The 57671-nt window shown below is 42.7% G+C and carries 56 protein-coding genes and 1 other annotated feature (2 of these 57 cut by a window edge); of the genes, 4 read left to right on the forward strand and 52 right to left on the reverse strand.

Annotated features, from left to right (window positions below):
* The 14 genes from ffh to P5G49_RS08380 form a co-directional block, all read right to left on the reverse strand.
* A protein-coding gene (gene ffh, locus P5G49_RS08315; RefSeq protein WP_301243028.1) for a signal recognition particle protein crosses the window boundary here: on the reverse strand, positions 1-686 show its 5' portion. Its footprint begins 670 nt before the window's first position; only the first 686 of its 1356 coding nucleotides appear in the window; the start codon lies at positions 684-686; the stop codon falls past the left edge of the window.
* A gap of 27 nt (positions 687-713) precedes the next feature.
* Positions 714-1043: a putative DNA-binding protein gene (locus tag P5G49_RS08320; protein WP_301243029.1), complete on the reverse strand. Its 330-nt coding sequence runs from the start codon at positions 1041-1043 to the stop codon at positions 714-716.
* A gap of 190 nt (positions 1044-1233) precedes the next feature.
* Complete coding sequence (gene ftsY / locus P5G49_RS08325) at positions 1234-2223, reverse strand: signal recognition particle-docking protein FtsY (RefSeq protein ID WP_301243030.1); 990 nt, start codon at positions 2221-2223, stop codon at positions 1234-1236.
* 24 nt (positions 2224-2247) lie between these two features.
* Positions 2248-5805 carry a chromosome segregation protein SMC gene (gene smc / locus P5G49_RS08330; protein WP_301243031.1) on the reverse strand — a complete coding sequence of 1186 codons (3558 nt, stop codon included), beginning with the start codon at positions 5803-5805 and terminating at the stop codon, positions 2248-2250.
* A 2-nt stretch (positions 5806-5807) separates the two neighbouring features.
* A complete protein-coding gene (gene rnc, locus P5G49_RS08335; protein WP_435877200.1) occupies positions 5808-6575 on the reverse strand; it encodes a ribonuclease III in 768 nt (255 codons plus the stop codon).
* Positions 6576-6758: 183 nt separating this feature from the next.
* Entirely contained in the window at positions 6759-6995 is a 237-nt protein-coding gene (locus tag P5G49_RS08340) for an acyl carrier protein (protein ID WP_060209057.1), read from the reverse strand.
* Between the two features lie 69 nt (positions 6996-7064).
* Positions 7065-7811, reverse strand: a complete 747-nt coding sequence (gene fabG / locus P5G49_RS08345) for a 3-oxoacyl-[acyl-carrier-protein] reductase (RefSeq protein ID WP_301243032.1) — start codon at positions 7809-7811, stop codon at positions 7065-7067.
* Position 7812: 1 nt separating this feature from the next.
* Positions 7813-8748, reverse strand: a complete 936-nt coding sequence (gene fabD, locus P5G49_RS08350) for an ACP S-malonyltransferase (protein WP_301243033.1) — start codon at positions 8746-8748, stop codon at positions 7813-7815.
* Positions 8745-9737, reverse strand: coding sequence for a phosphate acyltransferase PlsX (gene plsX, locus P5G49_RS08355; protein WP_301243034.1), 993 nt, complete (start codon positions 9735-9737; stop codon positions 8745-8747). Before plsX ends, fabD begins: the two co-directional genes overlap by 4 nt.
* Complete coding sequence (fapR, locus tag P5G49_RS08360; RefSeq protein ID WP_301243035.1) at positions 9734-10318, reverse strand: transcription factor FapR; 585 nt, start codon at positions 10316-10318, stop codon at positions 9734-9736. The genes plsX and fapR overlap by 4 nt, the downstream gene beginning before the upstream one ends.
* Before the next feature lie 232 nt (positions 10319-10550).
* Positions 10551-11192, reverse strand: coding sequence for an HD domain-containing protein (locus P5G49_RS08365; protein ID WP_301243036.1), 642 nt, complete (start codon positions 11190-11192; stop codon positions 10551-10553).
* Positions 11193-11450: 258 nt separating this feature from the next.
* The gene (locus P5G49_RS08370; RefSeq protein WP_301243037.1) at positions 11451-12428 is read right to left on the reverse strand and encodes a putative periplasmic lipoprotein; all 978 of its coding nucleotides are present in this window, start codon (positions 12426-12428) and stop codon (positions 11451-11453) included.
* The gene (locus P5G49_RS08375; protein WP_301243128.1) at positions 12425-13126 is read right to left on the reverse strand and encodes an ABC transporter ATP-binding protein; all 702 of its coding nucleotides are present in this window, start codon (positions 13124-13126) and stop codon (positions 12425-12427) included. The genes P5G49_RS08370 and P5G49_RS08375 overlap by 4 nt, the downstream gene beginning before the upstream one ends.
* Before the next feature lie 7 nt (positions 13127-13133).
* Positions 13134-15683 carry an ABC transporter permease gene (locus tag P5G49_RS08380; protein WP_301243038.1) on the reverse strand — a complete coding sequence of 850 codons (2550 nt, stop codon included), beginning with the start codon at positions 15681-15683 and terminating at the stop codon, positions 13134-13136.
* 306 nt (positions 15684-15989) lie between these two features.
* Here P5G49_RS08380 and P5G49_RS08385 point away from each other — a divergent pair, with 306 nt between their 5' ends.
* Together P5G49_RS08385 and P5G49_RS08390 are read left to right on the forward strand one after the other, a co-directional pair.
* Entirely contained in the window at positions 15990-18566 is a 2577-nt protein-coding gene (locus P5G49_RS08385; protein ID WP_301243039.1) for an FtsX-like permease family protein, read from the forward strand.
* A 23-nt stretch (positions 18567-18589) separates the two neighbouring features.
* The gene (locus P5G49_RS08390; RefSeq protein ID WP_301243040.1) at positions 18590-19288 is read left to right on the forward strand and encodes an ABC transporter ATP-binding protein; all 699 of its coding nucleotides are present in this window, start codon (positions 18590-18592) and stop codon (positions 19286-19288) included.
* A gap of 80 nt (positions 19289-19368) precedes the next feature.
* Here the strand turns inward: P5G49_RS08390 and recG are convergent, their stop codons facing one another.
* From recG to P5G49_RS08415, 5 genes are all read right to left on the reverse strand, one after another.
* The gene (gene recG, locus P5G49_RS08395; protein ID WP_301243041.1) at positions 19369-21417 is read right to left on the reverse strand and encodes an ATP-dependent DNA helicase RecG; all 2049 of its coding nucleotides are present in this window, start codon (positions 21415-21417) and stop codon (positions 19369-19371) included.
* Positions 21398-22306 carry an L-serine ammonia-lyase, iron-sulfur-dependent, subunit alpha gene (gene sdaAA / locus P5G49_RS08400; RefSeq protein WP_301243042.1) on the reverse strand — a complete coding sequence of 303 codons (909 nt, stop codon included), beginning with the start codon at positions 22304-22306 and terminating at the stop codon, positions 21398-21400. The genes recG and sdaAA overlap by 20 nt, the downstream gene beginning before the upstream one ends.
* A gap of 14 nt (positions 22307-22320) precedes the next feature.
* Positions 22321-22983 carry an L-serine ammonia-lyase, iron-sulfur-dependent subunit beta gene (gene sdaAB / locus P5G49_RS08405; RefSeq protein ID WP_301243043.1) on the reverse strand — a complete coding sequence of 221 codons (663 nt, stop codon included), beginning with the start codon at positions 22981-22983 and terminating at the stop codon, positions 22321-22323.
* Between the two features lie 105 nt (positions 22984-23088).
* Complete coding sequence (locus P5G49_RS08410) at positions 23089-24747, reverse strand: DAK2 domain-containing protein (protein ID WP_301243044.1); 1659 nt, start codon at positions 24745-24747, stop codon at positions 23089-23091.
* A gap of 21 nt (positions 24748-24768) precedes the next feature.
* Positions 24769-25128 (reverse strand): Asp23/Gls24 family envelope stress response protein, encoded by a 360-nt coding sequence (locus tag P5G49_RS08415; protein WP_283731687.1) that lies wholly within the window; start codon positions 25126-25128, stop codon positions 24769-24771.
* Between the two features lie 219 nt (positions 25129-25347).
* On the opposite strand from P5G49_RS08415, the gene rpmB reads away from it, so the two are divergent.
* The gene (gene rpmB / locus P5G49_RS08420) at positions 25348-25536 is read left to right on the forward strand and encodes a 50S ribosomal protein L28 (protein ID WP_060209036.1); all 189 of its coding nucleotides are present in this window, start codon (positions 25348-25350) and stop codon (positions 25534-25536) included.
* Positions 25537-25594: 58 nt separating this feature from the next.
* Here rpmB and spoVM read toward each other — a convergent pair whose 3' ends face one another.
* The 13 genes from spoVM to gmk form a co-directional block, all read right to left on the reverse strand.
* Entirely contained in the window at positions 25595-25750 is a 156-nt protein-coding gene (gene spoVM / locus P5G49_RS08425; RefSeq protein WP_301243045.1) for a stage V sporulation protein SpoVM, read from the reverse strand.
* Between the two features lie 14 nt (positions 25751-25764).
* On the reverse strand, positions 25765-26418 hold the full coding sequence (locus P5G49_RS08430) for a thiamine diphosphokinase (RefSeq protein ID WP_301243046.1): 654 nt from the start codon (positions 26416-26418) through the stop codon (positions 25765-25767).
* Positions 26418-27083, reverse strand: a complete 666-nt coding sequence (gene rpe, locus P5G49_RS08435) for a ribulose-phosphate 3-epimerase (protein ID WP_301243047.1) — start codon at positions 27081-27083, stop codon at positions 26418-26420. The genes P5G49_RS08430 and rpe overlap by 1 nt, the downstream gene beginning before the upstream one ends.
* The gene (rsgA, locus tag P5G49_RS08440; RefSeq protein WP_301243048.1) at positions 27076-27972 is read right to left on the reverse strand and encodes a ribosome small subunit-dependent GTPase A; all 897 of its coding nucleotides are present in this window, start codon (positions 27970-27972) and stop codon (positions 27076-27078) included. Before rsgA ends, rpe begins: the two co-directional genes overlap by 8 nt.
* Before the next feature lie 14 nt (positions 27973-27986).
* On the reverse strand, positions 27987-29948 hold the full coding sequence (gene pknB, locus P5G49_RS08445) for a Stk1 family PASTA domain-containing Ser/Thr kinase (RefSeq protein ID WP_301243049.1): 1962 nt from the start codon (positions 29946-29948) through the stop codon (positions 27987-27989).
* A complete protein-coding gene (locus P5G49_RS08450) occupies positions 29945-30703 on the reverse strand; it encodes a Stp1/IreP family PP2C-type Ser/Thr phosphatase (RefSeq protein ID WP_301243050.1) in 759 nt (252 codons plus the stop codon). Before P5G49_RS08450 ends, pknB begins: the two co-directional genes overlap by 4 nt.
* 35 nt (positions 30704-30738) lie before the next feature.
* On the reverse strand, positions 30739-32091 hold the full coding sequence (rsmB, locus tag P5G49_RS08455) for a 16S rRNA (cytosine(967)-C(5))-methyltransferase RsmB (protein ID WP_301243051.1): 1353 nt from the start codon (positions 32089-32091) through the stop codon (positions 30739-30741).
* Positions 32088-33029 carry a methionyl-tRNA formyltransferase gene (gene fmt, locus P5G49_RS08460; protein WP_301243052.1) on the reverse strand — a complete coding sequence of 314 codons (942 nt, stop codon included), beginning with the start codon at positions 33027-33029 and terminating at the stop codon, positions 32088-32090. Before fmt ends, rsmB begins: the two co-directional genes overlap by 4 nt.
* 2 nt (positions 33030-33031) lie before the next feature.
* On the reverse strand, positions 33032-33523 hold the full coding sequence (gene def / locus P5G49_RS08465; protein WP_301243053.1) for a peptide deformylase: 492 nt from the start codon (positions 33521-33523) through the stop codon (positions 33032-33034).
* Positions 33524-33566: 43 nt separating this feature from the next.
* Positions 33567-35978, reverse strand: coding sequence for a primosomal protein N' (priA, locus tag P5G49_RS08470; protein ID WP_301243054.1), 2412 nt, complete (start codon positions 35976-35978; stop codon positions 33567-33569).
* Positions 35968-37185 (reverse strand): bifunctional phosphopantothenoylcysteine decarboxylase/phosphopantothenate--cysteine ligase CoaBC, encoded by a 1218-nt coding sequence (coaBC, locus tag P5G49_RS08475; RefSeq protein WP_301243055.1) that lies wholly within the window; start codon positions 37183-37185, stop codon positions 35968-35970. Before coaBC ends, priA begins: the two co-directional genes overlap by 11 nt.
* A 101-nt stretch (positions 37186-37286) precedes the next feature.
* On the reverse strand, positions 37287-37511 hold the full coding sequence (gene rpoZ, locus P5G49_RS08480; RefSeq protein ID WP_301243056.1) for a DNA-directed RNA polymerase subunit omega: 225 nt from the start codon (positions 37509-37511) through the stop codon (positions 37287-37289).
* 3 nt (positions 37512-37514) lie between these two features.
* Positions 37515-38132 (reverse strand): guanylate kinase, encoded by a 618-nt coding sequence (gene gmk / locus P5G49_RS08485; RefSeq protein ID WP_301243057.1) that lies wholly within the window; start codon positions 38130-38132, stop codon positions 37515-37517.
* Positions 38133-38469: 337 nt separating this feature from the next.
* Here gmk and P5G49_RS08490 point away from each other — a divergent pair, with 337 nt between their 5' ends.
* On the forward strand, positions 38470-40161 hold the full coding sequence (locus P5G49_RS08490; protein WP_301243058.1) for an Rqc2 family fibronectin-binding protein: 1692 nt from the start codon (positions 38470-38472) through the stop codon (positions 40159-40161).
* Between the two features lie 220 nt (positions 40162-40381).
* Here the strand turns inward: P5G49_RS08490 and pyrE are convergent, their stop codons facing one another.
* The 20 genes from pyrE to P5G49_RS08590 form a co-directional block, all read right to left on the reverse strand.
* Positions 40382-41035, reverse strand: coding sequence for an orotate phosphoribosyltransferase (pyrE, locus tag P5G49_RS08495; RefSeq protein ID WP_435877199.1), 654 nt, complete (start codon positions 41033-41035; stop codon positions 40382-40384).
* Entirely contained in the window at positions 41010-41720 is a 711-nt protein-coding gene (gene pyrF, locus P5G49_RS08500; protein WP_301243060.1) for an orotidine-5'-phosphate decarboxylase, read from the reverse strand. Before pyrF ends, pyrE begins: the two co-directional genes overlap by 26 nt.
* Positions 41717-42631, reverse strand: a complete 915-nt coding sequence (locus tag P5G49_RS08505) for a dihydroorotate dehydrogenase (protein WP_301243061.1) — start codon at positions 42629-42631, stop codon at positions 41717-41719. Before P5G49_RS08505 ends, pyrF begins: the two co-directional genes overlap by 4 nt.
* Entirely contained in the window at positions 42628-43404 is a 777-nt protein-coding gene (locus P5G49_RS08510; RefSeq protein ID WP_301243062.1) for a dihydroorotate dehydrogenase electron transfer subunit, read from the reverse strand. The genes P5G49_RS08505 and P5G49_RS08510 overlap by 4 nt, the downstream gene beginning before the upstream one ends.
* The gene (locus P5G49_RS08515) at positions 43401-44720 is read right to left on the reverse strand and encodes a dihydroorotase (RefSeq protein WP_301243063.1); all 1320 of its coding nucleotides are present in this window, start codon (positions 44718-44720) and stop codon (positions 43401-43403) included. Before P5G49_RS08515 ends, P5G49_RS08510 begins: the two co-directional genes overlap by 4 nt.
* Positions 44687-45601 carry an aspartate carbamoyltransferase catalytic subunit gene (locus P5G49_RS08520; protein ID WP_301243064.1) on the reverse strand — a complete coding sequence of 305 codons (915 nt, stop codon included), beginning with the start codon at positions 45599-45601 and terminating at the stop codon, positions 44687-44689. Before P5G49_RS08520 ends, P5G49_RS08515 begins: the two co-directional genes overlap by 34 nt.
* A 152-nt stretch (positions 45602-45753) precedes the next feature.
* Complete coding sequence (locus P5G49_RS08525) at positions 45754-47049, reverse strand: uracil-xanthine permease family protein (protein ID WP_301243065.1); 1296 nt, start codon at positions 47047-47049, stop codon at positions 45754-45756.
* Positions 47050-47078: 29 nt separating this feature from the next.
* Positions 47079-47621, reverse strand: a complete 543-nt coding sequence (pyrR, locus tag P5G49_RS08530) for a bifunctional pyr operon transcriptional regulator/uracil phosphoribosyltransferase PyrR (protein WP_301243066.1) — start codon at positions 47619-47621, stop codon at positions 47079-47081.
* A 250-nt stretch (positions 47622-47871) separates the two neighbouring features.
* Complete coding sequence (locus tag P5G49_RS08535; RefSeq protein ID WP_301243067.1) at positions 47872-48786, reverse strand: RluA family pseudouridine synthase; 915 nt, start codon at positions 48784-48786, stop codon at positions 47872-47874.
* Positions 48786-49262, reverse strand: coding sequence for a signal peptidase II (lspA, locus tag P5G49_RS08540; protein WP_301243068.1), 477 nt, complete (start codon positions 49260-49262; stop codon positions 48786-48788). Before lspA ends, P5G49_RS08535 begins: the two co-directional genes overlap by 1 nt.
* A gap of 128 nt (positions 49263-49390) precedes the next feature.
* Positions 49391-52153 (reverse strand): isoleucine--tRNA ligase, encoded by a 2763-nt coding sequence (ileS, locus tag P5G49_RS08545; RefSeq protein ID WP_301243069.1) that lies wholly within the window; start codon positions 52151-52153, stop codon positions 49391-49393.
* A 38-nt stretch (positions 52154-52191) separates the two neighbouring features.
* Positions 52192-52405: a binding site (T-box leader), on the reverse strand.
* Positions 52406-52461: 56 nt separating this feature from the next.
* Entirely contained in the window at positions 52462-52968 is a 507-nt protein-coding gene (locus tag P5G49_RS08550) for a DivIVA domain-containing protein (RefSeq protein WP_301243070.1), read from the reverse strand.
* A 90-nt stretch (positions 52969-53058) separates the two neighbouring features.
* On the reverse strand, positions 53059-53835 hold the full coding sequence (locus P5G49_RS08555) for a YlmH family RNA-binding protein (protein ID WP_301243071.1): 777 nt from the start codon (positions 53833-53835) through the stop codon (positions 53059-53061).
* Positions 53836-53888: 53 nt separating this feature from the next.
* The gene (locus tag P5G49_RS08560; RefSeq protein ID WP_301243072.1) at positions 53889-54179 is read right to left on the reverse strand and encodes a YggT family protein; all 291 of its coding nucleotides are present in this window, start codon (positions 54177-54179) and stop codon (positions 53889-53891) included.
* A 25-nt stretch (positions 54180-54204) separates the two neighbouring features.
* A complete protein-coding gene (locus P5G49_RS08565; protein ID WP_301243073.1) occupies positions 54205-54651 on the reverse strand; it encodes a cell division protein SepF in 447 nt (148 codons plus the stop codon).
* Entirely contained in the window at positions 54648-55343 is a 696-nt protein-coding gene (locus tag P5G49_RS08570; protein ID WP_301243074.1) for a YggS family pyridoxal phosphate-dependent enzyme, read from the reverse strand. Before P5G49_RS08570 ends, P5G49_RS08565 begins: the two co-directional genes overlap by 4 nt.
* A 71-nt stretch (positions 55344-55414) precedes the next feature.
* Positions 55415-55657 (reverse strand): PRC-barrel domain-containing protein, encoded by a 243-nt coding sequence (locus tag P5G49_RS08575; protein WP_301243075.1) that lies wholly within the window; start codon positions 55655-55657, stop codon positions 55415-55417.
* A 79-nt stretch (positions 55658-55736) separates the two neighbouring features.
* Positions 55737-56519: an RNA polymerase sporulation sigma factor SigG gene (gene sigG, locus P5G49_RS08580; RefSeq protein WP_381426999.1), complete on the reverse strand. Its 783-nt coding sequence runs from the start codon at positions 56517-56519 to the stop codon at positions 55737-55739.
* Positions 56520-56612: 93 nt separating this feature from the next.
* Positions 56613-57326 (reverse strand): RNA polymerase sporulation sigma factor SigE, encoded by a 714-nt coding sequence (gene sigE, locus P5G49_RS08585; protein WP_301243076.1) that lies wholly within the window; start codon positions 57324-57326, stop codon positions 56613-56615.
* Positions 57316-57671, reverse strand: the final stretch of a protein-coding gene (locus P5G49_RS08590) for a sigma-E processing peptidase SpoIIGA (RefSeq protein ID WP_301243077.1). It continues 499 nt past the right edge of the window; only the last 356 of its 855 coding nucleotides appear in the window; the start codon falls outside the window, past its right edge; its stop codon occupies positions 57316-57318. The genes sigE and P5G49_RS08590 overlap by 11 nt, the downstream gene beginning before the upstream one ends.

The raw sequence follows: 57671 nt of genomic DNA on the forward strand, positions 1-57671 counted from the left end.
TCTTGCCCCGTCATTGCATCAACGACAAGAAAAACTTCGTCAGGTTTGCTTAAAGTCTGGATATCCTTCAGTTCCTGCATCAGTTTCTCATCGACATGTAGACGACCCGCCGTATCGATGATGACGACATCATGATGTTCCTTCCCGGCTTCCTCAAGCGCTTGGCGCACGATTTCAACCGGTGATACATCAGTCCCTAAGGAAAATACAGGTAGAGTCAGCTGTTTGCCGATTGTTTCGAGTTGTTGGATTGCGGCTGGACGGTAAATGTCCGCAGCAACAAGCAACGGTTTTTTATTATGGCGTTTCCGAAGAACTGTCGCAAGTTTTCCGGTAGTAGTCGTTTTACCCGCCCCTTGTAAACCGACCATCATAATGACAGTTGGTGATTTCCTCGCGAATTGGATAGGATTTTGTTCTCCTCCCATTAAATTCGTCAATTCATCTTTTACAATCTTTACGACTTGTTGGCCGGGCGTCAAGCTTTTCATGACGTCTTGACCGACTGCACGCTCACTTACTGTCTTCACGAATTCTTTAACGACTTTCAAATTGACGTCGGCCTCAATTAGCGCAAATCGGACTTCACGCATCATTTCCTTGACGTCAGCCTCACTGATTTTACCTTTGCCCTTTATCTTCTGAAGCGTCCCTTGCAGGCGCTGGGCCAAACCTTCAAATGCCATGCATAGAGCCCCCTACTCATGTTCTCTTTACTCATGTTCTTTTAATGCAGTCAACAGGTCCCGCAATTTTTCGGATGAACTACAGTCAGATACAAGCTGTTCAAGCTCATCGACAAGCTCCATCCTCTTTTGGAATTTCGAGAAAAGATTCAATTTATCTTCATAGTCTTCCAACATAGCTTCCGTTCTTCGGACATTGTCATAGACCGCCTGTCTTGACACTCCATATTCCTCAGCAATTTCACCAAGTGAGAGATCGTCAAGATAGTATAACTGCATATAAATGCGTTGCTTATCGGTCAACAACGTCTGATAGAAATCATAGAGGAAGTTAACGCGCGTCGTTTTTTCAAGCATCCCGCATCGCCCCCTCTGCCAATCTTATTATTCCTAACAAGAACTGTCAAGTGAATTTACTTGTCTATAATGCTGAGGAAGGCGTTTAACTGCGACAGGCGCTGGAGGGCTGGAGATAAAGACGCTTTTTGTCTTTATTCTCCTGACCGAAGCGACCCAAGCAGTTGCCTTCCGAAGCTGGAATGCTTGATTACTCCCATGCTTCCTCTTCCAGTCCTTCCGCGAAGAGCCCATACACATACTTTTCCGGATCAAATGGTTGCAGATCATCCATTCCTTCACCAAGGCCAACGAATTTAACAGGGATATTCAACTTATTCCGGATAGCTAAAACGATTCCACCCTTGGCTGTACCGTCCAACTTTGTTAGAACGATACCAGTTACGTTAGTTGCTTCTTTAAAAGTCTGAGCTTGAATCAAAGCATTTTGCCCAGTTGTTGCATCAAGTGCAAGAAGGACTTCATGCGGCGCACCTTCAATTTCTTTACCAATTACTCGGTGAACTTTTTCCAATTCATTCATCAGGTTTACTTTATTTTGCAAACGGCCTGCTGTGTCACAAATCAGAACATCTACCTTACGATTTTTCGCTGCGCGAATTGCATCGTACATGACAGCTGCTGGGTCAGACCCTTCCGATTGACGGATTACTTCCACACCGACCCGTTCGCCCCAAACTACAAGTTGGTCAATTGCACCGGCACGGAATGTGTCCCCCGCCGCAAGCATGACTGTTTTCCCTTCTTCTTTTAGACGGGCTGCAAGTTTACCGATTGTCGTCGTTTTACCGACACCATTTACTCCGACCATTAAGATAACTGTCAAATCATCTTGCATATTCAGATTCGCATCAAGTTCCTCACCGGCTTTGTAGATTTCCACCAATTTTTCGGAAATGACCGATTGAATGCCGTCTGTATTCTTAATGTTTTTCCTTTTAACTTCCCATCTTAGCTGATCAACAAGTTCCATCACTGTTTCCACACCGACATCTGCTTGCAGTAAAAGTTCTTCTAACTCTTCAAAAAAGTCCTCATCCACTTCACGGAAGCGAGCTACGAGATCATTGACTTTAGATGTGAATGAATCACGCGTCTTCGTAAGCCCATCTTTGAATTTCTCAGTTACAGTTTCGTTTGTTCCAGTAATTTTCTCTTTCAGTTTCTTGAAAAATGACAATCCACTCTCTCCTTTTCAACTTGTCTATCCTGATATTTCAGCAGGAACTTCCGATAATTGTACAGATATCAATTTAGAGACGCCAGATTCCTGCATCGTAACACCATAAAGGACATCCGCACCTTCCATGGTACCTTTCCGATGGGTTATTACAATGAACTGTGTATTATCCGAGAACCTCTTCAAATACTTACTGTAGCGAATGACATTCGCTTCATCGAGTGCCGCTTCAACCTCATCCAGAATACAGAACGGAACCGGCCGCACTTCAATAATGGAAAACAGCAATGTAATCGCTGTAAGTGCACGTTCTCCGCCGGATAAAAGGCTTAAGTTCTGAAGCTTTTTGCCAGGTGGTCTTGCAACAATTTCAACACCCGTCTCCAACAAGTTATCTGGCTGGGTGAGGATCAAATCTGCATCCCCTCCGCCGAACATCTCCTTGAAAACAGTATGGAATCGATTTCTGACCGCATTAAAGGTCGTACCGAATCGCATTTCCATTTCCTGATCCATTTCTGACATCGCTGCGTTCAATGTGTTTTTGGCCTCTAAAAGATCATTCCTCTGCTCCGTCAAAAACGCATGACGTTCTGAAACTTCTTGGAACTCTTGGATGGCACCCGGGTTTACTGAACCTATCGATTCAAGTTCATTTTTCAGTTGCTCCACACGGGTTCTCGTCAGGTCCACGTCAAAATCGTCATCGGCTTCAAAATCGGGATAGAGCCCATACTCATCCAATAAACGGTTTGTGATAGATTCATATTTTACTTCAAGGCGTGAAACTGACACATTAATTTCATTGAACGCGGAAAAAGCTTTATTTTCCTCAATCCGGAGACTTTTCAATGAATGCTCTTGTTGATCCAAACTATCGGCAAGCTGACTCCTTGTTTCCCTTTCACTTGCCAATGCGCGTTCAATTGTCGACTTCTGCAATGTAGCTTGCTCGATACGTGATGATATCTCCTCCGGCGTTAGTTCAATTCCACTTCCATCCTCTGAATATAGAAGTTGGTCCGCAACAAGAGTGGATATTTTCTGATCTAATTGAGCGAACGTCCGGTCCATTTCCTCTACCAATGACTGTTGATGCCCTTTTTGCTCTCGAAGGATTGCCGCCTTCTCCCGAAGTTCTCCATTCCTCGCAATGAACGCAGCTTCTTCGTTCCGTCTATCAGAAGCCAAGCGCTCTAATGTCTCCACTTCCTTTTGAATCGACTCAAGAGAAGATTTAATAGCAACATGCTGTTCAAGCAATTCCGCTTTTCGTTTAGTTAATTCAGAACCACTGTTTTCTGCACCAGCTATACCTTTTTCAGCAAGGAAAATTTCCGATTCAATTGTTCTTACTTCTATGTCCAATTCCCGGATACTGGAATCGATTGAAGACATCTCCTCACGGATGCCCTCCAACTGTTGGCGGTATTTTTCCGCGTCATGCATATGTTGTGCGACCGCCATTTTGGAATCGCCCATTTTTTCGGAAGCAGTTTTTATGGAAGCGTCCATCCGGGCAAGTTGCGCACTTAACGCCTCCAACTCAGCTTTCCTTGAAAATACGGTTGACTGCCCTTTCGCTCCGCCACCTGTCAGGGAACCGCCAGCGTTAACGACATCACCGTCAAGTGTAACGATCCTGAATTTATATCCTAACGTTTTCGCAATGGCAGATGCTCCAGCTAATGTTTTTGCGACTAACGTCATACCTAAAAGGTTTTCAATGATGGCTGAAAAAATAGGTTCTGTTTTCACAAGTTGATCTGCTGCTCCGATGAATTCCGGGTGCCCTTCAACAATTCGAATAGATGCAGGTGAAAGTTTTCTCGATCTAATAACATCACGCGGCAAGAATGTTGCACGGCCCGCGTTCTTCTTTTTCAAATAACTGATTGCATTTCGCGCCTCCGCTTCGGATGACGTTACAATATGCTGCATGGCACCGCCTAAAGCAGTCTCCACCGCTTTGATGTACGTATCTTCAACACTGATAAGTTCCGCGACTGCACCATCCACTCCTAATAATCGGCCTTCTTTATTTGCGATTAATACGGCCCTTACACCTGAATAGAAACCTGAAAAGTCAGCTTCCAGGCTTTTAAGGGCGCGTAATCTTCCTTGCATTTCGGACTGCTTGTTCATCGCGGTTTGCATGAATTGCTGTTGATTCCTCAAATCATTTTCTGTTGCCCGGGAAAGTTCATTGGAACTGTTGTATGCAGCTTCAGCCTGTGCTCTTTTTTCTTTCAATGACGCCATAACGGTCAATAGGCTCGATCGTTTTTCAGTCAACTCACTAAGTTTACGTTTTAGAACTGTTGTTTGCTCAACTATTCGATCTGCCGAAGTCCTTTCTCCTATCAAACGTTCATCGATATGTTTTAGATCGTTTCTTACAGTCGCTTCTTCATTTAGAAGATCGATATAAGAAGATTTCAACTCATTAATTTCTTCTTCAGTTTCTTTAACAGATCTTTTCAGGATTTGGGAAATCTCATTCATTTCGATTTGTATTTTATTCAAATCGGATATGGTAATTTCCATTTTTTCCTTCATCGCGCCTTGTTTAATGACGAGTTCCTCTTTTTCCCTTTGGGCGATCCCTAATTCATTGTTGATTCGGTTAATATGTTCTTTAGTGTTCCTTTGTTTTTCGAGAGTTAATAGCCTGCGTCCTTCCCATCTCTCGGTTTCAGCGCTAATTTCAACTAATTGTTTTTGGTGCATTTCAATTTTCAGATCGGTATCTGCCAATTGAGATTTCAATAAATTTAGTTGTTGTTCTGCTTTTGAAATTTCCTCTTCAAATTCCTCACGCTGTAGCCGTTTCTCTTCAAGGGATTTGGACTTTGTAATAATCTCATTCCGTAATTTAGCTCCATCATAATTTAGTAGTCGGACATCAGCTTCCCTGATTTCTGAGGATAGAATCCCGTGTTTCTCAGCTGCCTTGGCATTTTTTTCAAGTGGTCCGATTCTATTATCCAATTCCTTTAAAATATCAAGGACACGATCCAAATTATCTTTGGTTTCAAAAAGCTTATGTTCCGCTTTTCGCTTCCTTGTCTTATATTTCAAAACACCTGCTGCTTCGTCAAAGATATTCCTTCTGTCTTCAGGACGGCTATTTAAAATCTCATCAACCCGACCTTGGGAAATGATTGAGAAAGCTTCTTTTCCTAACCCCGAATCCATGAAGACATCGTTAATATCTTTCAAGCGGCATTGTTGTCCGTTTAATATATAATTACTTTCCCCCGAACGGAAGACCCGTCGGCTTACACTGATTTCCGTGTAATCTAACGGGAAAAGCCCGTTTGTGTTATCAAGAATCAACGTAACTTCCGCGTAATTCAGCGGCTTCCTTGAATCACTACCCGCAAAAATGACATCTTCCATTTTCGCACCCCGAAGGGATTTTGCCGATTGTTCACCAAGCACCCAACGGATTGCATCCGTAATATTGCTTTTCCCACTGCCGTTCGGTCCGACAATAGCAGTCACACCTGGTACAAAATCGATTCCGATCCGTTCGGCAAATGATTTAAATCCAATAATCTCAACTCTTTTAAGAAACACAATCAGTTCTCTCCTTCGGCCTCAATGCCTTTTAATACTTGAATGGCTTGACGGGCCGCATCCTGCTCGGCTTCTTTTTTCGACCTTCCAATACCTGTTCCTAATTCACGTTCTTCCAATCTAACGACGGTGACAAACTTTTTCGCATGCGCTGGACCTTTTTCTTCGATAATCTCATAATTCAAGTTGCCGTGATTGGTCTGTTGAACAATCTCCTGTAGGCGACTCTTATAATCCATCACATGCGAAAAAGCACCGTTTCCAATTTTTGGAAATACAATTTGCTCAAGGAATTTAATTACCGATTCCATCCCTTGATCTAAAAACAACGCTCCGATAAACGCCTCAAATACGTCTGCAAGCAAAGCCGGACGCGTCCTACCGCCTGTTTGTTCTTCACCTTTACCAAGTAAAATAAAATCACCGAAATGAAGTTCATTTGAGAACTTCACCAATGAGGGCTCGCAGACTATTGCCGCCCTTAATTTAGTTAGCTCACCTTCACTCATATCCGGTTCAGTCGCAAAAAGAAAACGGGAAACACCTAACTCCAAAACAGCATCGCCTAAGAATTCAAGCCTTTCATTGTCTGAGAAGTTTTTACGTCGATGTTCATTTACATAAGAAGAATGTGTAAATGCGTTGTAAAGAAGCGATTCATCATTGAATTGAATAGAGAGTCGCTCTTGGAGTCCTTTGAATTTCTTTTTCACCTCGACTGGAAGTAGTGAGGAGGCATATTTGTATTTCTGTTTATTGTTCATCGCGATTCTGCCTTTCACATCATAGTTCTCTTAATTTTACATGGTTCGTGCCTTACATGCAAAACCGAAAAGAGATACTTCCGTTCCTTTTCTTTGTTCAAGAAAGGAAGAAAGCATCTCGATGGTAATTCATTCTTATAAGTTGAAGTAGTAATGAGCCCATTTTTTCGGTTTTACGAATAAAGTGGATTAGTTTACTTTTTCTTCGATATATTTCACTGCGTCACCGACTGTTCCGATCTTTTCAGCATCGTCATCGGAAATTTCCATATCGAATTCATCTTCTAATTCCATAACAAGCTCAACGACATCCAATGAGTCTGCGCCGAGATCGTCTTTGAAAGAAGCTTCAGGTTTTACTTCGCTTTCATCGACACCAAGACGGTCGACAACCACTTTCGTTACGCGTTCAAGTACTGACAACATAGTCACCTCCTCTCAATGAAAATTACTCGCCTTGCACTCCGAGCAACAGAATTACCACTGTACAGGTTATTACATTACCATACCGCCGTCGACATGGACAGTTTGTCCTGTAATATAGTTTGCATCGTTGGATAGTAGGAAAGCTACTGCTCCGGCAACGTCTTCGGCTGAGCCTAATTTGCCTAAAGGAATAGAACCTAACATTTGTGTCTTTACTTCTTCAGGAAGAGCGTCTGTCATGTCGGTTGTTATGAAACCAGGTGCGACGGCGTTAACAGTGATATTGCGGGTTGCTAATTCCCTTGCAGTCGTCTTTGTCAATCCGATTACGCCTGCTTTTGCTGCTACATAATTCGCCTGACCTGGATTGCCGATGACTCCGACGATTGATGCCAGATTGACGATCTTTCCTGCGCGTTGCTTCATCATTTGACGAGTGACAGCCTTCGTACAAAGGAATACGCCTTTTAGGTTGATGTCGATTACATCGTCCCACTCGTCCTCTTTCATGCGCATTAAGAGATTGTCTCTTGTGATGCCGGCATTGTTAACGAGAAAGTCGATCGAACCGAAGTTTTCCATTGTTGCGTCGATCATTTGTTTCACTTGATCTGCGTCTGAAACATTCGCCTGAATTGCAAATGCATCGCTACCAGCGTCCTTGATCAGTTGGACAACTTCTTCAGCTTTCTCTTTGCTGCCGCTGTAATTCACGGCAACGCGAGCTCCCTCGCGACCTAATAATATAGCAATCTCACGTCCGATTCCTCTTGAAGCGCCTGTGACAATTGCCGTTTTCCCTTCAAATCTTCCCATCTTACTCCCACCCTTTCGATGCATCGATGACTGCTTGTAATGTCTCTTCGTCATAGACAGGGAGAACTGTTACAGATCGATCGATTTTCTTCACAAGGCCGCTAAGCACTTTTCCTGGGCCGCATTCGATGAAATGCGTAACGCCAAGGTTGATCAGTTCACGGACAGAGTCTTCCCAACGAACTGGAGAATAAAGTTGTTCGACTAACAACTGCTTGATTTCTTCACGATCAGAAACGGTTTCTGCATTCACATTCGCTACGACCGGGATAGAAGCGTCTTTCATTTCCACTTCATCCAAAGCTTTTTTCAGACGTTCTGCAGCTGGTTTCATGAGGGATGAATGGAATGGCCCGCTCACATCAAGCGGAATCGCTCTTTTCGCCCCTGCTTCTTTAAGTGCCACACAAGCTTTTTCGACGCCCGCTTTTGTGCCTGAAATGACGATTTGTCCAGGGCAATTCAAGTTCGCCGGTTGGACGGAATCCCCTTCTGCCGTTATGGCGTCCGTCACTTCTTGTAGCTTCTCGCTATCCAAACCAAGAATGGCTGCCATCGCGCCCTCTCCAGCAGGAACCGCATCATTCATGAAGAGACCGCGTTGATGGACAACTGAAACTCCATCTTCGAATGATAGAACTCCTGAAGCAACAAGTGCCGTATATTCACCAAGACTGTGCCCTGCCGTATAGTCAGGAGTAATGCCTTCTTCTACAAGTTTCGAGGCGATCATAGCGCCAACTGTCAACAGCGCAGGCTGTGCATTATACGTCAAAGTCAGTTCTTCTTGAGGTCCTTCTGTAATCAGCTTACTTAATTCGAATTGCAAAACTTCATCGGCGCGTTCAAGGAAGTTTCCGCCGCTGTTGAAGAGCTCTGCTCCCATTCCTACGGATTGTGAACCTTGACCCGGGAATATAAACGCTATTTTCGTCATTCCGCCTCCACCTTTCCAACTGTCCTTCCAATTGTTCCACAGACATCGTATTTGACCATTGTTCTAGCTTGTCTAATTGCATTTAAAATGGCATTTGCATTAGATGAACCATGCGCTTTGATCACAGGAGAATTCAAACCGAAAAGGCCAGCACCCCCGTACTCAGTGTAATCCATCTTCTTTTTTAATCCCCGCAAGCCATCCTTGACCATTGCAGCGGACAGTTTTGATTTCAAGGAAGCGCCATACACTTCTTTCAACATCGTGAAGAAGCTGCCGGCTGTGCCTTCAATCGTTTTAAGCACCATATTTCCTGTAAAGCCGTCCGTGACAACGACGTCTGCCACTCCACTCAATAAATCCCTTGACTCCACATTACCGACAAAATTGATTGGCGCTTCAGCAAGTAGATCGAATGCAGCTTTCGTCAATTCATTTCCTTTGCCTTCTTCGGTCCCAATATTCAATAGTCCAACACGTGGTTTTTGAATGCCACGGACTTTTTCGGCATAAATACTTCCCATAATCGCGTATTGCTGTAAATGGACTGGTTTGGCATCGGCATTTGCGCCAAGATCCAAAAAGACGAAACCTTGACCGTCTATTGTAGGAAGTGTTGGTGACAATGCAGGACGGTCAATACCTTTTATACGCCCGACAACGAATAGACCCGCTGCCATGAGTGCGCCTGTGTTTCCAGCCGAAACGCATGCATCGGCCTCTCCGTCCTTTACTGCTTGTGCCATCCTCACCATTGACGCATCTTTTTTCTTTCTAATGGCACGAACAGGTTCATCTTCTGCTTCAATTTTTTCTGAGCAATGAAACACTTTTAACCGATCATGTTCTTTTAAATACGGAGCCATCATTTCTTCATTTCCATAAATATGTATATGTATATCTTCAAATTCATTTAGACTTTGGAGAGCGCCCGCAATGATTTCACCCGGTGCGTTGTCTCCACCCATTCCGTCTAATGCAATAATCATTTCACTTCACTCCTACTGTGGTTCGTAGTCTGGTACATCTGGAATTCACCTGTGAAAACTGTTTCGTTTTCAACTGTAGAAACGACATCGACGTATGTCCTTTTCTCATTTGAACGCTCTTTATCCACAGTAGCGCGTGCAATGACGCGGTCACCCGATTTAACAGGCTTCAAAAAATTGAGTGTCGATGTGACTGTCAAGGCAAGATCATCATCTAATACTGCTACGGCCAAAGAGTTCGCCTGCGCAAATAAATGATGGCCACGAGCGATTCCACTTCTTCGGAAGACATGATCGTCAGTGACATCGAATATGGAAATTGCCCTCTTGTCCAACTCGATGTCAACGATTTCACCGATGACTTCATCGGACTGAAGGGATTTCACCTCTGCATCCATCGTTCGAGCTGCTACCGTTTTCAATCGTTCACGTAATTCCGGAATCCCACATTCCAATCGATCTAAGCGAATCGTCTGGACGCTTACTTTAAATTGCTTGGACAATTCTTCGTCTGTCAGAAAAGGATTTTGTTCGAGGCTCATTTCAAGCTGGCGCTGCCTCTCCCTTTTTGGCACTCTCAATTGTTTCACCCTTCCGGATTAGCACTTGGTACTAATACCAGTATATTATCATAGTTCAACATTGATTTCTACAAAAATTAGGCAATCCTAAAACTATACAAATTGATTTTCGTTTAATTGGGACTCCGGATTGGGGAAGATGAAACCGCAACTTATGCCAACATCATACTTTGTTAAAATTTAAAAAACTATCAGCATATGATGCCGATAGACTTTAAATTGTAAAAATCATTCATCCTCTATGTTCTTCAATTATTTGCATGGCAATGCCCGTCAACTCATCATGTTCAGTAAATCGTTCGCCGAGCATATCCGTAAGAATATGTTCTAGGAAATATTTCACACACTTCATATCTTGAAATAGCAGTATTGTCCGTAATGCTTCTTCGTATATCTCTATAAACAAGGGCTCTGGATTATCCTTTTGAATCTCACCGAATGCTTCATAAAGCAAATCAATTTTATCAGCAACAGATAAAATGCGCCCTTCCAATGTTTCGTCTTTCCCTTCCTTAAATCGCTCCAAATAAATCGCCTGAAATTCAGCTGGAAGCTCTTTTTCTACAAACTTCCTCGTCATTTCTTCTTCCACTTCACTGAATAATTGCTTCAACTCTTTCGAAGCATATTTTACAGGTGTCTTTATATCTCCTGTAAAAAGTTCCGCATAATCATGGTTCAATGCCTTTTCATACAAGACTCTCCAATCCACTTTCTGACCGGATTGCTCTTCAACCGTACCAAGAAATTGAGCAATTTTGGTTACTTTAAATGAATGACTGGCGACGGAATGCCCCTGATATTTGAACTTTCCTGGACAACGAATAATTTGTTCCAAATCAGATAAGCTTTTAAAATATTGATGTACCCCCATCCTCTTCATCACCTTTCCTTTATTTTCAGGGCTATCGGGACTATGTCCACGCTTACATATTGTCTTTAAATACTTTCCCTCACTATAACTAAAGTATGCAAATCGGGAATAATATCACACAACCAGCGCTGCGTGCATAAGAGGCCAACAATATCAGATTATTATTTCATCAAGTATATAAAAATGATTAAACCGAGTGCAAAACATATATAAACAAAAAAACACAGACTACCTTCCCAAGGGAAAGTCTGTGTTTTTTCATTGTTTCTTTTTCTTCAACACTTCCGCCGCTTCCGTCGCTTTTTCCGGATAGCCGTAGTCTTCACCATTGTCGATAATGAATTGGAGAGTCTCTCTACGAAACCCTTGCATGATTTGAATGTCACGGAGGGTCCGCTTAATTTCCACCTCTTCATTTTGCAAGGAGTAATATTTTAAAGCAGCTTCAAGTGTGAATGGTTCCCGCCATCTTTCCAGTTCCGCTTCAACATATTTGGCGGCGCGCTCCGGCTGTGGATCGTGAAACAAATAATGATAGATATAAAAGTATCCGTAGTTAAGTCCATCTAACCAATCGTTTTGTTCCGCGATATCCACGTACTTTTTCAACGTTGTCGGATCATCTTTCCAATAGGCATCTGCTAGCTTTAGCCTTACGTACAAATGGGATTGCTCCTTTTCGTCCTCTGTAAGCTCCCCCACTTTATACGGAATAACCGTGTAGAATTCGCCAAGCGCCTCAATTCGCTTTTTCCCGATTGTCTTTGTCTCGTCCGTCTTTAGATTATAATAGGCGAATTCCTCCGCTGAATAACCATAAAAGAGAACATACCAGTTTTCTGCATTGATCAATGTGAAACTTGCATACACCGGTTTTCCCTCTTTGAGCATTTGATCAATATCTTCAGCTTTTTTGTTTGAGGGCAATGTATCGATTCCTTTTTCAGCCATGAGATTCATGAGATCAACCTTGGATACTTCTCCAAAATCCTCGTATACTCCTACCTTTTCTTGCTCTTCAGCAGGAAAGTCATTTCCATAATAACGGTAAATTCTTTCCAATCCTTCCAACAGGTCACCGTTTTCAAAGAACGTTTCAACGTCTATCAGTTTTTCCGAATTTTCGATTGTCACGATATCATCCTCGAGTATCTCTTCAACTTTCTCTTGGGGTTTTGGATTGCATCCGACAAGGAAAAGGATGATTAGTACGCAGGCAGTTAACCGTTTCATCATTTAACAACCTCTAACGTATCCGACACAAATTTATTCACTGATCCATCAAGAACGTGAATTGTCTCCTGAGCCCGTTTCGCAAGAGCTGGATCATGTGTGATCAATACAATTGTCACCCCATCTGTCGCGTGAACTTCTTCAAGTAATCCGATAATCGTACTTCCCGTTTCGGAATCCAAGTTCCCTGTAGGTTCATCCGCCAAAATAATCTCCGGTTTTGTCACAAGTGCCCTTGCAATGGCGACGCGCTGTTGCTCTCCGCCGGAAAGGCGTGATGGCAAATGATGGAGGCGATGGCCAAGGCCGACTCTTGTTAATGCCTCTTCTGCATTTTTCTTAATTTCCGCAGATGAAAACAGTGTTAACAGGGGCATCATTACGTTTTCAAGTGCCGTTGCTGTTGAAAGTAACTGAAATTGCTGGAATACGTAGCCGATTTTCTTTAACCGAAGTTTGGCAAGTTCATTATCTTTCATCTTATGGACTGCTTGATCATCGACCCAAATCTCTCCTGCGTCAATCGGTTCCAATCCTCCGATTAAATGAAGGAGTGTCGATTTCCCGGAACCCGATGGACCCGTAATCGAGACATACTTCCCCTTATCAATTGATAAGGATACATCTTTTAAAACCTCGACCTTTTCTCCACCTGTCATATAACTTTTACGTACAGATTTTAATGTAATCAAATCCCCCACCCCTTCATTACGCAGCATGATCCTTTACAACACCGCTCATTTTCATACTCTGAACTATTGATAATGAAAATACCAATAACAGAACAATTGGCGTGACAATAATGAGCATAAGCATCCAGACAGGAATCCATAATGTGGAGAAGAACGTCAGCAACGCATATGCACCAAATGCTCCAAGTACAGAGCCGATTACGGCAACCAACGTAACCTCAATACTTAAGTACATTTGAATTCGTCGTAAGGACCAACCTATCGAACGTAAGATGAAAAACTCCTTTTTACGTTCTGTAATATTTAAATAGATTAGTAGAAACACAATTGCTATCGTTAGTATAAGTCCTACAATGAGAAATACTGTCTGAAACCCCTTCAAGTTCAGATCGATCGTTTCTCCTAAAAAGCTCAGAAGCAGAAAATCTGATAAGCTTTGCTGCGTTGCAATGAATAGAATTGACATAAATGCCGTCAATGCAAGAACGATTGTCAAAAGACCGAATCGTAACGGCCGTCTGATCAATTGATGCGTGACGTACGAAAACAGTCCGTTAATCGAGAAGAGGCGCATGAAATTCCATTGTGTCCCTTCACCTTCAAGCCCAGCCCGAGGTGATAACTTTAATGATTTCCGACTTCCCGTTACATAGCCGATTGCAATAATCGGCAGGATAATGACTAAAACGATTAAAAACTCATGCCATGCCAGTATCTTCAACCAAATATTCGCTATTGCAATCGGAATGAGTGCAAGCATGCTTAATGCAATGATTTCGATGCCTAAGATCGCCATAATCTTTTGTCTTGACCAACCAATTGCACGGAGCATCGCAAATTCGGTAGAGCGACGCAACAAGCTATGAGTAATGACTGTATAACAAAATACAAAGCTAATGAGTAGAAGATAAGCGAATAATAGTACATTCGTTTTTTCTATTTGTTTTTCTATTGACCAACTGACACCTGCTTTTTGCCACCCTTCTTCGACGACTCCAGGCATCCCTTCTTTTGTTGTTCCTAAATTCACATGGACTTTCCCTGAAGCCGAGCCTAACATAATTTCCACCCGATGCCCTGTTTCATCCATAATTCGTTTAGCAACGTCTTCAATTTTACGTTGGCTTGCATCAGATCGCTCTTCCACTCCATCTACGATGACACGAATGGATGAAATCGGTGGACGATCCCTATAAAAAATCCTCGCATTATGAAGCGGCATGATTGCATCTGGCGAACCCGTATAATACGTATCTTTGTACGGCAGCGGCAATAGAGGCTTCCTATCGACTGGATTCCCCGCACCATCCTCTATGATCACACTATAATGAGGTGTGTAAATATCAAGGGGATCTCCTTTTTTCCAAGCTCCTTTAAAAACAGGCTCGATTTTATCCGTATCATACATATCGATGATGTTTAATCCGTAAGCACGACTTTCCCGTTTTTCGGCTTCTTTCCGATATCTCGGCAAATCTTCGCTCAGTGCCGAATGCAATTCATTTGTTTTAAAGAAAGATTGCACTTCCAATGTCGGGATACTTCCCTTTTCCTGCGCTGTATCTTTGTAGAAAATCGGGGAGTATCTGAATAAATCATTTTGGTTTGAGTACGCAATCCCACGGGGTTCCTCGGTAAATTCGTCTCCTCCAAGCAATGACAGTTCAACGTTTTTGTAGCGCCACTCCTCAGAAAACGAAGGCAATGTCAGCTTTACGATCTCTTCAGTCGGCAAGTTAGATAAATATTTGCGCGCTCCTTGCGTAAAGTCTTTTTCTTCTACATTTTCAGGTACTTTAATTTCAGAGATTGTCAATGTTTCAGTCATCTCAGAACGTTGATTCGCGAGTACAATGATTGGAATTCCTGTAATTCCATCCCCCTCTAGGCTACTCGCTTCGCTCAACTTATTGCCTATGACAAGGCTGTCCGATAAAGTATACAGCTCCTCTTCAGCTTTAGGGTCAATCGCGATAAGCATTAACTCGTTCGGAAATCTAAAGGCATATCCAGGCGGCATGTAGTTTTTGAACATGCCATTTTCCTCGCTGAATTTCTCGGATAATGGGCCGAAATCCATATCAGGCTCGTTGTATTCCGTAATATGACGATCGTTCCGAATTTCATAATGTGAGATTCCATCAAACACAGTTGTTTGCATTTGGATTACATGGAAGCTTCCTTTTTCAGCTTCCTTATAATAGGCTCCAATACCGTCCATAGGAATATACCCTATTAGCGATAATGGAGCTGCTGTCTTCACACCAGATATACCACGTATTTTTTCCAAGTCATCCATCGAAATTCCACCGTAATTGGCAACGGTTGACTGTGGAGCTACCCATCCATCTTCAAGTCCTGCCGTCTCCGTGTCCAATTCGGGTAAGACTAAAATATCATACTGGTACCGCCAATTTTCTTCCAAGTCATCTTTTGCCTGGATGACTATTCGGTCCGTGACAGATTGCGCCCCCATATATCCAAGCCCAAGCGAACCTAAAATCAAAACAACCGTCAAGAAAAGCGGCCAGCGTTCCCTTATCGTTGCTTTTATATAGTGGAACATTTTGAATCTCCTCTTAGTCGTTTCCTCAATTTACAGCCCCCTAATCCATAATCTATTAATTCTTATAGTAACCATATAATAGAATTAATACTTTGTAAACACCAATAGACTGAATATTGAAAGAGTGCATGTTTTATTTTGTCGAAAGTTCATACTTTTATAAATTTTCCTATATGGTACTATTATAGTACCTTAATGGAAAATTCTTGGGGGTTGCAATAGCGGTAGATAGATATAGCAAACCAACAAAATTTCAAAAACACTTAGTAGAATTATTTTCTCTATCTGATATTTAGGGGGATGTGTATGAGGACATATTTGCAATTATCCATCCGGAAACGATGGCCTTTATATCTTGTCATAGTGACCGTATTAACACTACTTGCAGTCGGTTTCCTTGGGGCGGTTAAAATTACAGAGGAGCGGGATTTGATCGTAAAAGCGAGTTTGGATAAGCATTGGAGATATGATTATGACATCTTAGTTTTACCGAAAGATGGACATTCGTATTCCGAATTTAAACAAGATTATATGCCGCCTAATAATTCAATTATGAACCACAATGGAATTTCAATGAGTGACTGGGAAACAATCAAATCCATTGAAGGTATTCAGGTCGCAGCACCAGTTGTCAATTTAGGGTATGTCTACTACAACAATTTATCACTTTTTTATGAACCCGCTCCCGATACCGTTTACAAAATCACAACACAATATGATGAATTCAATGGACTTAACTGGGTGACAGGAAAACCTAACATCTTTTGGCATTTTTGGGAACGTATTGCAAAATCGGACCAACCTCGTGAATTCAACTTAAATAACTACAGCGAGCGTTCAAATTATTTATCATCCATTATCCATGGGGGAACCAAATTTTTCTATAGCGATATCATGGGTGAAGCGTCCATTCCAGGCATGAATTGGCAGGCCATACAGATTGTTGGAGTTGATTTCGATCAAGAAACGAAACTTTATAATTTTAGCGCTGATGGAATGGAGACTACACTTGCTCCCAAATTGTTTGAACCTACTTCTTCTTCCAATCAATTTTTCGAACGCACGAATATACCAGTGCTTCGGTTAGGGAAAACGGTTGACGAGGCAAAATTCAATGTGTTGATTGAGGAGTATAATGTTCCGAATGATGTTGAGGAGTTAAAAAGGCATAGTGCCAACCTCTATTCCTATCTTGAAAGGGAAGTCCCCCATCGTTCAATCATAGAAGCGTCTGTCAATCCAAGGGATGCAGCCTATAAATATGAATCAATTAGCCTGAACATTGAGAATGGGAAACGCATAAGGGAAAATCGCGTGACCCCCCAAATTACATCCCTATCCTTTGGAATAACGTCTCCCATCCCGTTTCAATCCGTTACGAACACTCTTGATTCAAAAATACCAATGTTCGAGCTTGCGTCAAGCACTATTGGACTTGGACATTATGAACCTGGATTATCGGGTTATATCCAATTCAATTCACGGGGAAAGTATATGCCCGACGATATCTCCCCTGTTTTTGCGGATAGTTATGAAAGAGGCGGTTTTATCGAAATTTGGAATCCGATGCGCCCTCGCATCGTACAGGATGGAGATGGCAATACGTATACAGACAAATGGCTATACCCTACTTGGGGAGGACAATCCTATTTTCCGCAACCACCCGACTTTGTTACGTCCATTGAAAGCGCAATCGCTTTAAGGCCAGATGTAAAAAAGCCTCTTTCTTCCATTCGAGTTGTTGTCGAAGGTGTAGAAACACGCAGTGAAGAAAACCTTCAAAAAGTACAGCGCATCGCCGATGAAATACGTGTAAAAACAGGACATAATGCAGAAATCATGATCGGTTCAAGTGCAGCAAAAGTGCATGTGACACTTCCGACGATTTCAGGGGATCAGCCAATGGTTTTGGAAGAGTCTTGGCAAATGACAGGATTTTCATGGGATGTGCAGAGGACGATGAACCGAAGCAGCATGATCCTTTTCACTTATTTGGCTATCATTAGTTTTGTATTCATCTATACGATCATCACCCATAGCCTGTTGAAACGGTCAGCTGATTTTGCGATTCTTCGATCGGTTGGTTGGAAGCGGAAAAAGATTATTCGTATTCTGCTCGTTGAAGTACTGCTTATTTCGATACTTCCAGTCATTCCATTTTCAATTGTGAATCGTTCTTTTGCAATTGGGGATGGCTACCAAAGCATTTTCTTATTCCTGATTTTATTCTTGATCACTGGAATTAGCTACTATTCGGGCAGCCGCCACTCCATTTTACAAACACCGCGGCAGGCGCTGAACAGTGAAGTGAAGGACAGCAGTGCTTTCCGACTTTTGAATATTAGAAGCATTACCGGATTTGCATACAATCAAATGTTCCGTAGGCCGGCACGTTTTTTACTACTTGCCCTTGTAATTGCAATGACATCGTTCATGATTTTCATCATCCTATCGACACAACAATCATTGCAGAATGAATTGCATGTAAGTTTTGTTGGGGAAACGTTAAACATGCAACTTTCCGGACTTCAAAACCTGTATGTGGCAATGGGGGTCATCCTCACAACCGCCGTCATGCTTTTATTGATTTACTTGAACTTGTCTGAACGGCAAAAGGAATTTCACGTGTTAAAAGCAATCGGCTGGAAGTTCAAACTGGTGCGCACTTATTTGATCATCGAAGCGATTGGCATATCAGCAATTGGAACAATTGTTGGAAGTACAGCAGCGCTCATCCTTTTGTTGCAGGTACCCTCCTTTCAGATTACTTGGTGGATCGGCATCCTTGTTTTAGCTATGCCCGTTCTGCAACAGTTGATATTTACGTTATTTCTTGTAACGATGATGAACCGGAAAGGAACTTCCATGCTGAAGGAAGCCTGAATGCCGGTAAGGAGATGATAGAAATGATTGATGTGAAGAATGTCAAAAAAAGCTTTATAACCGGAAATAGCAAGACAACAATTTTAAATGATGTTACCTTTTCCATTGAACGCGGTAGTTATGTTGCGATCACCGGTCCATCGGGTTCTGGTAAATCTACGTTACTCAATGTTATAGGCGGGCTTGAACCGATAGATGCCGGAGAAATCTACGTTAACCGGGATCCCGTCCATCGATTGAATGACGATGAAATGGCGGAAATGCGTGCGAGTATCATCGGCTATGTGTTTCAACAGTTTCACCTGTTGCCGACAGCCACCGCATTGGAAAATGTTATGATGCCGCTGTTATCGACAACCTCTTCTAAAGAGGTTGTCGAACTTGCAAAAGAATCACTCAAGCGCGTCGGTCTTGAACACCGGATGAATCACCTGCCAAGTAAACTTTCTGGTGGCGAACAACAGCGGGTTGCAATCGCCCGCGCGATGGTCATTCAACCAAGGATATTGTTGGCGGACGAACCGACAGGAAATTTGGATTCTGAAACAGGAATGCGGATCATCGATTTAATTGAAGGTCTACGTATAGAGCAAAAAATGACTATCGTATTAGTGACACATGATTTGGATCTCGCAGCCAGAGCGGATTCCATTATTCATGTGCGAGATGGGAAAGTAGGTTATATTGAACAGAATTTAGCGGAAAAGGTAACACAGGCATAACTCAACTCAAAAGGCGAGCTTCCTTAAATGGAGGCTCGCCTTTAGTATTAGAAACTTATCTTCGAGAAACAACTGTTCCTTCAATCCATTCGCTCTTGAGAAAGCGCACCGGATTGCTCCAAGTCTTCTCTTAGGAATTTATATTCCGGGGAGGTCCAGAAACTGTCGGATGACAGCATTTTCTCAGCATCTTGACGGGCGGTTTCCAAAGCACGGTAGTCATGGACGAGGTCCGCCATCTTGAATTCAGGCATTCCGCTTTGCTTTTTGCCGAAGAAATCGCCCGCTCCTCTTAGTTCGAGGTCCTTTTCTGCAAGGAGGAATCCGTCATTTGTTTCCGTCATCGATTGCATCCGTTCTTTACCTTCCTCGTTTTTCGGATCGGCAAGAAGTACACAGTATGATTGATTAGCACCCCGCCCTACTCTTCCTCGTAATTGGTGGAGTTGTGCTAATCCGAAACGGGTTGCGTCGTAAATGAGCATAAACGTCGCATTTGGAACGTTTACACCAACTTCAACAACTGTTGTTGAAACGAGGCAGTCGATTTTCCCGTCGCTGAAATCACGCATGATTTCGTCCTTTTCATCAGGATGCAGACGACCGTGCATAAGTCCGACCGTATACCGTCCGGCAAAATGATGGGTGAGCTGCGCATGGACATCCACAGCATTTTGCACATCAAGCTTGTCCGATTCCTCTATTAGTGGACAAATCACATAAGCCTGGCGACCCGCATGTAATTCCTTCTCCATTTTCCTTAATACAGGTAGTAACGACTCTTCTTTCAACCAATACGTTTCGATTTGTTTACGCCCTGCTGGCATTTCATCCAAAATCGAAACGTCCATTTCACCAAATGCCGTGATTGCCAAAGTCCTTGGGATTGGAGTGGCTGTCATGAAGAGAACATCCGGATTCAACCCTTTTTCCCTTAGCACACGGCGTTGCTCTACACCGAACCGATGTTGCTCATCTGTTATGACAAGACCCAATTTGGAGAAACTGACATCCGGTTGAATAAGGGCATGTGTCCCGATCAATAAATCGATTTCCCCGTTCGCTAAATTCTCCAATATATGTCTTCTGGCCTTCCCCTTTGTAGATCCCGAAAGAAAGGCGACTCGCACCCCGAATGGTTCAAGCCAGGAAGAAAGTGAATTGACATGCTGTTCAGCAAGGATTTCTGTTGGGGCCATCAGCGCTCCTTGGAAACCCGCTGTGATGGCAGCATATAGTGCAATCGCCGCAACGACAGTCTTCCCGGAACCAACATCCCCTTGAAGAAGGCGATTCATCCGGCTTGAGCTTTTCAATTCGGCACATAGTTCATTGACAACTCTCTTTTGGGCACCAGTTAACTCGAACGGCAATGAAGAAATAAATGCTTTCAAACGGTCAAGATCATAGTGGATGAATGTCCCTTTTTCGGCATCCTTCCGTATTTTCTTCATCCCGATCATCTTCAATTGGAATTTAAGCAATTCTTCATAGACAAATCTTCTTCTTGCTTGTTTTACATCTGTTGGTGATTTCGGAAAATGTACCATTTCCAAAGCTTCACTGATGGATGGCAGCATATAGGACTCTCTGATGGAAGCCGGTAATACTTCTTCCATTTCATCTGCACACAAGTCAAGCGCACTTCTCATATATTTCCGGAATGTCTTTTGGTGCATCACATTTTTCAAGCTGTAAACAGGTTCGAAATCCGCATGGTCAGTTTTAGGTCCCTCGCTGAAATTGCTGACATTGATCACTTGCCTGCCGCGATCCCATTTGCCTGTCACAGTTACGATCATTCCAATTGAGAGGCGTTCTTTTAAATAATGCTGATTGAAGAATACCGCTTTGACAAGATGAGGGCCTGAGAGGAGTCTGATTTGCAAGCGCGAACGGTTTCTCCCTAAAAAAAGAACGGAAGGCTCGCTTTCGACCCTTCCTTCAATCGTAACCCGTTCATTATGCGGTGTATCCGCCAAATCTTTCAATCTAAAATCTTCATGTCGATAGGGAAAGGTATTGATCAAATCCCCTATCGTTTCAATCCCTAATTTTCCAAGCCGTTCGGCAGATGCCTTCCCTACACCATTTAATGAAGTGACCGCGTCATGAATTGACGGTGTCATTGACCGCTCTATCCTTCCCGAATATCTTAGCCTCAAGCCATTTGCCGGTAGGTGTAGCGGCAAGACCGCCCTTCGCAGTCTCTCTTAGAGCAGACGGCATCGTTTGTCCGATTCTGTGCATCGCTTCAATTACTTCGTCGGTAGGGATTCTGCTGACGACTCCTGCAAGGGCCATGTCTGCTCCGACAAGTGCTTTTGCTGCCCCCATCGCATTCCGTTTCACACATGGCACTTCAACCAAACCGGCAACAGGGTCACAAACAAGTCCAAGCATGTTTTTCATTACGATTGAGAATGCTTCTGCACTTTGTTGTGGTGTTCCGCCAGCCATTTCTACAATTGCTGCTGCAGCCATGGAAGCTGCAGACCCAGTTTCTGCCTGACATCCGCCAGCTGCCCCAGAGATGGATGCGTTATTGGCGACGACAAAACCAAAAGCACCTGAAGTGAATAGATAGTTCACCATTTGCTCTCTTGTTGGGTTCAACTTCTCTTTCACCGCAAAAAGTGTTCCTGGCACAATGCCTGCAGCTCCAGCTGTCGGAGTTGCACAAATCATTCCCATTGCGGCATTCACTTCATTTGTCGCAACAGCTTTGCTGACCGCGTCTAAAATGAGGTCGCCGGATAGAGATTTCCCCGATTTAATATAGTTTTGAATGAGGACTGCATCTCCACCAGTTAAACCAGAGGTAGATTTCACTCCTTGAAGTCCCTGCTCGACAGCACTTTCCATCACAGTAAGATTATTATCCATCTGCGCGATAATATCTTCACGTGACCGTTTTGTTATAAGCATTTCCTGCTCTATCATGATTTCAGAAATAGGTTTGTTTTGTGTCTCAGCCAATGAAACAAGTTCCTTAACTGAACTGAATAGTACTTCCATATTTATATTCCTCCTTAATTTGCCAATGTCGACACTTGAGTGACATTCGGCAAGGATTTCAATTCATCTAATAATGTTTCATCAAACATTTGGTCGACCTCGATGACCATAAGTGCCATTTTCCCTTTTTCTTTCCGGCCAACTTCCATATGGGCAATATTCATGCCTTGAGAAGCAATTGCATTGGAAACGTTTGCAATGACACCTGCACGGTCATCATGTACAACAAGTAGCGCTGGGAAATGGCCAGATAGGCGAAGTGGGAAACCATTTAGCTCCGTCACTTCCATTGTTCCCCCACCAATTGAAATGCCAACGAGCTCCATCTCACCTTGGCTATCCCCAATTACGATTTTTGCCGTATTCGGATGCTCGGCTTCCTCTTCCTCAGGAATGAATTCAAATGTCATTCCAAGTGCCGCCGCATCTTCAAAAGACGTTTTGATCCTTTCATCAAATGTATCATAATCTAATAATCCACCGATAATTGCAACGTCAGTTCCATGGCCTTTATATGTTTCCGCAAAAGAACCATAGAGATAAATTTTCGCCCATTCCGGTTGTCTTCCAAACAAATCTCTTGCTACACGGCCAATGCGGGCAGCACCAGCGGTATGTGAAGATGAAGGTCCTATCATGACGGGACCGATTATTTCAAAAACAGATCTGTATTTCATTCAAAATACCCCCTAGTTAAAAGACAAGCATGAATTCATTTTACATGATAAAGACAAAATAGAAAAGACGGCACGCTCGTCAAGAGCACACCGTCATTTCTATTTTTACTCCACAGAGAGAATATATGGATACAATGGTTGTTTCCCATTATAGAGTTCAACTTCCGTATGGTCATAATTCTCTTCTACATAGCTTGCAATTTCGTTCGCCTCTTCTTCAGTCACATCTTCACCATAGATGATTGTAACGATTTCATCGTCTTCATCAATCAAAGAAGATAGTAATGTTTTGATAACATCATCCAATGAAGGTTTGGAAATCACAATTTTACTTCCTGCTAGACCCATGAAATCATCTTTTTTAATGTCTACCCCGTCAATAGATGTGTCACGGATTGAATAAGTGACTTGTCCTGTTTTGACTGCTGCAGCGGCCTTGGACATTGCCTTTTCGTTTTCGCTTACACCGATTTCAGGATTGAATGCAAGAATTGCGGATAACCCTTCAGGAACCGACTTCGTTTCCACAACGGCAGCCTCTATACCAATTACTTCTGCTGCCTGTTTTGCAGCCATAATGATATTTTTATTATTCGGTAGGATAATTACACGTTCCGCTCCGACATCTTTGATCGCTTTGACAATATCCTCAGTTGAAGGGTTCATCGTCTGACCGCCTTCGATTACTGCGGAAGCCCCTATACTTTTCAGCAAGTCGGCTACACCGGATCCCATTGCAACAGTTACGATAGCATAAGGATGAACAGCCTTTTCTTCCTTCTTCGTTGAATAGCCTTCACCGACGATATCGATATGCTGTTGTCGCATGTTCTCGATTTTAATGTTGATAAGGGAGCCATACCGTTGTGCGTAATTTAACGCATTCCCCGGTTCCTCGGTATGGATATGTACTTTCGCGATTTCTTCATCAGAGATTACAAGTAGTGAATCACCGAACTCGCTTAAGTCCTGTCTGAAATCCCCTTCTTCAAAAGGATGATTTTTGACTTTGTCAGCTTCGAACTTCACCATGAATTCCGTACAATAACCGAATTCAATATCCTCTGTGTTCATGAAACCTTGAACGCCGCGATGATGCTCGGCATTCACGAGATCATCCATCGATTCAAATAGTGTGCGTTCCGGGAGAGCTTCGCCTTTCAAACACGCCAAAAAGCCTTCATATACATAGACAAGGCCTTGCCCACCACTATCGACGACACCGACTTCTTTCAATACCGGCAGAAGATCGGGAGTCCTTTTCAATGAAGCTTTTGATTCTTCAACAACCGCTTCCATTACTTTGATGAGGTCTTCTGTAGTTTTAGCCACTTCGACACCTTTTTTCGCAGCATCTTTGGCAACTGTTAAGATTGTACCTTCCACTGGCTTCATGACTGCCTTATAGGCTGTTTGCACACCATACTCAAGTGCGCCTGCGAATTTGACACTATCAAGCTTCGCCTCTTCTTCCACCGCTTTCCCGAAACCGCGGAACAATTGGGACAGAATGACGCCTGAATTGCCGCGTGCCCCCATCAGAAGACCTTTGGATAATGCTTGTGCTGTTTTACCTAAATGCTCGGACGCATGTACAGCCGTCTCCTTTGCACCTGATGACATGGATAGATTCATATTTGTCCCTGTATCCCCATCGGGTACTGGAAACACGTTTAATGAATCGACATAGTCTGCATTAAGATGAAGGTGATGAGCACCTATCTTCACCATGTCCGCAAATTTTACACCATCAATAAACTTCATTGAAATGTTTTCCTCCTTCTATCAACTCGTCACCCGAACCCCTTGAACAAATATATTCACTGAATCCACTGTCAACGATAATGTCTTTTTTAATGTATACATAACTTTGGATTGCACTTGGTACGCAACCTCGGAGATTTTAGTGCCGTAACCGACGATGACATACATATCGATATGTGTCTCATCCCCAATTGTTCTCACAATGACTCCTCTTGCATAATTCTCTTTTCCAAGGATGTCAGTCAGCCCATCCCGGATCTGGTGACGTGAAGCCATGCCGACAATTCCGTAGCATTCGATAGCCGCCTCTCCAACAACTTGGGCAATGACGTCATTCGTAATATCTATTTTACCGTAATCGTTTTTTAACTCGATTGACATGAAAGCTTCCCCTCCTGCATCCTTATAGCTTCCCCTATTGTACTATACACGATTGATTTATTAAAGAAGAAGTAACCGCACACATTAAATCTGTAAAGGGTTTCTCCTTGAAAGCACCATTAAAAAAGGTTGCAAGCCATTATTTCCTGTGATAAAGTATTATGGTATGCGAATTAGATAGTGAATCGCTTAATCATTATTAGCGAGGAGGTCATAAAAATGGCTAAAGAATGTGTTATTACTGGACGCAAAGCTCGTACGGGAAATGCTCGTTCACACGCAATGAACGCTAACAGACGTACTTGGGGAGCTAACCTTCAAAAAGTCCGTATTCTTGTTAACGGTAAACCAAAGCGTGTTTGGGTATCTGCAAGAGCACTTAAATCAGGTAAAGTTCAACGAGTTTAATTGACCGTTGTGCTTTCCGACTATACTTCAAAAAGAAATAAAACGCCAGGCGATAAGTTCAGCCTGACGTTTTTTCTTTTTTCTTTTTTCGATTACGCTGACTCGCACTTGCGGTTGCCTGGCTCTTCTGCTTATCATCTTTTTGGAAGACGACCATGCACTTTCGGACAAAACTACTGAGAAACTTTGGCATTGTAAATGTATAGACTCTCAATTCCCCGGCTCCTTTCAGGAATCTGAACTCCTTACCATTAAACATATGCCTTTCAGGAACGAGATAGTACAAACTTCTGCAATTGGTTCATTGCTTGTAAATTTTGTCATACCCATTTCCATCCGAGCATTCACCGTCTCATACTTGAAGCCTGTCAATGTAATTCCCTCAACCGCTCCCCCAAAAGGAAAAAATGATACATAAGGCAGACCTTCATTTTTATTCACAAGATGGGTCCCTGGACTTAAAACGGATAATTCATTGTGCACATTCTTAATGGTGAATAACACATCTTCATACTCGACCTGAATCCGATACAATAAATGCAATGCTGATTCGAAATGATCCAATCTACCGCCCGTAACACCCGTAAGGATGATTTCATCTGGTAGATAGGCAATTGCTCTTGTGATTGCCAATTCCGTATCCGTCTCATTTTTTTCGGCATTGAATGAATCTACCCGTTCCACAGCAGATTGGATCATAGCGAATTCATTTTCATTCACCGAATCGAAGTCACCAACCGCTTCTACAGGAACGATTCCTCTTTCCAAAAGATGAAGGGAACCACGGTCCACCCCGATAAAAATTGTCTGTTCCGTTTTCAAGGAGAGTAAATCAGGTAAATCTTCGGCTGGTCCCCCAGCGCAAATAACAACTCTCTTCATTACTTCAGCACGCTTTCCCCTGCAGCCTTGATCCGTTGTAACGCCTCTGCACGATTTTCGGCATTGTAAATTGCAGATCCTGCTACAAAAATTGTAGCCCCTGCTTCGGCGCATGTGACAATCGTTTCTTCATTAATGCCGCCATCGATCTCAATTTCGATTTCAAGCCCTTTTTCTTTAATGATGTCAGCAAGCTGCTTCACTTTCGGCACTACTGAATGAATGAATTTTTGCCCGCCAAACCCAGGGTTTACAGTCATGAACAAGACAAGGTCCACATTCTCCAAAACATGAAGAATATGCTCAATCGGTGTATGGGGATTTAGCACAACACCGGGTTTCACACCGAACGATCGGATCAACTGGATCGTACGGTGCAAATGCCTGCAAGCCTCCACATGCACAGTTATATAATCAGCCCCTGCTTTAGCAAACTGTTCAATATATGCATCAGGATTCTCAATCATGAGGTGAACATCAAGTGGTAGATCGGTTACTGGTCGTAACGCCTCAACTACAATCGGTCCCATCGTAATATTCGGAACGAAATGTCCATCCATAACATCTATATGGATCAGTTCCGCACCCGCTGCTTCTACTTCTTTAACTTCTTCTGCAAGCTTTGAAAAGTTTGCTGCTAGTATGGATGGTGCAATTTTAATCATTTTTCGGATACCTCGGCTTTCGGTCAATTATCTCTTGCATAAACTGTACGTAATTATCGTATCTGGTGGATAATATTTCGCCTGTTTCAACCTTTGCTTTAACAGCACATTTAGGTTCTTTAAGATGCAGGCATCCTCTGAATTTACAAAGTTGCGCCGCCTGCTCCATTTCAACAAAGTAATCACGTAGTTCATCTTTTTCGATATGATCGAAATCTAACGAACTAAAGCCAGGTGTGTCTGCTACAAGTCCACCGGCGACTTCCATTAGTTCAACATGACGGGTTGTATGTCTTCCCCTGCCTAACGCCTCTGAAATTTCACCCGTTTTCAAAAGCAATTCAGGAATCAACGTGTTTAACAACGTTGATTTCCCTACGCCTGATTGACCGGCAAGGACTGTCGTATTCCCTTTAAGAATAGGATAAAGCAAATCGTGCAAATTAGGATCATCAATATATGTTTTAATGACGTCGTACCCAATGCCCTTATAGTAATCAATTGCGGAATTGGCTATTTGAAGGTCTGATTCCTCCGCAATATCCTTCTTGGTGAGACAGATGATAGGTTTAATGCCGACAGATTCAATAACAGCAAGGAATCTGTCCAATAAATGAAGGCTCAAATCAGGTTCAACGATGGAGAATACAAGCAATGCCTGATCGACATTTGCAACCGGCGGTCTTACCAGCTCATTTTTCCTCTCATGAACTTCTGTAATCGTCGCATCATTATCGCCGTCTTCTACAATCGTTACAAAGTCACCTACGAGAGGGGAGATCCCTCTATTTCTAAAGACTCCCCTTCCCTTACATTGGACCAGATCTCCATCTCCCGTTTGCACATAATAAAAACCACTAATCGCTTTTCTGATTTGTCCTTGCGGCATCCAATCCCTCTTTCTTATTCGACGTTATCATCGTAATTAAAATTCTCTTCAATGACTGTTGTACCTACAAGAATTTTATATCCGCCCCGTTGTCCTTCTTCGAGCTCAACTGTAATTACCTTACTTGTATCTTTAGTAATTTCGAATACCAATACTGGATCTGTCATCGAATGTTTTTTATCCTGAATGTAAATTTTTACTGTTTGTGGTTCTGGCTCGGCCGTTTCATCCTCATCATCGTCAGTTGTAGCCTCATACGGAATTTCCACAGTCCTTACAAAAACTTTCACGTGTTTCTTCTCTTGTCCTTTGGAACGTACAACTCCAACTTTTGCACCGACTGGCAAATCGGTTCCTGCGGTCGGATCTTGAGAAATAACGTTCCCTTCCGGAATTGAATCATGATACTCTTCTTTTACTACACGAATATCAAACCCTGAGGTTTCCGCATAATCATCCAACTGTTTTTTATCATAATTCGTCAAATCACCTAATTTGACCAATTTCTTTCCTTGGCTGACTTTGAATACAATATCCGTCTCCTCGGGAACGACATGCTCGCCCTCAGCAGGTGTTTGCCCAAGAATTTGACCTTCCGGCTGGTCGGAGTAGACATACTCGGGGGTAATTGACTTAAAGTTAAATCCTGACAGGTAATTATAGATTTCGTCATAATCTCTAGTTGTGAAATCCGTCATTTCCATCGTGTCTTTACCTTTACTTACATAAAGCGTGACCGCTGTACCAAGCTCTCGCTTTTTTTCGGCCTCAGGTATCGTTCTGAATACCTTTCCTGCTTCGTATTCATCCGAGAAATCCTCAACAATCCCTTCTACAACAAAACCACTTTCATTTATGAGGTCCCTTGCTTCCGCTTCATCCAATCCTGTAACATCTGGGATTAAAGCTTCTTTCGGCCCCAATAATGAAGGCAAGAATAGTGCCAGTAACGCAATTGCAATGACAGCTATCGAAATGCCTAAAACAATCGGCCATTTCTTCCTTTTCTTTTTCACCGGCGGTTTAGATTCCGGCGTTACAGGTTCGATAATTTTAGTTGTGTCATGATTAGCCACTTTTGGTGGATCTGTGATTACTGGAATTATACGGGTTTTATCATCATCGAACGGTAAAGTAAATTTACGTTCATTTTGTCTTTCATGGGAAAGAACCGTCAGTAAATCGTCATACATTTCATCCGCTGATTGATATCTGTATGTAGCATCTTTTGCTGTAGCCTTTAAAATCACATTTTCAACACTCTGCGGAATTCCGGGAAATCTATTTCGTACAGAAGGCGTTTCCTCCTGCAAATGTTTTATTGCAATTGCGACAGCTGTTTCCGCCGAAAACGGCAATTCGCCAGTCAATAATTCATAAAAGACGATACCAAGGGAATAAATGTCCGACTTTTTAGTCGCCATTCCACCCCTTGCTTGTTCGGGGGATAAATAATGAACAGTACCAATAACCGAATTTGTTTTTGTATGTGCGGTTGCATGTAATGCCATCGCAATTCCAAAATCAGTTATTTTTACATCACCGTCGGCGTCCATCAAAATATTTTGCGGCTTGATATCCCGATGTACAATACCATTATGATGCGCATTTGCAATGGCCGAAACAAGTTGTTTCATGATATTGACAGCTTTTGCAACAGGCAATGGCCCGTTTGACAAAATATATTTTTTTAATGTCTGCCCCTCAATATACTCCATTACGAAATAATGAAGTTCTCCTTCTTCATCGACATCATAAATATTAACGATATGAGGATGCGTCAAGCTTGTGGCAGACAGGGCTTCCCTTTGAAATCTTTTCTTTATATCTTGCTCGTTGGCAAAATCATAGTTAAGCACTTTAATTGCTACATCGCGACCTAAAATTATGTCATGAGCCAAATAGACCTTTGACATTCCCCCTTCGCCGATGCCTTTGATGACTTCGTAACGTCCGCCAATCCGTTTTCCAATCATGATGAACTCACCTCCGAATCGGAGTATCCTAAAACTACGGAAATATTGTCTTCGCCACCCATATCATTGGCTATTTTCACTAATTCAACTGCCTTCGTGTGAAGATCCCCAACACAAGTGACAATACTATGGATTGTTTCACGACTGACTTTATTGCTTAATCCATCCGTGCAGATCAATAAGTAGGTATTTTCCTTCAGTTGATGATGATAAAAATCCGGTGTGATGGATTTCTCTGATCCTACCGCCCTCATGATCCAATTTCGTTGGGGATGAGTCGCAGCTTCTTCTTCCGTTATTTCACCTGAATCAAGCAAAATATTAACGAATGAATGATCCTTCGTTACTTGAATGATTTCTGCTTCATTAATAATGTAAACACGGCTATCGCCTACATGTGTAATTAGACAATCATTCCCATCAACAAGCACAGCGTCAAGAGTCGTCCCCATACCTTTAAAGTTCTCATCTTTTTCAGCAATCTCAAAAATAGTATGGTTGATGAACGAAACCGTCTCCAAAAGCCATTCTTTCCAGTCTTCTTCATTCATTTTGGTTGAATTGGATACTCCTTGAAACTTTTCCCCTAATAGTTGAACTGCGGTTGAACTTGCAAAATCCCCACCACGATGGCCTCCCATACCATCTGCAATCACGGCCAGTGTTGGGCCGTTCTGAATGGTAAAGACTGCAGCGCTATCTTCATTCACAGTACGTTTCTTCCCAATATCCGAAAGCACTTCAAATCGCAACACTTGTCCCCCCCCTTTTATCTTTAAGCGCGTGGCAATTACTTCTTACGAAAGGCGGCTACAAAAAAACCATCACTTCCAAAATGTTGAGGTAATACTTGCAACATATTATCTTTAATTGCCAATGATTCATTAGTTAAGTATGAATCAAGTGTAACCATCGCTATATCCGGATGTTTTTCAAGGAATTTATGTACAACTCCGGCATTCTCACTATATTCAACAGTACATGTGCTATAGACTATAATGCCATCCTCTTTGACTAATCCGTATGCTGTATCAAGCAATTCTTCTTGAATTTTAGTCAAGTTTACAAGGTCCTGCTCTGTCTTATTGTATTTTATCTCCGGTTTGCGGCGGATGACCCCGAGACCGCTACATGGCGCATCAACCAAAATCCTATCGAAAGAGGCAGGTTCATAAATGGTGCCTAATTGTCTACTGTCTCCACTACTTAACCTGATCGACTCGATTCCAAGACGATTTGCATTTGATTCGATCAACGACAGTTTATGCTCATGTAGATCATGTGCATAAACTTCACCCTTATTATTCATTTTCTCCGCAATGAATGTCGTTTTCCCTCCAGGTGCCGCACACATGTCCAACACTTTCATTTCGGGTTTCACATCTAAGGCAAGAACCGGTAACATGGAGCTTTCATCTTGGATTGTCAGAAGGCCGTTCGCATATGCCGATGTATTCGCTAAACTTCCGATAGCTGTCTGGATACTTTCCGGAACGACTTCTCCCCTTGTTGCTTCAATGCCTTCTTTAGCCAATTCCTTCAACGCATCTTCGACTGTCGTTTTCAATAAATTGACCCGCGCTGTCATACGAGCAGGATGGTTATTTTCATGGGCCATCGCCAATGCTTCTTCTTTGCCGAACTGTTCAACCCATCGTTTGATCAACCACTCGGGGTGACTTGTTTCGATGGAAATTCGTTCTATATCATCTTTGATGTCTTCAATTGATCGGACGCCTTTACGCAAAACGGATCGTAAAATGCCATTCACAGTTGACGAAATACCTTTATGACCACGTCTTTTTGCGATTTCCACCGCCTCATGAACTACTGCATGGGGTGGTATTTTCGTCAAATAGACAATTTGGTAAATCGATAATCGTAATAATTCCCTAACCCAAGCATCAAGTTTCCCTTTAACAAAAGGCTCTAAATAATAATCCAGAGTCATTCGATGCTGTAATGTTCCGTAGGTTAACTCAGTCAATAATCCACGGTCTTTTGGATCAATGGCGTATTTCTTTATCGTCCTGTTTAAGAGTAGGTTGCTATACGCCTGATTCTCATTGATTTCCATCAAAATCGAAAGAGCTGCATCCCGAACGTTTCCGTTCCAAATCTTCTTTTTGGCTTTATTTGTCATTCGAAATGGTCTCCTTCATGCCAATTGGAACCTGCCCCGTTCATGAATTCCTCAGCGGACATTCGTTTCTTTCCGGCAGGTTGCAGCTCTGTGATAGCTATGGAAATGTCATCGCCGGTTTTTACGACAAGTTTGTCTTTTAATCGCTTGATGATTGTACCTGGCGAGGCATCTGTGACAATATCGCACTTTTCCGCTTGCCATATTTTTACGTTACCGTCCTGAAAAACGGAATATGCTCCCGGCCAAGGATATAATCCACGTACCTGATTGAAGATCTCGTTGCCTCCACGTGTCCAGTCGATCCGTTCCTGTTCACGCGTAATGTTCCCAGCAAATGTTACGTATTTTTCATCTTGAGCGATTCGCTCATTTGTCTTTGCTACAATCGAAGGCAATGTTTCCTTTAATAACTGCGTGCCGGCGATGGACAGTTTTTCGAACATCGTTCCCGTATTGTCTTCCTCCAAGATCGGAACTCGCACTTGCGAAATGATGTCGCCTGCGTCCAATTTTTCAACCATATACATAATCGTGACACCGGTTTCGGCTTCCCCATCCATAACAGCCTGGTGAATCGGCGCCCCTCCCCGGTATTTCGGTAAAAGCGATGCGTGGACATTAATGCAACCTAACCGGGGAACATCAAGCAAATCCTTTGGCAGAATTTGCCCGTATGCAGCAGTTACGATCAGATCAGGGTTTATATTAATAAGTTCAGATAATTCATCAGAGTTTTTCAGTTTTTCGGGTTGCAAAACCGTTAAACCAAGACGGTCAGCTTCCACTTTAACTGGTGGGGGTGTAAGGACCCGCTTTCTACCAACCGGTCGATCGGGTTGTGTAACAACAGCTGCAATTTCAAATCCTTCTTCATGCAGCATCGTTAATACAGGTACTGAAAAGTCAGGTGTCCCCATGAAAACGATTTTTGTCATTCCTATTCTTCCTCTCCTTCAACCTCTTCAAATTCACTTGGATCTACAATACGTTTAATTTTCGAGTCAAAAAGAATTCCGTCAAGATGATCGATTTCATGAAGAATCGCTCGTGCTTCATAGTCTTCCGCTTCAAGTTCATATAAAGAACCATCACGTTCCTGAGCCTCAACCCGAACGAAGAAAGGACGTTCAACTTCCCCATATAGGCCTGGAAAGCTTAAACAACCTTCTACATCTATTTCGGAACCACCGATTGCGGTGACAACGGGATTGATCATTTCAATGACTTCGTCCCCTTCACCTAAATCGACGATTGCTACCCGGACAAGTTCACCTACTTGCGGAGCTGCAATTCCGACTCCGTCAGCAGCCACCATCGTTTCATACATATCATCCAATAGTTTTGCAAGCTTTTCATCAAACTTGTCCACTTCCTTACAGCGCTGTGTAAGCAGTGGTGAAGGATTTTTCACAATTTCAAGTATCGCCAAGTCAATTCCTCTTTTCTAGGTGTATATACATACCGGATTTTGGTCAAAAAATCGAGGTCGGGTCCACATCGACTGTCATGAGCAACCCTTCCTTCATCCAGTTTGTCCGATACATTTTAATCAATTGCTGTAGTGTATCAGTGAGCCTTGGCTCTATTTTGTATTTTATCAAACATTGATACCGATATCTATTGTTCACACGACTGATGGCAGCAGCAGCTGGGCCGATAATCACAGTTTCCGGTGAGAGTGAAGTTTTCAGATACCTCGTACCTTTATCAGCAAAGTCTGCCACTTTCAATAAGTCCTTATGGGAAAATTGGATAAGTGTTATATAGTAGAACGGAGGATACCCATATTGTTTCCTCGACGCCATCTCCAAATTGTAAAACGTTTCGTAATGCTGCGTCTTTGCAAGCTCTATCGCATAATGCTCTGGTGAATATGTCTGAATGATTACTTCCCCGGCCAATTCATGGCGGCCCGCCCGTCCACTCACTTGCGTCATCAATTGGAATGTCTTTTCCGCTGCCCGGAAGTCCGCTAAATGCAAAGTAGTATCAGCCGCAAGCACACCAACCAGTGTAATATTGGGAAAGTCCAATCCTTTTGCAATCATTTGCGTACCTAACAGTATATCGGCTTTTCCTTCGCTAAATTGACGAAGAAGTCGTTCATGTGAGCCCTTCTGGCGAGTCGTATCCACATCCATCCGGAGCACCCTTGCTTCAGGGAATAGCTTATAAATTTCTTCTTCGGCCTTCTGTGTACCTGTCCCGAAGAAACGGATATGTTCACTCTCGCATTCTGGACAGACAAGGGGCACCCCTTCCTCATGAGCACAATAATGACATTTCAACCGCTCATTTGCCCGATGGTATGTTAATGAAATATCGCAATTCGGGCATTGGACTACCGTACCGCAATCTCTGCATAATACAAATGAAGAAAAACCCCTTTTATTAAGGAAGAGAACAATTTGTTCTTTCCTTTCGAGCCTCTGATGGATTGCATCCGCCAAGGCTACAGAAAACATCGAGCGATTTCCTTCTTTCAATTCGTCCCGCATATCGACAACTGTTACAGAAGGTAATGATTGGTTCTTCGCTCTTTTCGATAACTCAAGAAGTGTATACACACCTTTTTTCGCTCTCGCAAAAGATTCCAGCGACGGGGTTGCGCTTCCAAGGATAACCGGGCATCCGTAATATTCCGACCGCCAAATCGCAACATCCCTTGCATGATAACGGGGAGTATCCTCTTGTTTGTATGTAGATTCATGCTCTTCATCAAGAATGATGATCCCTACGTTTTCAAAGGGAGCAAATATAGCTGACCTCGCACCAACGACGACTTTCACTTCACGACGATGTATTTTACGCCATTCATCGTATTTCTCACCAGCAGATAAGCCACTATGCATGACTGCGACAAGGCTTCCGAACCTCTCCTGGAAACGGGCCGTCATTTGAGGAGTCAAAGAAATCTCCGGAACGAGGACGATTGCTTCCTTCCCTTTTTCCAATACATGCTTGATAGCCCGCAGGTATACTTCCGTTTTCCCGCTTCCCGTAACCCCGTGCAGAAGAAAAGTTTCTGCCTCTCCGCCATCCGAGGCCGTATTGACGGCATCAAGTGCAACTTGTTGTTCGTCCGTCAGCTGAATTGGAATGGGTGTATCCTTTAAGTTCGGGGCATCGGGTTCCCGATAGACTTCCGCCAATCCTTCAGTCCCCCCGCCTCTTTCAATAATCGCTTTCAAGACAGGGTTCTGTATGCCTGAGTCCTTAAGAAGTTTTGAAGCTTCCATTGTTTCCCCGGCATGATGCAGCATCCACTCCAACAATTCCATCTGCTTTTTTGCATTTGGATGTACCGATTGCAGTAACTCTCTTAAGGTGGAAGATTCGGCGATTTTGATTGTCCTTACTTTTTTTACCTTTGTCTGTTGGCTAACTACAGTATCAACAGAAACAATACCTCTTGCTGCATAGTCTTTTACTACTTTCAATAAATATGAATCATCGAGTTCCTTTAAAGGGATCCTTGTCCTCCCTTTCAAAAAAGTGAAAAAAGTTGCATCGTCAATCTCACCAGGCTGCTCAATAATTACGAACTTCTCGTATTTCGCACGCATGGCTGCTGGCAACATGACCTGCAAGGCGTCAATTTCATATGAAAGTGTTTCCCTCGCCATCTTTTTCGAAAGGGATAAAAGCTCCGTAGACACGACAGGCTCTAAGTCGACTAACTCATCAATCGGTTTTAATTTACCCTCATCAACCTCACTTTCCGATTTCAATCCTGTAACATACCCAAGCACTTTCCTCGGTCCGAATGGGACTTTGACACGCGATCCGACTTCCATAACCGATTCAAGGTGTTTCGGGACTCTGTAATCGAAAGGCCGGTCAATCGGATAGGCTGAAACATCTACAATGATTTCAGCGATCATCTGTAATTGACCTTTCTTCTGCCATTATCGTTTCAAGCAAAACTTTCGCAAGTTGCTTCTTATTCATCGCATCAAAAGGAAACTGCTTTCCCTTACCAGTCAACAGCGTGACAACATTTGTGTCATTTCCGAAACCGCCACCGGGATCTGTTACATCGTTGACGATGATGTAATCCAAGTTCTTATTCATCAGTTTAGACATGCCATACGAAATCGCATCATTTGTTTCCGCCGCGAAACCAACAAGGATTTGGTCTTCCTTGTTGTCGCCAATTGTTTTGAGAATATCTGTCGTTCGTTCAAGTTCGATGGACGAATCACCATCTTTTTTCTTCATTTTTTGCGAATGTTGCTCTTTCGGACGATAATCAGCAACCGCCGCAGATTTAACTACCATTGATGCATCACCGAAATTCGCAAGGACTGCCTCAAGCATATCAGCCGCGCTTTCCACTTGAATAAGTTGGACACCCACTGGTCTAGGCAAATCAACTGGCCCTGAAATTAACACCGTATCAGCACCAAGGGAAACAGCAGCTTCGGCCATCGCATACCCCATTTTTCCACTTGAGAAGTTCGAGATGTATCGTACAGGGTCGATCCGTTCTCTTGTAGGACCTGCTGTAACAACAACCTTTTTACCTAAAAGCGGTAATTTCTCAGTTGATTTCATAAATCTTTGTTTCACGAGTTCAACAATTCGTTCCGGTTCTTCCAGTCTACCTTTCCCGACATAACCACATGCGAGAAAACCTTCAGAAGGTTCAATAAAGCGGAAACCGTCTTCATGAAGTCTTTGGATGTTACGGATGACCGCTTTGTTTCCATACATATGAACGTTCATCGCTGGGGCGATCCAGACTTCAGATGTCGTTGCAAGTAATGTCGAGGTGACCATATCATCCGCAATACCGTTCGCAATCTTCCCGATAGTATTAGCCGTGGCAGGTGCAACGATAATAAGATCCGCCCAATCCGCAAGGTCAATATGAGCAATGACCCGGGAATCTTTTTCGTCAAACGTATCATAATAGACATCATTCCGTGACATTACTTGGAATGTAAGCGGTTGAACGAATTCCATAGCTGAAGCCGTCATAATCACTTTTACTTCTGCTCCTGCCTGGGATAGCTTACTTACTAACGCTACGGCTTTGTATACAGCAATTCCACCAGTGACACATACAAGAATTTTTTTATTCAACAAACGTCTCACCCTTTTTCAGTTAAAATGACAAACTCCCTAAGAAATTTTGTTTCCAAGGGAGTTATAAGAGCTTATTAAATTCTTACAGCAAGCAATGACAATCAGATTTCGTCTTCATAGACAATGGAAGCATCTTGCACTTGTTTTGAAAGTGCACCAGCCGCCACTTCTTCCAAAGCTTTCCCTACATTTTTATGGGATGTGTATTTGTGAAGCAACTCATTTTTACTTTCTTGCATTTCACGCGCCCGTTTTGCAGCAAGCGTAACTAAAGTGTATTTCGAATCAATTTTACCTTTTAATGAATCCACTGATGGATATAACATATTTTATTCCCCTTCCAACATTTGTAAATAACGTTTTTCGACACGCTCACGACGACAGTGTTCTGCTGTAACGATTGAGTTGATGCGATCGCAAGCTTTCGATACCTCGTCATTTTCGACTACGTAATCATATAGATTCATCATTTCAAGTTCGTCACGTGCTTTTAATACACGACTTGCTATGACATCGGCTTCCTCAGTACCTCTTCCTACCAAACGATCCTCTAATTCGGATAGGCTTGGCGGTGCAAGGAAGATGAATAGACCGTCAGGAACTTTTTCCCGGACTTGAGCCGCACCGACGACTTCTATTTCAAGAAATACGTCCCTGCCCGCGTCGAGTGTTTCGTTGACGTAGTCCAATGGTGTTCCGTAATAGTTGCCTACATACTCGGCATACTCCAATAGCTTTCCTTCATTAATTAGGCTTTCGAATTCGCTGCGGGATTTGAAGAAATAATCGACGCCGTCTTGTTCGCCTTCCCGCGGGCTTCTTGTTGTCATCGATATTGAATATTCGTAGTTTGTGTCAGGTTGTTGAAATAGTTCTTTCCTGACGGTTCCTTTTCCTACACCGGATGGACCGGACAGGACGATTAATAATCCACGTTTTTTGTACATGCCATCCCTCTTCTTATGTATTATATAGAAGTAAAAAAAGAATAAAACTTATAATAGACCGTTGCTTTGCGCTCCGGGCGGACGCTTTCCGGGGGGCACGGCTTCAGCCGCTTCCCTCGCTTCGCTCAGTCCAGGGTCTTCAGCTCGTGCTGATCCCCTCGGAGTCGCCGCCTTTCACTTCAAGCAACTACTCCTTCTCAACTTAGAGCGTGTTAATTCCTTAATACTTACTATATATAGAATTTTGTTCAAAACGGTAAAAGAATCTCATCATATTATAACATAAGTTACCCGTGGAGTGCTAAAATGGAACAAAACGTTTGAAAGAGGAATTATCATGGCATTTGACGGTTTATTCACCGCAGCGATAGTTACGGAGCTGCAACAAATTAAAGATGGACGTATATCGAAAATACATCAGCCAAATGCTCAAGAAGTTGTTTTGATGGTGCGGGCTGGAAGAAATAATTACAAGCTGCTCATTTCAGCCCATCCATCGTACTCACGGGTTCAATTGACTGATGAAACGATTGCGAATCCCGCGGAACCACCTATGTTTTGCATGGTGCTGAGGAAGCATCTTGAAGGCGGTGTGATTCAATCGATCAAGCAGTCAGGCAATGATCGTATCATATCTTTTGATATAAAGGCAAAAAATGAAATCGGGGATGATATCCACCGCGAGTTGATCGTAGAAGTTATGGGGCGGCATAGTAATTTACTATTGATTGACCCCGAGCGAAATATGATCATCGACAGTTTGAAGCATCTTCCGCCTTCTGTAAATAGTTATAGAACGGTATTGCCTGGACAGCCCTATGTTCCGGCACCGCCACAAGAGAAGCTGGATCCTTTTGAGTTGGACAAGAAAGAGTTTCTTTCATTATTACCAGAATGGGAGAATGCCAAACAGATTGTTGGTAAACTTTCAGGTTTCTCCCCGATACATGGTGAAGAGCTATTGCACCGTTTGAAAGGGATTCGCGAGGAAGAAGCTTATCAAATCTATAAGACTTTCCTTTCTTCATTCAAAGGGGCTTCTCAATCACCAACTATTGCAGAGGTTGGGAATAAGACGATTTTTTCGGCAACAACATTGACGTATGCTGATAAAATCGTTGCGACGTTTGGGACACTTGGCGAATTACTTGATAAGGTTTATTTTGCACGGGCTGAACGAGAACGTGTGAAATCGCAAGCGGCTGATTTGGAACGTTGGCTTGATAACGAAATAGCAAAGTTGAAATTAAAGATGGACAAATTGGGCAAGGAGCAGAAAGCTGCCGAAAAGTTGGATACCTTCCAATTATATGGTGAATTGTTGACGGCGAATAGCTATGCCATTCAAAAAGGTGATACTGAGGCTGTTGTCGACAACTATTATGAGGAAGGAACGACAGTCACCATTCCACTTGATGCAAGAAAGACACCTATCGAGAACGCACAGCGTTATTACTCCCGTTATACGAAGGCAAAAAATGCTTTGATCATGATTGCGGATCAATTGACGAAGGCGCAAGAAGACATCGAGTATTTTGAAATGATCAAGCAGCAGGTCATGCAAGCTTCTCCGGAAGATATCGATGAGATTCGAGAGGAATTGGCGGAAGCGGGATTGATGAAGGCAAGGAAAGGCAAGAAAAAACAAAAGCCGAAAAAACCTTCTCCTGAAGCCTATGTTTCCTCATCAGGGATTCCGATTTCAGTTGGTAAGAACAATAAACAGAATGATTATTTGACGTTCAAGATTGCTGCAAGGGATCATGTTTGGCTGCATACAAAAGACATTCCCGGATCACATGTTGTCATCCACTCGACAGACCCGGATGAGGAAACGATTCAAGAAGCAGCGATTCTTTCAGCTTACTTTAGTAAAGCAAGAGGCTCATCCTCCGTTCCTGTTGACTTCACTGAAATTAGGCATGTTAAGAAGCCAAATGGCGCAAAACCCGGGTTTGTTATTTATTTTGAACAGAAGACGTTGTACGTTACTCCAGATGAGGATGTTGTGCGTAGATTGAAGAAATGAAAAAAAGGATCGCCGTCATGTGTAAAAATGATGGCAATCCTTTTTTCGATACCTTTTTTTCGGTACCTGTGCACGAAACATTCAAGATGATTCAAACAATTTGAATAAACATGCACGACTTCAGCTCAAAACACCAATACACCAAGCAATCTTATTGTATATTTATACAATTGCAGTGTATTGACTGAATAGTTCGCTGCACAGGTACCTTTACAATCCCTTACAGTGCCCCGGTCTTTAATTTCCCATGCCATTCAAGCAAATCACTAATGGATTCTTCGTTAATAGATCCGGCGTCTTTTGCGGCTTCTGTCAAGGCACCGAAATTCGTTAGGCTGTGGTATGTTAACGCTGCTTCTTCAAATGCCTTATCGGCACTTTCGAGTTCGTATGTAAAGATTGAAACAACGCCCGTAACCTCAACATCTTCTGAGCGAAGGGCTTCTACTGCATTCAGGCTGCTTCCGCCTGTGGAAATCAAGTCTTCGATGATGATCGCTTTATCTTCAGGCTTCAGTTTACCTTCAATTTGACGGCTTCGACCGTGACCTTTTGCTTTTGAACGGATATAGACCATAGGTAATCCTAAAATGTCAGCCACCCAAGCAGCATGTGGAATTCCTGCGGTTGCAGTTCCAGCGATGAGTGTAGTTTCTGGGTAATGTTCTTTGATCAACCCGGCAAGACCTTCAGCGATTTGCTTACGGCCCACTGGGTCAGACATCGTCAAACGGTTATCACAATAGATTGGGGACTGTATGCCTGATGCCCAAGTGAATGGATCTTCTGGACTTAGTTCCACAGCTCCGACATTCAATAGTATTTCTGCGATTTCTTTTTTACCCAATTTACTCCATCCCTTTCCATAAAGCATTAATTTCCTCATAAGCCGCACGTGGATCCGTTGCTCCTGTTATCGCTCTTCCGACTACGATATGAGTCGATCCTTCTTTTCTCGATTCCTCAGGAGTTGCAATCCTTTTCTGGTCTTGGACATCGCCGCCCAACATACGGATCCCAGGAGTAACCTTCAAGAATTCAGGTCCGCAAACTTCTGAAATGATTGCCGCCTCATGAACGGAGCAAACGACCCCATCAAGTCCCGCGTCTTTCGTAAGTTGCGCATAATGAAGGACGGATTCCTGAAGTGATGCTCGAATAAGTTGCTCATCCCTGACTTGCTGCTCATCAGTCGATGTAAGTTGCGTAACACCAATAATCGAAGGGCGCTTCTTTCCTGTAGCCGTCCCTTTATCAAGACCTTCAAGTGCTGCCTCCATCATCGATCTTCCGCCAGCCGCATGGACATTCACCATATCCGCGCCTAAAGTAGCCAACACTTCCATTGCTGACATGACAGTATTCGGAATATCATGCAATTTCAAATCAAGGAACACGTCATATCCAAGCTCCTTCAATTTCGCAACAATTGCCGGTCCTTCTTTGTAATAAAGCTGCATGCCAACTTTTACATTGATGCCGCCTTCAAATGGTTCTAAAAAATTGAAAACCTTCTTGGATGAATCGAAATCCAATGCGATAATTGGGGATGTTTTCATAATCGGTGGCTCCTTCCGACAAGCTCTGAAATATGATCAACGCCTAATTCATCCAATTTAGCTGGAAGCTCTTCGATGATCTTAGGGCATATGAATGGATCTACAAAGTTTGCAGTTCCAACAGCTACAGCACTTGCCCCTGCTGATAAGAAATCAATGACATCTGCTGTTTCCGCGACGCCGCCCATTCCGATGATCGGAATCGAAACTACTTGGCTTACTTCGTATACCATCTTAATCGCAACCGGCTTGACTGCTGGTCCTGATAAACCGCCTGTAATATTCGCGATGATCGGACGTCCCGTCTTTTGGTCAAGTCTCATGCCGACAAGTGTGTTGATCATCGTAATTCCATCTGCGCCGCCTGCTTCAACTGCCTTCGCAATTTCTTTAATGTCAGTAACGTTCGGGGAAAGCTTTACGTACACAGGCACCTCGGAAACTTCTTTAACAGCAGCCGTCAAATCATGCGCTTGCTGAGGATCCGTTCCAAAAGTGATTCCGCCGCATTTTACGTTCGGACATGAAATATTCAGTTCCAACGCTTTCACATTCGGAGCAGTTGAAATTGTTTTCGCCACTTCTACATAGTCAGCTGTTTCAGTTCCAGCTACATTCGCAATGATTGGAACATCAAACTGTTCTAACCAAGGCAATTCATTTTCCATTACACTTTGTAAGCCGGGATTTTGCAGACCAATCGCATTCAACATGCCGGATGCTGTCTCTGCGACACGAGGTGTCGGATTACCGAAACGCGTTTCAAGCGTTGTCGCTTTGATCATGATTGCGCCAAGAAGCGATAAGTCATACAAATTCCCGTATTCCTTGCCAAATCCAAAACAACCTGATGCCGGCATGATCGGATTTTTCAACTGCAAGCCAGGCAATTCAACTTTTAATCTATTCATATCGACACCACCCCTGCTAAAAATACTGGTCCGTCTGAACATACTTTGACGTAAGGTTTTTCTGTTCCCTCGGTTGTTTGACAAACACATGCGAAGCAAGCCCCAATTCCGCACCCCATCCGTTGTTCAAATGAAAGGAAGCCTTTCTTTCCGGCATAAGTTGTTTGTACAGCATTCAACATCGGCATTGGGCCGCAGCTATAATATGTAGAAAATTCATCGCCGATTTTCTTCATGACATCAGTGACAAACCCTTCAGTTCCTTTTGAACCATCAACTGTCGCGATATATGTTTCGCCCAATCTTGTGAACTCTTCTTCGTAAAAGGAAACATCTGAAGTTTGAAAGCCGAAAATATGAATGCATTTTACACCGTTCGCAGTCAATTGTTTTGACAGCTCATATAACGGAGGTACCCCAATCCCGCCACCAATCAGAATAGCGGTCTCGCCTGATGCTGTTGCATTTACTGGAAATCCGTTGCCCAATGGACCAAGCACATCCACTTCCTCATCTTCCCTTTTCAGGGAAAGCATTGTGGTACCTCTACCTTCAGCGCGATAGATGATTGTCATTTCATTCTTTTCTTTATCAATGGATGCGATGGAGATCGGTCTTCTTAACAAAGGTTCAAATGAATCCGATACTCGTATATGGACAAACTGGCCAGGGGAACTAATTTCCCCTACAAGCTTGCCAGTTAACTTCATTTCAAATATATTCTTTGCGATTTCCTGTTGTCCTGTCACTCTCATCCTATCTTGGATGATCATACTATCACCTGCTGATTTGACATATTCTCTGGAGTGCTTCCTTCACTATCCTGCCAAACGATGTTCCCCCCATAGATTGTTGTTACAGGCCATCCGGCACAGTTCCAGCCGTCGAAAGGCGTATTCTTCCCTTGGGATAAAAACGTATTACGGTCGATTACTTGTTCTTTATTCAAGTCCAGAAGCACAAGATCCGCTTGCGCACCGACTTCAATTTTTCCGTATGGAAGACCGAATACAGTAGCGGGCTTGATTGTCATCCAATCAACCAATTGCTTCAATGTCCATTTTTCTTCTTTCACAAAGTGCGTGTAAAGAAGTGGGAATGCCGTTTCAAATCCTGTAATCCCGAAAGGCGCTTTGGCGAAACCAGCATTTTTTTCCTCTGCTGTATGCGGTGCGTGATCAGTTGCGATGAAGTCGAGTGTGCCATCCATCAACCCTTCTTGCAATGCAAGCAGATCCTCTACTCCGCGAAGTGGTGGATTCATCTTCCAATCAGCGTCGTCACCAGGTATATCATCTTCCGATAAAATCAGATGGTGCGGGCTCACTTCAGCAGTTACATGAACTCCCGCTTTTTTCGCATCACGGATTACCCGTACAGATTCTTTCGTGCTGACGTGACAAACATGGTAATGGGCACCGGCAGCTTCTGCAAGTAGAATATCGCGGGCGATATGAACCGATTCCGCAACTGAAGGGATTCCCGGAAGTCCAAGTTCTTTATTCCGTTTCCCTTCATGCATTGCTCCGCCGTATATTAATGTATTGTCTTCACAATGTGCAACGATTGCCATTCCGATTTCCGCCGCGTCCTGCATCGCTTCAAACATCATTCCCGCTTGCTGGATGCCGACGCCGTCATCTGTGAATGCGAATGCACCGTTCTCCTTCAATTCTTTCATATTCGTCCGTTCTTTTCCGGCTTCCCGAATCGTAATGGAAGCGTAAGGGAGAACACGTATATGTGCTTTTTCGTCGATTAATTTATTGACCAAGGATAAGTTTTCTTTTGTATCTGGAACCGGTCGTGTATTCGGCATCGCACAGATTGTCGTATAGCCGCCTTTAGCTGCCGCAAGAGTTCCTGTTTCAATTGTCTCTTTATGTTCGCCGCCAGGTTCGCGTAAGTGGACATGGACATCGATGAAACCCGGTGCAAGCAACAGTCCTTTGCCGTCAATCACTTCAGAATCACCAGTATCCAAATCGGTGCCAATTTCAGTTATCCGGTCCCTATCAATTCTGACATCGACTAAAACCTTTTCACCTTCGTCGTTCAAAACATATGCACTCTTGATGATCTTTCCCATGCCAATTCCTCCTTTTGTAAAATCGTTTCTAAGATAGCCGCACGTATATAAACACCATTTTCAACTTGCTTGTAAATCATTGATCGGCTGCATTCCACAAGGCTTCCTGCTATTTCTACGTCCCGGTTAACCGGTGCAGGATGCATGATGATCGATCCAGGCTTCATTTCCCTTTCCCGTTCAACTGTTAGACCGTATTTCTCGTGGTATTCTTCCTTTGTAAATCTCATTTTGCCATCATGTCTTTCATGCTGGACTCTTAGAAGCATGACGACATCGCTTGTGTAGATCACTTCTTCCCAGTCACTCACGTACGGAAAATCTCCTGCCCACTCGGGAGGGCATAGAAATTTCACATTCGCCCCTAACTTTGTAAGAGCATCCGCATTTGACTTGGCTACTCGGCTATGGGAAATGTCACCAGCGATAAGCACATTGAGCCCTTTGAAACCGCCGAGCGTTTCTTTTATCGTGTACAAGTCAAGCAAGGATTGTGTTGGATGTTGTCCTGAGCCATCACCGCCGTTGATGATCGCCATTTTCATTTTTCCGACGAGGTCCTCATAATAACGCTCTTCCGGGTGTCTGATGACGACTGCATCCAACCCGATTTCTTCAAGAGTGCGAAGCGTGTCGTACAACGTCTCCCCTTTTACCGCACTTGAAGAACCAGCTTCAAAAGGAATCGTTTCAAGACCCAATTTCTTTTCCGCCACTTCAAAACTCATTTTTGTTCGTGTGCTTGGCTCAAAGAAGAGATTGCTAACCATATATTTTTGAGGTAATGCGCGGATTCCATATCTTTTTAACATTGCGGCACGATCCAAAATAGCTGAAATTTCGTCGATTGTTAGATCTTTCATTGATAATAGGTTTTTCATGTTGAAAATCCCCTTCCGTTTTGGATAAAAAAATGGCCTTTCCGTTAAATGGAAAGGCCAGTGGGCATGACTGAACAATCGTCATCCAGTTTGAATGACTATCAGTCTACTGAACCTTTCCTTGTCTCTCAGTACAATTTTAAAAGGTCTTTCTATTCTGTTTTACTATCAGCTAAACTATCATTCGACCTGCCTGGCAATACCATGTTGAGGAACACGCCGATGATTGCAGCAAGCGCCATTCCTTCGACTTGGAATGTATCACTGAATTGGATGGAAGCGCCTCCGATTCCGATTACGAGAATAACCGAGGCGATAACGAGATTTCGTTGCTGTCCAAAATCCACTTTGTGATCAACGAGCATCCTTAATCCTGATGAAGCGATGATCCCAAACAGTAGAATCGATATCCCACCAAGCACCGCGGTCGGAATCGTTGCGATGACCGCCATCAGTTTGCCGATGAAAGAGAACACAATCGCGAATACCGCCGCGCCAATAATGACGTAGATGCTATAGACACGTGTAATTGCCATAACCCCGATGTTTTCACCGTAAGTAGTTTTCGGTGGACCGCCAAGGAATCCGCTCAGGAGTGTTCCTAACCCGTCTCCAAGTAATGACCTGTTCAAACCAGGGTCTCTAATAAAATCTTTATTGACGACGCGGCCAAGTACAAGTTGGTGACCTATATGCTCCGAAATTGTAACGATTGATATTGGAACCATGATTGCAAGCAATGTTGGAGTAACGACAAAGTCATAATCTATTCCAGGAATTAGGAATTCCGGAATTGCAAACCAATCAGCTTCATGCACTTTGGTGAAGTCCAATATTCCGATTGCCGCAGAGTATATGTAACCTACGACTATTCCAATCAGGACAGGCATGAGGCTGATCACTCCCCTAAAGAACATGAGGCAGATGATGGCTGATGCCAATGTGACAATCGCTGCCGAGAAATGCAAGAGATTATATTCCGCTACACCATCCACTTGGATTGTACTCGCCATGCTCACCGCCGTCGGTGCCAAAGCTAATCCGATTACCATGATTACTGGTCCGACTACTACTGGCGGAAGGAATTTCATAATCCACTCGGGGCCAGTCGTCCAGACCAATAAAGATACGAGTGCATACACGAGGGCGACAAACATGCTTCCAATCATCGCGCTTCCGATTCCGCCATTTTCTGTAGCAGCAATGATCGGCGCAATGAAAGCGAAAGATGAACCCAGGTAAGCCGGAACTTTGAACCGTGTGACAAGGACGAAGACGATTGTCGCAAGTCCGCTTGTGAGTAACGCAATTGCTGGGCTTAAGCCGACTAATTGCGGAACAAGGATTGTTGCTCCAAACATTGCAAACATATGCTGCAAACTAAGGGCGAGCCATTTACCGGCATCTGGTTTATCAAGTACATCTAACACTTTGTTGTCATTCATCATTTCTCACCTGTTCCTATCCGGATTTTTCTTTATTTTGCATGAATCGTTACGCCGTCCGAGCCATCTTCTTCAACGACATTGACGACTACCCGCTCTTCATTCGATGTCGGAATGTTTTTACCGACAAAATCCGGTCGGATTGGCAATTCCCGGTGTCCTCTGTCAACAAGTACTGCAAGCTGAATTGCCGCAGGTCTACCTAAATCGATAACTGCATCCATCGCCGCTCTCACCGTTCTTCCTGTGTAAAGCACATCGTCAACAAGAATCACTTTCTTTTCCGTTACATCGTGTTCAATGTCGACTTGGTGGACAAGAGGTTCATGGTTACCATGTTTATGTTGAAGATCGTCTCTATAAAGAGTTATATCTAACTCACCAGTCAAGATTGGTTTTCCTTCTATTTGCTTGATCCTTTCTGCAAGACGTTTCGCAAGAACTGCTCCTCTTGTTTTGATGCCTACAAGGATACAACCATCAATCCCTTTGTTTTTTTCGATGATTTCATATGCGATTCTAGTCACCGCACGTGATATTGCCTGTTCGTCAAGAATGATCGCTTTTTCCGTCATAAAAACTCCTCCTATGATTTAATCTACGGCTCTGTCGCACTATCTGCATATATCCAGCTGCAGGCGCTAGATAAAAAAAACCTCCCGGCCTTTATGGCGGGAGGTTTACGTGCAGAAATAAGCGTATTTAGGGACAGCGCGCAGCTGTTCATAAATACTTTCCGTGCAACCTTCCCAGCCTCTCTGGACTGTTATTAAAGGTATCGCTATTCAATTTCTTTGTTCAGTATAGACTCATAGAAATACTTTGTCAATGTTTTTCGTTTCGCATTTTTTCAAGCAAGCGTTGGAAGTCTTCAGGCAATGGTTGTGTAAACTCAAGATATTCGCCAGTTCGAGGATGTTTAAAGCCGATTGTTCCAGCATGTAAAACTTGTCCATTGAACTCGATCGTTTTCTTCGGACCGTATTTGGGATCGCCTGCAAGCGGATGCCCTATATACTTCATATGCACGCGGATTTGATGAGTTCTACCCGTTTCCAACCTACATTCGACTAATGTGAAGTTCCCGAAACGTTCAAGCACTTTGAAGTGTGTAACCGCGTCCTTACCTTTATCTATAATCGTCATACTTTGACGGTCCTTCGGATCCCTTCCGATAGGCGCATCAATCGTCCCTTGGTCATGTGGAATATGGCCGTGCACAAGTGCCGTATAAACACGTGTAACGGATTTATCGACAAGCTGATTGACAAGGGATACATGTGCCTGGTCATTTTTTGCGACCATCAATAAACCCGAGGTATCCTTGTCGATTCTATGAACGATACCAGGGCGCATAACCCCATTAATCCCCGAAAGGTCTTTAACTTGATGCATCAGCCCGTTTACGAGCGTACCGCCATTATGACCTGGCGCAGGATGTACGACCATACCCCTCGGTTTATTGACAACAAGGACATCGCTGTCTTCGTAAACGATTTCCAAATCAAGATTTTCCGCCACGATATCAAGTTCTTCCAACTCAGGCTCTACCACTTCAATGATATCCCCTGTTTTAACCTTATAATTCGGCTTAACTTGTTCTTCGTTCACAAGCACTGCCCCATCTTTAACCCATTGCTGAATCTGTGTCCGAGACCATTCTGGATTGTATGTCGAAAGTACTTTATCGATTCGACCTTTTTCAAGCTCTTCTGTTATTACAATTTCAATCGGTTCCATTATGTCACCTTTTTCTTATTCTTTTTTTCATCTTGGATAACGTGAATGATCATCAGAATTACACCTACTGTTAGTGCAGCGTCTGCCGCATTAAATATAGGAAAATCATAATCGATGACCGGGATGAGTACATCGACGAAATCGACGACTTCTTTACGCCATAATCGATCGATGAAGTTGCCAAGTGCCCCACCCAATAAAAACATTAAACTGATACTAAGCAAGGGATGTCCTTTGCTTTCCTTGTGGAAAAAATAAATAATACCACCGACGACCACTATTGTAACAACGTAAAAGAGCCACATTTGCCCTTCTAACATTCCCCAAGCCGCTCCTTTGTTGCGATGAGATAGGAGTGCAAGGTAAGGGTCCAAAATGGGAATTCTTTCACCTAAAGTCATATTTTGTACAACAAGCCATTTTGTCAGCTGATCTAACAGTATTAAAATAATTGCTATCCCGTAATAAATGATCATTCCAAAACCCCCGTCCGACAGTTTCCGTACCATTTTACCATAAAAGCATCGTCTTCATACAATCTAAGAAAAGGCTGTTCGTAACGATGGCATTCAGCCACTGTTACAAACAGCCTTAACCAAATTGCTTATGAATAGTATTTCTTTACAACATCAGCGCAACGGGTACATAACTCTGGATGTTCAGCGTCATTGCCGACAGTTTCCGAAATTGTCCAGCAACGATCACATTTCTCACCGTCCGCTTTTTCAACAAGGACTGTTGCAGCATCAAGTTTAAGTGCATCCGCCTGCATTTCTCCTTCTTTACTTTCCACGAACTTGGAAACAATAAAGAACTGAGCAAAATCGATATCATCCGCCGCTAATACACCAGTCAATTTCTCATGCAATGCAACGGTCACTTTAGCTTCAAGTGATTTCCCGATTACTTTCGCGTTACGGGCTTCCTCAAGAGCCTTCAATACATCATCACGCACAAGCATCAATTTTGCAAATCGCTCGCGAAGTGTATTTGCAACATCACCAAGGTCTTCTGCCCGAGGCATATCTGTCAATTGAACGCTTTCCTCTTCGACATTTTCAAGGAATGCCCACATTTCATCCGTAGTATGTGGGATGATTGGTGTCAACAATTTCAATAATGCAAGTAGTGAATCATACATAACCGTTTGCATCGCACGACGATGAGGATGATCAGCACCTTCGATATACACGACATCTTTAGCGATATCCAAATAGAATGAGCTTAAGTCACCTGTACAGAAATTATTCACTGCATGATAAACGCCTGCAAACTCATAGTTTTCATACGACTCCAATACTTCCTTAATCAGATCTTGAAGTTTCACATAGACATATTGGTCAATCGGACGCATATCTTCAAATGCAACACGATCCGCTGATGGATTGAAGTCGGATACATTACCGTGTAGGAAACGAAGAGTATTCCGGATTTTACGGTATACCTCTGATACTTGCTTAAAGTTCGAATCGGATACACGGACATCTGCAGTATAATCTACAGATGATACCCATAGACGAAGAATATCAGCACCTAATTGATTCATTACTTTTGATGGTACGATTACGTTTCCAAGTGACTTACTCATCTTGCGCCCTTCGCCATCCAAAGTGAATCCGTGGCTTAACAAGCCTTTATATGGAGCAATTCCATTGATAGCAACACTTGTAGTCAATGAGGAGTTGAACCAACCGCGGTATTGGTCACTACCCTCAAGATAAAGATCTGCAGGATAGACGAGATCGTCCCTTTCTACAAGCACTCCCTGATGTGTTGACCCTGAATCGAACCAAACATCCATGATATCCGTTTCTTTCGTAAAGAGACCGTTCGGGCTGCCTGAGTGCTCAAAACCTTCAGGAAGAAGATCTTTTGCCTCACGTTCAAACCAAATGTTCGAACCATGTTCGCGGAATAGCTTAGATACATTGGAAATGGTTTCATCTGTAATGATAGCTTCTCCATTTTCCGCATAGAATACCGGAATCGGCACACCCCATACACGTTGACGAGAAATACACCAATCTCCGCGGTCACGCACCATATTGTATAGACGTGTTTCACCCCAAGATGGAGTGAATTTTGTATTTCGGATTGCTTCAAGCAATTCATTACGGAAAGAATTGATGGACGCAAACCATTGAGCTGTTGCACGGTAGATGACTGGTTTCTTGGAACGCCAATCATGTGGATAGGAGTGTGTGATGAATGAAAGTTTTAAAAGCGCTCCGAGTTCATCCAACTTTTTCGTTACTTCTTTATTCGCATCCTCATAGAACAAGCCTTCAAAACCTGGCGCCTCTTCTGTCATGACACCTCTGTCATTGACCGGAGATAATGCATCAATTCCATATTGTTTTGATACATAGAAGTCATCTTCACCGTGACCTGGTGCAGTATGGACACAGCCTGTTCCAGCCTCTGCGGTTACATGCTCACCAAGCATTACAAGTGAATCACGATCATAGAAAGGATGTTTTGCAATTACCCGATCCAAATCTGATCCTTTCAATTCCTGTACAACTTCGTACGATTCCCAGCCAATTTCTTTGGCAACGAATTCAACGAGATCTTTTGCCAATAGATATTTATTTCCATCCACTTCAACAATTGCATACGTAAATTCCGGATGAACCGAGATTCCCAAGTTCGCAGGAATCGTCCAAGGAGTCGTCGTCCAAATAATGATACGAACGTCTTCATCTACTACACCTTTGCCATCTTTAATCGGGAAAGCGACGTAAATGGAAGGTGATTTTTTATCTTTATATTCAATTTCTGCTTCAGCAAGTGCAGACTCACTTGAAGGAGACCAGTAAACTGGCTTCAAGCCTTTGTAGATATAGCCTTTTTTCGCCATTTCGCCAAATACTTCAATTTGTTTTGATTCGAATTCCGGTTTTAAAGTGATATAAGGATTATCCCAGTTACCACGGACACCAATCCGTTTAAATTGTGAGCGTTGGCTATCGATTTGGCTATAGGCATATTCCTCGCACATTTTACGGAATTCCGCAACGGAATGATCTTTGCGGTTTACTCCTTTATTGACAAGTGCCTGCTCGATTGGAAGACCATGAGTATCCCATCCCGGTACGTATGGCGAATGGAAACCTGTCATTGATTTATGACGAACAATCATGTCCTTCAAAACTTTGTTTAAAGCGTGCCCCATATGGAGATCACCGTTTGCATACGGTGGTCCGTCGTGAAGTACGAAGAATGGTCGACCTTTAGTTCGTTCTTGTACCTTTTCATAAATATTCATTTCTTCCCATTTCGCCTGCATATCCGGTTCTTTATTTGGCAAATTTCCGCGCATTGGAAATTCTGTTTTCGGCATTAGCAATGTGTCTTTGTAATCCATTTAATTTCCTCCTCAAAATATAAAAACCCCGTCCCTAAAAAAGGGACGAGGTATAGTTCTCGCGTTACCACCCTAGTTGCAGCATAAATAATCATACTGCCTCTCAGAACACCATAACGGGGTGCGTCCGGGATTGATTTTCGTCAATCCGGCTCGGGAGTGATTTTCATTTCCGTTCATCGACCAGGCTTCCACCATCCCCGGCTCGCTTCACGTGTATACGGAAAGTACTCTCTCTGTCAACGCCTATTTTTAGTTATATGGTTATTATTATATGTGTGATTGAAATGGTTTGTCAAGCATCCTTGTCATTCAACGTCTGAAGCAGCCTCAAGTTGTTCTGCGTCGGGTTTATATTCCATAAGCCTTTCCCAGTCATCCGTTTTAATCATGTCGAGTTGAGCCTCGATTAACATTCGGAAGCGATTTCTGAATACTTTAGATTGCTTTTTCAAGTCTTCGATTTCCATCGCAATTTTTCTTGCGCGGGAGAGCGCCTCATTCACAATGCGGTCTGCATTTTTTTCTGCTTCCTTGACAATAAGCTTAGATTCTTGGAGTGAATTCCTCCGTACATCCTCTGCCGCCTCTTGTGCGATTAAGATTGATTTTTGCAAAGTCTCTTCTATAGAGTTGAAATGGGAAACCCGATCGTTAGTTTCCTTGAGACTATTTTTTAATGCCTTATTCTCTTCTAACACATTTTCATAATCCTTCATGATTTGTTCAAGGAATTCATTGACCTCATCTTCATCATACCCGCGGAAGCCACGGCTAAATTCCTTATTATGTATATCAAGCGGTGATAATGCCATCAGCTGTTTCCTCCCCTTAAAATCTTCTTATTCTTATTATACATGTACATAAAAGATAAAACAGTAGTTTTTAAATAGATGTCTGAAAAATCATTCTAACTTCCCTATCAATAACCGAATTTTATCTTTTCGTGTTCTGCCTTCAATCGATATTACTTTGAAACGACCAAATCCTCTAATCGAAAGGATGTCCGATTCATTCACTTCGAATGCCTGCTGATTACGAACTACGTGATTCACTTTCACTTTATCGTTCTGTACGAGTGCGACTGCCTTTTGACGCGGACAATTCACTAAAGAAGCAACAAGTGTGTCGAGTCTTAAAGAACTGATCGTATGGAGCTCCTCTTTCCAGGATTCCGCCATTACAATCAGGGCATCTAAAGAAGCGATTTCTTCGACTCGGACTTTTGACTTGCCGATAGACGTCAAATTTGCGACAAGATAATCTTTCATCTCTGCTGCAACGGCAAATTGAGCGACACCATCCATTAAGCGGATATCACCAAATTTTGACCGATCGATACCAAGTGCCATAATCGATCCTAATATATCACGATGTTCAACCGTCATAAATTTCGCAGGGTACCTTACAGAAAAAACAGTTACTTGAAAATCATCAGTTTCAGGTTCGTAATAATCCGGATAGATTAAAGCCCGTTGCCTTTCCGGTTCAAGGAAGGCACCATGTACTGCAAATTGCAGACCGGAACCTCTAACAATGGAACTCAAAATAAATAGTTGTCTGGGATCAAGAAAACCAGTCAGCTTCGGAGAATATGTATCCTCTACTTCCCGCGTCCAACCAACTACTGTTTCGATGAAGGGCTGCTCGTCTTTTCTAAAATGTTGTATGATGGATTCCATTGTGTATGACTCCTTACTGTACGGTGGGAGCATGGTCCCTTATAGAAAAAACCTCACATTAGTGAGGCCCTGATTAATCTATAAACTTCTAATACGCCTCTTGTAATCAAATAATTCAACACAAATATGGCAACGATCGGCGAAATATCAATCATTCCAAGTGGCGGTATGAATCTTCGGAAAAAGGCTAAATATGGCTCTGTTATCCGACCTAATAAAATGCCGAATTTAGTTTCCCTTGATGCTGGTACCCATGACATTAAAATATATATAATGAGGAGTATCATGTAAAGTTGTATTCCCTTAAACACTAAACTAAAAATCAAATCAACTGCTTGTATCATATCAGCTTCTACACCTCATCCAGTTCTATCTTTCAAAAAAATCCGAAATGGTCCCTGCCACTTCGACGTTCTCGGGCACGCACAAAAAGATGTCGGTTCCGATACGTTGAATATCTCCCCCAAGCGCGTAAACTGTCCCGCTCAGGAAATCTACAATGCGTATCCCCTGGTCCCTTTCAATCCTTTGCAAGTTAACAACTACTGCCCTTTTATTCTTCAAGTGTTCGGAAATATCCTGAGCTTCCGCATAAACCCGCGGTTCAAAAAGAACAACTTTTGATGACTTTTGTAGGCTTTGCAAACTGACGACTGTTCCAGGTGGTTGTGTTTCCGCCACTTGCTGCTTTCTTGATGCAACTTTTCTCGGCTGTTGTTCCTGAATAGGCGGCTGCTTTTGAACAGGTTGCTCTTGCTGGATTTCTTCTTCATCATCAAGATAGAACCATTTTTCAAATTTTCTTTTTATACTCATTCGTCTCCCTCGCTTTCCGTTCCGACTAAAGCGGTTCCGATTCTAACATGAGTTGCCCCTTCTTCAATTGCGATTGTGTAATCATTTGACATTCCCATTGATAATTGGGTACATGGTGCATTCTCCAAGTTAAGAGCTGATATCTGGTCACGAAGGACACGCAATGATCGGAATACCGAACGGATTAACTCCTCATCCTGTGTAAATGGCGCCATTGTCATTAAACCAATTACACGGATTTTATCAATCTCAGCCAACTCTTGGATAAACCCTTCCACTTCTTCAGGATGTAAACCCGATTTAGATTCTTCTCCCGAAACATTCACTTGTATGAAGCATTCAACAGGAGCTGTTGCCCGTTTTTGGATTTCCTTAGCGATATTTATGCGATCAAGGGAATGGAGAAAACCGACTTTATTTATGAAGTCTTTCACTTTCCTGCTTTGGACATTACCGATGAAATGATAGTTGATCGTATCCAAACTAATATCTTTTTGCTTATTGAGGATTCCCTCTGGTCGATTTTCTCCAAGGTCAGTAATTCCGATTTCAATAACTTCCTGCGCTCTTTTAGCTGAAACTTGCTTTGTTACGGCGATAACGGTAATATCTTGTCTTTTCCGTCCAGAACGTGTGCAGGCCGCTTGAATCTCTTCTTCTATAATTTTCATTCGTTGTTGAAGTGTTTCCAATGCAATCACTACTTTTCTGGTTACTTTGCTTTATTGTATCAAGTGAATGCTCACATATCAATGATAAGTCTTCATGTATCAGTCTTTTTACCAACTAATACGATATCTTTTCCAATTGTTAACACATCGTCATATTTTATTTGCTTTAAATCTTTAATTTTGGAGTCTAAAAAAAGCGATTTTTCCGCTCCCCCAATTTGTAGAATTGCGATTTTCCCATTTTTCATATCAATTGTTGCGTCTTGAACAAATCCTAAGAATGAACCTTTTTTCACTTCAATTACTTCTTTTTTTTGCAAATCTGAAAATCTCATCGTCATTCCTCCTTTTAATTAGGATATGCGTAAAGTAATAAGAAAAAAACGCAATGCATCTGCATTGCGTCTTCCGTCATCATTTATTTTCCATGCCTTCTCTGATAATTTGAATTGCATTTTTCTCTAATCTAGAAATCTGTGCTTGGGAGATACCTAATTCTTTTGCTATTTCAGTTTGCGTCTGTCCTAAATAAAAACGTTTTGAAAGAATCAATTGTTGCCTTTCCGTCATCCCTGAAACTGTTTCCTTAACTGACACATAAGTGAGCCAACGTTCTTCCGATACTTTTTTATCTTGTAACTGATCCATAATATAGACTGGATCGCCACCATCACCATTCATTGGTTCATGAAGGGACATCGGGTCTTGAATTGCATCCAAAGCAAACAATATATCGTCTTCAGGTATACCTGTAATCTCAGCCAAATCAGATATTCTCGGCTCTTTTTGATGATCGTTTACAAATTGTTCCTTGGCTCGAATTGCTTTATAAGCGATATCTCTAAGAGATCTGGATACCCTAATGGCGTGGTGATCTCTTAGATGCCTTTTGATTTCACCAATAATCATTGGTACGGCATACGTTGAAAATCGGACATTATGTTTCAAATCGAAATTGTCAATTGACTTTAATAAACCGATACAACCTACCTGAAAAAGGTCGTCCGCTTGTTCACCCCTATATGCAAATCTTTGGACAAGGCTGAGTACCAATCGTAAATTCCCAACGACAAGTTCTTCCCTTGCAGATTCGTCACCATTTTGAAGCCGGATAAACGTTTCTTTCATCACTTCATTCGTCAGTAATGGCAAATTGGACGTATCGATTCCGCAAATTTCCACTCTTGTACGCATCATTCGCTTTTCCTCCGCATTCTGTAGATGACTGTAGAAAATAGTTTGTCCTCAGTCTTGCAGAATATGCGAAATTCGATTCTCCAATTTCAACCATTAGGCAATCGGATGATTCAATCTATCCCGTAATTCCGAGATGATTTTCTTTTCAAGACGTGATATATAGGATTGCGAAATACCCAGTAATTCCGCTACTTCCTTCTGCGTCATTTCTAAATGGCCGGTTAATCCGAAGCGACATTCCATAATATATCGTTCTCTTTCGTCCAATGTACTAATTGCCTCAATCATATGTTGTCTTTCTAATTTTTTTTCTACATCATCAATAATAATATGTTCATCCGTGCCCAATATATCAGAAAGCAATAATTCATTCCCGTCGGCGTCTGAATTAAGTGGTTCATCAAAGGAAATTTCCGATCTTGTCCGGTTTGTTTTACGTAAATGCATTAAAATTTCATTTTCAATACAACGTGAAGCATATGTTGCTAATTTTATATTGCGATCGCTTTTAAATGTTTCGATCGCTTTTATAAGTCCAATTGTGCCAATACTAATCAAATCTTCAATATGTGTATTCGTATTATCAAATCGTCTTGCGATATAAACGACAAGTCTTAAATTCTTTTCGATGAGCGTATCTCTAGCATCCATGTCACCTTCCATAAATGCTCTAATTGCCTTAGCCTCTTCTTCTCTTGTTAAAGGTTTTGGCAGTGATTCGTGTCCCCCAATATAATATGTGCCACTTTTTCTTCTTGAAAAAAAGCTTTTGATAATTGATAACCAATTTTTCATTTTATGCCACATGATCTGTTCCCCTTTCTTCCGTTATTGATTCCAATGCGGAGGCATGCAAAATGGCAGCTGCGCCTTCGGGATAACGATTATCTTCCTTTGTAAGAACGATATAGCCTGTTGGCAACTCACTTCCTTTCCCGATGACCCATTGGTCGAATTTAAAACCAACTGCCCAGGAAGCACCCTGCACCGTTTGAAGCCGAATAAGACGTGCATTTTTTTGGTACTGTTTCGGGATCTTAGAAAGTTGATGCATGTCTTTTGTGTTCCATGTATGCAAAGGCTCTATAAGCTCCTTGGGTATAATTGACTCAACAGCTTCGAATGATATGAAGTGAACAGCTTCTCCTGTCA

The organism is Sporosarcina highlanderae (assembly GCF_030433715.1).
Lineage (GTDB): Bacteria > Bacillota > Bacilli > Bacillales_A > Planococcaceae > Sporosarcina > Sporosarcina highlanderae.

What these genes read in the sequence shown, in the direction of transcription:
- P5G49_RS08320 (WP_301243029.1), bottom strand. Translation starts at nt 1,043, where the DNA reads ATGCTTGAAAAAACGACGCGCGTTAACTTCCTCTATGATTTCTATCAG.
- P5G49_RS08340 (WP_060209057.1), bottom strand. Translation starts at nt 6,995, where the DNA reads ATGTTGTCAGTACTTGAACGCGTAACGAAAGTGGTTGTCGACCGTCTT.
- fabG (WP_301243032.1), bottom strand. Translation starts at nt 7,811, where the DNA reads ATGGGAAGATTTGAAGGGAAAACGGCAATTGTCACAGGCGCTTCAAGA.
- fabD (WP_301243033.1), bottom strand. Translation starts at nt 8,748, where the DNA reads ATGACGAAAATAGCGTTTATATTCCCGGGTCAAGGTTCACAATCCGTA.
- plsX (WP_301243034.1), bottom strand. Translation starts at nt 9,737, where the DNA reads ATGATTATTGCATTAGACGGAATGGGTGGAGACAACGCACCGGGTGAA.
- P5G49_RS08365 (WP_301243036.1), bottom strand. Translation starts at nt 11,192, where the DNA reads ATGGGGGTACATCAATATTTTAAAAGCTTATCTGATTTGGAACAAATT.
- P5G49_RS08370 (WP_301243037.1), bottom strand. Translation starts at nt 12,428, where the DNA reads ATGATGAAACGGTTAACTGCCTGCGTACTAATCATCCTTTTCCTTGTC.
- P5G49_RS08380 (WP_301243038.1), bottom strand. Translation starts at nt 15,683, where the DNA reads ATGTTCCACTATATAAAAGCAACGATAAGGGAACGCTGGCCGCTTTTC.
- P5G49_RS08385 (WP_301243039.1), top strand. Translation starts at nt 15,990, where the DNA reads ATGAGGACATATTTGCAATTATCCATCCGGAAACGATGGCCTTTATAT.
- P5G49_RS08390 (WP_301243040.1), top strand. Translation starts at nt 18,590, where the DNA reads ATGATTGATGTGAAGAATGTCAAAAAAAGCTTTATAACCGGAAATAGC.
- recG (WP_301243041.1), bottom strand. Translation starts at nt 21,417, where the DNA reads ATGACACCGTCAATTCATGACGCGGTCACTTCATTAAATGGTGTAGGG.
- sdaAA (WP_301243042.1), bottom strand. Translation starts at nt 22,306, where the DNA reads ATGGAAGTACTATTCAGTTCAGTTAAGGAACTTGTTTCATTGGCTGAG.
- sdaAB (WP_301243043.1), bottom strand. Translation starts at nt 22,983, where the DNA reads ATGAAATACAGATCTGTTTTTGAAATAATCGGTCCCGTCATGATAGGA.
- P5G49_RS08410 (WP_301243044.1), bottom strand. Translation starts at nt 24,747, where the DNA reads ATGAAGTTTATTGATGGTGTAAAATTTGCGGACATGGTGAAGATAGGT.
- P5G49_RS08415 (WP_283731687.1), bottom strand. Translation starts at nt 25,128, where the DNA reads ATGTCAATCGAGTTAAAAAACGATTACGGTAAAATAGATATTACGAAT.
- rpmB (WP_060209036.1), top strand. Translation starts at nt 25,348, where the DNA reads ATGGCTAAAGAATGTGTTATTACTGGACGCAAAGCTCGTACGGGAAAT.
- P5G49_RS08430 (WP_301243046.1), bottom strand. Translation starts at nt 26,418, where the DNA reads ATGAAGAGAGTTGTTATTTGCGCTGGGGGACCAGCCGAAGATTTACCT.
- rpe (WP_301243047.1), bottom strand. Translation starts at nt 27,083, where the DNA reads ATGATTAAAATTGCACCATCCATACTAGCAGCAAACTTTTCAAAGCTT.
- rsgA (WP_301243048.1), bottom strand. Translation starts at nt 27,972, where the DNA reads ATGCCGCAAGGACAAATCAGAAAAGCGATTAGTGGTTTTTATTATGTG.
- pknB (WP_301243049.1), bottom strand. Translation starts at nt 29,948, where the DNA reads ATGATTGGAAAACGGATTGGCGGACGTTACGAAGTCATCAAAGGCATC.
- rsmB (WP_301243051.1), bottom strand. Translation starts at nt 32,091, where the DNA reads ATGACAAATAAAGCCAAAAAGAAGATTTGGAACGGAAACGTTCGGGAT.
- fmt (WP_301243052.1), bottom strand. Translation starts at nt 33,029, where the DNA reads ATGACAAAAATCGTTTTCATGGGGACACCTGACTTTTCAGTACCTGTA.
- priA (WP_301243054.1), bottom strand. Translation starts at nt 35,978, where the DNA reads ATGATCGCTGAAATCATTGTAGATGTTTCAGCCTATCCGATTGACCGG.
- rpoZ (WP_301243056.1), bottom strand. Translation starts at nt 37,511, where the DNA reads ATGTTATATCCATCAGTGGATTCATTAAAAGGTAAAATTGATTCGAAA.
- gmk (WP_301243057.1), bottom strand. Translation starts at nt 38,132, where the DNA reads ATGTACAAAAAACGTGGATTATTAATCGTCCTGTCCGGTCCATCCGGT.
- P5G49_RS08490 (WP_301243058.1), top strand. Translation starts at nt 38,470, where the DNA reads ATGGCATTTGACGGTTTATTCACCGCAGCGATAGTTACGGAGCTGCAA.
- pyrE (WP_435877199.1), bottom strand. Translation starts at nt 41,035, where the DNA reads ATGCTTTATGGAAAGGGATGGAGTAAATTGGGTAAAAAAGAAATCGCA.
- pyrF (WP_301243060.1), bottom strand. Translation starts at nt 41,720, where the DNA reads ATGAAAACATCCCCAATTATCGCATTGGATTTCGATTCATCCAAGAAG.
- P5G49_RS08505 (WP_301243061.1), bottom strand. Translation starts at nt 42,631, where the DNA reads ATGAATAGATTAAAAGTTGAATTGCCTGGCTTGCAGTTGAAAAATCCG.
- P5G49_RS08510 (WP_301243062.1), bottom strand. Translation starts at nt 43,404, where the DNA reads ATGATCATCCAAGATAGGATGAGAGTGACAGGACAACAGGAAATCGCA.
- P5G49_RS08515 (WP_301243063.1), bottom strand. Translation starts at nt 44,720, where the DNA reads ATGGGAAAGATCATCAAGAGTGCATATGTTTTGAACGACGAAGGTGAA.
- P5G49_RS08520 (WP_301243064.1), bottom strand. Translation starts at nt 45,601, where the DNA reads ATGAAAAACCTATTATCAATGAAAGATCTAACAATCGACGAAATTTCA.
- P5G49_RS08525 (WP_301243065.1), bottom strand. Translation starts at nt 47,049, where the DNA reads ATGATGAATGACAACAAAGTGTTAGATGTACTTGATAAACCAGATGCC.
- pyrR (WP_301243066.1), bottom strand. Translation starts at nt 47,621, where the DNA reads ATGACGGAAAAAGCGATCATTCTTGACGAACAGGCAATATCACGTGCG.
- P5G49_RS08535 (WP_301243067.1), bottom strand. Translation starts at nt 48,786, where the DNA reads ATGGAACCGATTGAAATTGTAATAACAGAAGAGCTTGAAAAAGGTCGA.
- lspA (WP_301243068.1), bottom strand. Translation starts at nt 49,262, where the DNA reads ATGATCATTTATTACGGGATAGCAATTATTTTAATACTGTTAGATCAG.
- ileS (WP_301243069.1), bottom strand. Translation starts at nt 52,153, where the DNA reads ATGGATTACAAAGACACATTGCTAATGCCGAAAACAGAATTTCCAATG.
- P5G49_RS08550 (WP_301243070.1), bottom strand. Translation starts at nt 52,968, where the DNA reads ATGGCATTATCACCGCTTGATATACATAATAAGGAATTTAGCCGTGGC.
- P5G49_RS08555 (WP_301243071.1), bottom strand. Translation starts at nt 53,835, where the DNA reads ATGGAATCCATCATACAACATTTTAGAAAAGACGAGCAGCCCTTCATC.
- P5G49_RS08560 (WP_301243072.1), bottom strand. Translation starts at nt 54,179, where the DNA reads ATGATACAAGCAGTTGATTTGATTTTTAGTTTAGTGTTTAAGGGAATA.
- P5G49_RS08565 (WP_301243073.1), bottom strand. Translation starts at nt 54,651, where the DNA reads ATGAGTATAAAAAGAAAATTTGAAAAATGGTTCTATCTTGATGATGAA.
- P5G49_RS08575 (WP_301243075.1), bottom strand. Translation starts at nt 55,657, where the DNA reads ATGAGATTTTCAGATTTGCAAAAAAAAGAAGTAATTGAAGTGAAAAAA.
- sigG (WP_381426999.1), bottom strand. Translation starts at nt 56,519, where the DNA reads ATGATGCGTACAAGAGTGGAAATTTGCGGAATCGATACGTCCAATTTG.
- sigE (WP_301243076.1), bottom strand. Translation starts at nt 57,326, where the DNA reads ATGTGGCATAAAATGAAAAATTGGTTATCAATTATCAAAAGCTTTTTT.